Raw genomic sequence first — 55,282 nt, forward strand, 5'->3', positions numbered from 1 at the left:
CGCTTGCCTGTCGGATCGAGCAGCAGTTGGGGGGTGTTCGCCATGAAGAAGACCATCAAGGTTCGTAAGAACAGCAACTATCTCGGCACCCTGCTGGGCTGAGCCGGGTAGCAGGCAGCCACGCGCGAAACGCTCGAGAAGCATCGCGCCGGGTGTGCCGTAAGCGAGGCGGGCCGAGGTGATAGCTCGGCCCGCCTTGCTGACACACCGGCACAACGATCTGGGAGTGTCACAGTGATTGTCGCCCGTCCTGAGGCCTATCGCCAGTACCCGGTAGGCCGGAACCGATTCACGCTCGTTCTGGAACAGCGGTTCTCCGACTCCTTCCGGATCGAACCCCCGAGCCGCTACGAAGCATGGGACACGGTCACGGCCGAGCCGAGCCGGTCCCTGACCGACGTACTGCGCTCCGGCATCCCGCAGGACTGCGACGTCCTCGTCGTGGCCCGGGACGACCGGCTGCTGACAGCCCCCGCCTCCGAGGTGGGCCCGCACCGTACCGTCGCCACCCTCCGCGCGGGTACCGGCCCCCTCGCCCTCGACCAACTGGGCAGTCTCCTCGCATCGCTGGAGCAGGCCGACCCCGACGCCCTCGGCCGGACCGGCACCGCGCTCGGCGACGCCGTGGCGGCGGCCGGCGGCCTGGTTCTCGAGGAGACCCTGACCGAGTCCGTGGCCAAGATGACCTTCACCACACCGACGTGGTCCCGGACCGACACCGGCATCTTCCGGCCCGGCGCCGTGCAGAGCGCGCCCGCCGGCCTGCAGAGGTTGGACCTTGCGAGCGTCGGCACCACCGTCACCGGTCAGATCGCCGTGAAGGGCTGGTCCGTCGTACGCACGCGCGCGCCCGGTACGGCCACCTGCCAGGAACTGTTCGAGAAGCTCTCCGGGCTCTCCCATTACCCGCTCGTGCTCACCATCGAGGACGGGGCGGTGACCGACATGAAGGCGACCGAGACAGGGTCCGCAACCGCGGCCGCCGCCCTGACGCAGCTCTTCACCACGGACCCGGGCCACACCGAGGTCACCGGACTCGAGTTCGGCATCAACCCCGCCGCCCCGCAGCTGCCCTTCAACTCCGAGTCCAATGCCGCCGGCACGGGCAGGGCCGCGGCCTCCGTCCACCTGGTGCTCGGCTCGCTGCCGCTCACCGAGTTCCAGATCGTCCTCGACTGCGCCACCAGCTCCCTCACCGCCCTCGGCGGCACCGCGCCCCTGGCGGGAGCGGGCACGGCCCCCGCCGGTCAGGGCCCCCGCCGCCGGATGAACCGCGTCACCGCGGCCAACTGCGGTTGCCACTGAGATGACCGCTCCGGACACACCACTGTGGGAGCAGCGCTTCCGAGCCCCGCGCCACACGCTCCCCGCCTGGGCCAAGAGCTCCCCGGAGCGCTGCGTATTCGTCAGCGACCGCTCCGGCAACGCCCAGGTCTACTGCTGGGACCGCACGGCTGGCACGCTGCGGCAGGTCACCGACCGCCCCTCCGGCGCCCAGCACTGCGCCATCGAAGCGTCTGGCGAGGCCGTGTGGTGGTTCGCCGACACCGACGGTGACGAACGCGGCCAGTGGATGCGGCAGCCGTTCCTCGGAGGCCCCGACGAGCCCGCCGTACGGGATCTGGAACCCTACTGGCCCGCAGGACTCGCCCTCGGCCTGCGCGGACACAATTTGCTCGGCCACACCACCGAGCACGGCACCGACGTCTCCCTCGTGCTGCCCGGCGGCGGATCCCGCCGCCTCTACCGGCACGAAGAGCCCGCGTACGCCGTCGACCTGTCCCGCGACCTCACCCTTGCCGTCATCGCGCACAGCGAGCGCGGCGACCTGTGGGAGCCGGGCGTGCGCGTCCTGACGACGGACGGACGCGCCGTCGCCGACCTCGACGGCGAGGCCGTCGGCTTCTCCCCGGTCCCCGGCGACAACCGGCTGCTGGTCCTGCAGCCGCGTGAGGACCGCTGGGAGCCCGTCGTCCACGAGCCGCTCACCGGCGAGCGCGTGAGCCTTGACCTCGAGCTGCCCGGCGAGACCTCCGTCGAGTGGTCGCAGGACGCCACGTCCCTGCTCGTCGTCCACGACCACCAGGCCCGCTCCGAGGCCTTCAGCTACGACCTGGCCGCCCGCGAGCTGACCCGGCTGAAGATTCCCGACGGCACCATCGAGCATGCCCGCACCCGGCCCGGCGGCGATGTGTGGTTCCAGTGGTCCGACTCCGCGCACCCGCCCGTCTTCCGGGCCCTCGACAACGACCCGCGGTTTCCCGCCACCGGCCTTCCGCCGCGGACCGCGCTCGCCGGTGACATGTGGGTCGACGGCCCCGGCGGCCGCGTCCACGCCCTGCTGAGCCTGCCCCGGACCGGTACGAAGCCGCATCCCGCGGTGTTCCTGCTGCACGGCGGGCCCGACGAACACGACCGGGACGCCTTCGATCCCGAAGTCGCGGCCTGGACGGACGAGGGATTCGCCGTCGTACGCGTCAACTACCGCGGCTCGACAGGCTACGGGCGGGCGTGGACGGAAGCCCTGCGGCGCCGTGTCGGCCACACCGAGCTCGAGGACATCACCGCGGTACGGCAGTGTGCCGTCGACCACGGGATCGTCGACCCGGCCCGCCTCGTACTGGCCGGCTGGTCCTGGGGCGGCTATCTGACCCTGCTGGGGCTCGGCACCCGGCCGGATGACTGGACCATCGGCCTGGCCGGTGCTCCGGTCGCCGACTGCGCCGCCGCCCACCAGCAGGCCATGGACGACATCAAGGCGCTCGACCGCAGTCTCTTCGGCGGCACACCGGAGGAGGTCCCCGAGATATACCGCGACGCCTCGCCCGCCACCTACGCCGATGCCGTCCGCGCACCGGTCTTCATCTGCGCAGGCGTCAACGACGCGCGCTGCCCCATCGACCAGGCCCGCGCCTACGCCGACCACCTCGAAGCCCGCGGCCTGTCCGTCGAATTCCACGCCGTGGACGCGGGCCACAGCATGACGGCTGTGGAGGAACGCGTCACGGTCTTCCGCCGTCAGGTCGAGTTCACCCGCACCCACATCAATGCCGCAAGGAGGCTCCCATGACCTGCCGATGCACCCCCGGGGACACCCGCCGGGAAGAGATCGTCGTCCACCGCCCGCGGCGGCGCCGCGACCTCCTGCTGCGCTGGAACACTCCCGCCTGAACGGGCCCGGCTCCTACTCCAGGGCCCCGCCCACCCGGGCCATGTGCAGACGGAAGGTGTACGACGGGTCTTCTCGCCGTCGTTCCCTGAACTCCGCCCAGCGCAGCTGCTCGCGCAGGCTCACTCCGCGGAGTGCCTTCTCGGCCTGTCGCTGCTCGGCCGCCACAATGGTCCGGGCGACATCCACGACCTCCGAGTGGATCTTGGCGGGGACGAGGACCAAGCCGTCGGAGTCGCCCACCGCGACGTCACCCGCCTCGAACGGGAAGGGCTCCGCGGCGCCGTCGGTATCCGGACGCAGGGTGGGCGACGACGGGCACGGCCCCAGGCTGAACACCGGCAGCCTGATGACGGCCAGCTCGTCGGTGTCCCGGTGACACCCCCACACCACCAGGCCGGCCACTCCGGCCAGCCGTGCTTCGATCGCGACAAGGTCGCCCGCGCACGCCTCGTCCGTACGCCCCTCGTTGTCGATGAACAGCACGTCCCCCTCGCGCGCCTCGTCCAGGCCCTCGAGGATCGAGGCAACTCCCTCGGTGTGCCGGATCCGGCGCAGCGGACCGGCGAGCCTCATCCCCGACGCCGCCGGCCGCAGGGGCAGCGGTGGCAGCGTGAGCCGGTGCCCCAGCCGGATGCCCGCGTCCCACAGTGCCGCCGTCGGCCACATCTGCCCATCGGCCGGATCTTCGCCCATGATGACGACTCCTCTCATCCCGCGATCAGCCGGGTCACGGCCGCCGCGGCGGCGCCCAGGAACACCACGAGCAAGGTGGGCCAGTTCCGCCAGACCCCGAACGCGCCCACGGCCAGGCCCACCACGCGGGCATCTACCGTCAGGGCCTGGCCGCTGCCGAAGATCTGAGTGGAGATCAGTGCCGCCAGCAGTGTCGGTGCCATCAGGGCCACGACCCGCTGCATGCTGTACGGCAGCTCCTGTCCGCCCAGCAGCACCGGCCCGGTGGCCTTCAGCGCCATCGACACGGCACCCACGAGGAGCACCGCGAGCCATACTCCGCTCATCATTTCCTCAATCCCAGCAGACAGGCGACGGTGGATGCGATCAACGGCACGCCCGGTGAGGCGATCGGCGTCAGCGACAACGCGATCGCGACCCCGAGGATCGCGCACACGAGCGCGCGCCGATCGCTGATCTGCCCCTTGAGCAGGGCCAGGAAGAGGACGGGCGACACCACGTCCAGTCCGAAGCGCAGCGGGTCCCCGACGTACTGAGCCCCCAGCACACCGACGGCTGTGCCGCCCACCCAGGCGCAGTAGACCACCACACCCGCGCCCAGCAGCCGGCCGCGCGAGTAGCGGCCCTCGCCCAGATGTCCCACGGCCCAGGACTCGTCCACCACCAGCTGCGCGGAGAAGAAGCGTTTGACGGCGTTGCCCGTCATCGCCGGGGCGACGCTGATCCCGATCGGCAGGTAACGGGAGTTGAGCAGAACGGCGGCCACGATGGCCGCGGCGATGCCTCCGCCCGTGCCCACCACGGACGCGGCCGCGAACTGGGCCGATCCGGCGAAGGTCGTCAAGGACATGGCGATGGGCGCCATGATTCCCATGTCGGCGGCCCGTGCCACCACGCCGAAGGACACGGCGAAGCCGAAGACGGCGATCGCCAGCGGGATTGCCATGCGCAGTCCGCGGAGCCACTCTTCTTTGAAGCCGGCCGGGGGATAATACCCTTCAGATGTGGTGGCGGGAGCGGGTAATGCCTCTTGGGAGTCCATCGACCCTCCAATCCTGAGACGATCCATTGCGACAGATAGTACGGAGCCATGATGAGATTTGCTAGTTACTCCGAGGATCCGGCGACATGGGCCGAGGACCTGGTGAACACCTACAACATGGTCCGTGGAAAGGAGAAGATGCCGGATTCGGCCGCGCTGACCGAACTCCTCGTCGCGCACGGAATCCGGATAAAAGACGTGCCCACCGGCAAGGACCTCGAGAAGGCACGCACCCTGCGGACGGCCCTGCGTGAAGTCTTCGGCGCCCCCGACGAGGAAACTGCCGTCGCCCTCCTCAACCGCATCCTCGCCGAGCACCACGCACTGCCGCACTACACCAATCACGACGGCGAATGGCACCTCCACGTCACCGACCCGCAGGCCCCGCCCGTCGATCAGTACGCCGTGAACGCCGCCATGGGCCTCCTCGGCGTCATCACCACCACGGGAATGAGCCGCCTGCACATCTGCAACGGCAACCGCTGCGAAGAGGTGTTCGTGGACGTCTCCCGCAACCAGTCACGCCGCTACTGCAGTCCACAGATCTGTGGAAACCGCGCAAGCGCCGCCGCGCACCGCGCCCGCCGCAAAGGCACCACCACCGGTCACCACGGCTCACTGCGGTAGACCGTGCCCCTTCCGCAGCGGGCGGGGGGCGCCCCCGACCCATGTGCCTCCGGCCGGCGCGTGGAATCAGACCCTCTCGGTGCGCAGGGCCTCTGCCGGGGCATCGGCCGTCTCTCCCGTCACCTGCCGTGCAGCCGCATCGCGAGCGCGACGTGGGCGATCGCGGCGAGCATCATCGCCGCGCCCGCCCGGGCCGTCGACGCGAAGCCGAGGTCCGCGTCGATGACCAGGCCGCCGAGCCACGGGCCGCCCGTGCGCCCGGCATGGTCGTGGGCGAGGAGGTCCTGTCCGCCTTGGAGAAGGCTGCCGAGGCTGGAAAGGGGGCACGCAAAAGGCGGGAAAGAGGCGCAAGCGGCAGGTCGCAGCCGAGGCAGTGACCCCGACCAATCCGGAGCGCGAGGAGCGCCGCCGGTTGCGGCGTCGGCGCCGGGCTCGCTTGAAGGCAGCGGCACTGGGGCGTTCCCGAGGCGGTTTGACCTGCAAGGTTCATCCGTCGGCTGGCCGGCGGTGCCGCCCGCTGTCGTTCGTGGTTACTGCCGGGCAGGCCGCCGACAGCCCGCAGTTCGCGGCGGTGCTGGAGAAGGTCAAGGTGCGCGGGCCGGTCGGGCGCCCGCGTACTCGCCCCGGCGCGGTGGCCGCCGACATGGCGTACTCCTCCCGCGCCAACCGAGCCCACCTGCGGAAACGGAAGATCCGGGCGGTGATCCCGGAGAAGGCGGATCAGGCGGCCAACCGCAAGAAGGGGGTCCAGGGGCGGGCAGCCGGTCTCATACGACGCCGAGCTGTACAAGGAGCGCGGCAGCGTGGAGCGCTGCATCAACAAGATCAAGGACTGGAGAGGGCCGGCCACACGCTTCGACAAGAAGCCCGAGAGCTACACGGCAGGGGGCTTCGGCTGCGCGGCGCGGTCCTCTGGCTGCGCAGCCTCAGCCCCGCCACGTGATTACGACTCAGGACAGGCCTAGAACGTGAGGTTCCAGGCGTCGATCCGGCCGGTGTCCTGCGACGCCATGTCACGGACGCGCAGCTTCCAGGTGCCGTTCGCCGCCTCCGAGGAGGCGTTCACCGTGTACGTCTTCGCGACGTTGTCGGCGCTGTCGCCGTTCGGGAAGTCCTCCAGCGTGTAGACCGTCCCGTCCGGTGCGACGAGGGACACGACCAGGTCGCCGCGGTAGGTGTGCTTGATGTCCACACCGACCTTCAGCGTGGCCGGCGCGTTGCCCACGACGCCGGTCACGGTGACGGGGGACTCCACCGTGGCGTTGTCGACGATCGTGACGTCGGCCGTGTTCTCGAAGTACCCGCCGGGCGGCGGGGTTGTCCCGCCGACCGCCTTCAGCGCGTCGACCTGGCCCTCACCGAAGAACGCGTTCTTGGCCGTCGTGCCCGTGCACCGGCTGTCGGACGGGCAGGCGATGTCCGTGGCCTGCTCCGCCAGACGTGTCCTCAGCTGGGCAGGCGTCGCGGCCGGGTCGGTGCTCGCCAGCAGCGCCGCCACACCCGCGACATGCGGGGAGGCCATCGACGTGCCGTTCATGTTCCCGTACTTGCCGCCCGGCATTGTCGAGTAGACGCCGTACGCGCCGTCGCCGCCCGGGGCCGCGACGTCGATGATGTCCCGCCCGAGGTTGGAGTACGACGCCTTCACGTTCCCGTTGCCCATCGCCGCCACGGTCACCACGCCCGGCAGTTCGGTCGGGATGTCGATGCAGGCGTTGGTGATGGTGCGGGTGACCGGCGTCGAGTCGTTCGGGCTGGATGTGTCGGTCCGCTTGTTCGCCAGGTCGTAGTTCGAGTTGCCTGCCGCGGCGACCTGCAGCGAGCCCTTGCCCTCCGCGTACTCCTGCGCGCGACGCACACCCTCGATGATGGCGGCCTGGTCCACGTTGTCCGGGCAGTTGAACATCCACGGGTCCGTGTAGTAGCTGTTGTTGGTGACCTTGAAGCCGTGGTCACCCGCCCACATGAAACCGCAGATGGTGTTCTCGGCGAAGAACATGCTGGTGCTGGGCTCGGCGATCCGCACGGACGAGATCTTCACGCCGGGCGCTACCCCGATGACGCCCTTGCCGTTCTTGGCCGCCGCGATGGTGCCCGCCACGTGCGTGCCGTGCGTGCCCACGTCACGCCACGCGCCGGTACGGGGGTCCGCCTTGCCGTAGGCGCAGGAGACGGAGTCGGCCGCATTGAAGTTGGGCGCGATGTCCTGGTGCAGGTCGTCGACGCCGGTGTCGAGCACGCCCACCTTGACGGAGGAGGAACCGGTGGTCACGGCCCACGCCTTGTCGGCGTTGATCCGCGTCATGTCCCAGCGGTTGGTCTCGGTGAGGGTGGTGGGGGACTGCGGGGGAGTGGCGGGGAGCGCCGGGTTGTACGCGTCGGCGGGCACGTCCGAGGTCCGGGTGGCGCCGACCTGCTGGACACCGCCGACACCGCGCATGGTGGCGGCGAAGGTGCCGGAGGCGGAGTGCGCGACGACGACGCCGATCGCGTCGTAGTGGGCGAACACGGTGCCGCCGTTGGCCGTGACCGCGCTCCGCACCGCCGAGGTGTCGCCGGGCGCGGTGATGACCAGATACGCGCGGGTACCTGTGGCCCAGGCGGGCGCGGCGGGTGCGGTGGCCGCGGCCGGAGTGCTGCGGTCGGCGGTGTTGACCGCACCGGCGGGAGTGGCGAACGCGACGGCCGCGCCGAGGGCGGCGCCGACGACGAGGGACCGTCTGAGGCGGCGGGACATGCCGCCGGCTATGAGGGGGGTTGTCAAGACATCCTCCGAGAGCCCGGGGCGCTGGTGGCGCCGGCCGGGCTGTTGGTCGAACGGGATCGACGCAAGATCTCAGACGACGGCATGACGTGGGAAGGGCCAAAGTGGCCCAAGTACCCGTCACGACAAAGTGGTTGCCTGTACTCCGGATCGCGGGTCTCCGGCAGGGACGGCCGCCGGACCACCCGCCGGGGGGCCTGGCCGGGGCCCACGACGGTGCGCGCCGTCCCGTTCGCCGGCTCGGCCGGTCCGCAGACGTGCGACTGCCGTCCGTCACAAGGAGCGGACCGGCAGGAGCCGACATGGTGGGCGCTGATAGATTCGCCCGCCGTGCGATCACGCGAATACGATCTAGAGTTCCGCGACCAGTCCAGCCGCATACGCGCCTGGGGTGTGGGTCTGCTGTCCGTGGCGACCGTCCTGTGGGGGTGGTGCGCCATCTTGCTCCTGACGCCCTACGAGGTCGACGAGGAACCCGACGACCGCTATCCCCAGGAGTGCCGGTCTCGGCTGTTCACGGAGTGGGGAACGGCCAACGAGGGCCTCCAGAGGGGCGACTACTGCCAGGACGAACGCGACTGGCCCGAAGCGCTGGCCGTGCTCGGGCTGTCCGTACCGGTCTCGGGCGCCGGAATCGCGCTGTTCACGTTCGGCGCGGTGAGCCGCCGGATGAGCGCCCACTCGGAGGCGATGCGTATGCTGGACGAGCTGGCGGCGGGCCGGAAGCCGTAGCCTGCTGGGCGAACCGGGCCGAGGGCGCCCAGGCGACGGGCAGTTCGTCCGTGCACACGCGGCCTGCCTACGCTAGGTCGGGGCGGAAGGTATCGCCGCCTCGGAATCCAGCGCCGATCACCTCTACAGCGGGCGTGCCATCGCCGAGTGGCCGAGGAGCCAGAAGCAGAGGGCGGTTCACCAATGGACTCCCGCGGAGTGAATGCCTGGCTGCCGATGCTTCCGTACCGCACGACCGGCTGTGCTCGGTGGCCGCCTGTTCCGCGGCCATCCGGAGCCGGGTCTATCGGGCGGCGGTGAACCGCACGAAACAAGCCCAACCAGCGGCGCCCACGACGAGATGGGGGAGCCTTACGTTCTTGGAATCGCGGACGAACACCCCGTCGTTGGCAGCGGCGACTTCTACACACTCGCCGCCCTCGCCACCGCTGTAGCTGCTCTTGAACCAGGCCAGTTCAGACGAACCGGTTGACGGTGATGCCTGCGTGCCCATCGTTCTCCCAGCAGCTTCTCGATCAGGGCCATGGACTCGTGCGGAGTGAGCGCCTGGCCTCGGATGGTTCCGTAGCGCACGGCCAGCATACGTACCTCCTCCGGGTCCGTGACCAGGTTGGCAACACCCTGTACCTCGAGGTAGCCGAGCTGCTGCTTCCCCTTGGGCGTGAGCAGGATGAACGGACCGTCCAGGCCCGCATTCCCTCGCACGTCAAAGGAAGCACCTGAATCGTCGTGCTACGCAGCCGGCTCGACTGAAGCAGGCTCTTCAGCTGATCCCGCTGCACCTCCGGTCCGCCAATCTCACGCCGGAGGACAGACTCGTCGACGACGACGGTGACTACTGGAGCTGGCCAAGGGGTGAGGATCTGCTGCCGATCCAGTCGCGCTGCAACTCTGTCCTCGATCGTCGTCTCGTCGAGCAGCGGTTGCCGCACGGTGAAGGTCGCGCGGGCGTAGGGCTCGGTTTGGAGCAGTCCGGGGAAGGTGACCGTACTGAAGAAGCTGATCTCCACTGCTTGGCTCTCCAGGCGGGCGTAGTCCCGAAACCACGCCGGATGCCTCACCCGCGCCCGCGCCTTCGCCCGCTGTACGTCCTCCGTCGCCGCCCGCAGCAGCCCGCCCGCGCCCAGCAGCTCGTCCGCCGCCGCCAGGAACTCCGGCTGCGGCGTACGCCGTCCCCGTTCCAGCGAGGAGATCAGGTCCTCCCCGTACCCCAGCCGGTCGCCCAACTCCCGTTGCGTCAGACCGGCCCGCTCCCGCAGCAGCCGCACCTGGCGGCCGATGGTGCGGAACAGGTCCGACGCGCCGTCCTCGTCCTCCGGCGGATCCGGCCGCCGCCCGTGCCCTGTGTCCGACTCGGACATGTAGCAACGCCCCCGTTCACCCGAAGAACCGGCACGCGCACCGCCACCCGCACCAGTGCGCACACTGTCCGTGCCGACAATGCCCTGTACAGGCTAGAACGCCCGTCCCCGCTGCGGGCTTCCACGGGCCCGGAATTCACCCGGACCAGTCCCACGGCATGCCAGCTGAACGTACGGCTCTTGCGGCAGGTGTGCGGGTCGTAGCCGAGCACCTGCCGGGGGAGGGGGCGGGCTCTACAAGGGGATATCGCTGACATGCCGGTCGTGGTCTGGTCCGACGGGATCGACTTCCAGGCTGCGTACGACGCGAGCGCGTGCCCCCGTGTTGTCAGAGGGACCGGTCAGGATGGTCGCCATGACCGAAGGAACGACATGGCTCGCTGCCCGCCAATCCATCGCCTTCGGGGGCCACTATGTGGTGCTCGCCCGCGGGCTGTCCCCGGACGAGCTCGCCGACCGCCTCGCGGCGACCGTCCTATACGACACGGAGCACACCGCCGTGACGGTCGGGGAGCACACCGGGGAGTCTCTGTTGGAGCTCATCAACGACACGTACGGCGATTACTACGACGGCATCGGCCTGCGCCTCGGTCGCAACGGGGACTGGACCTACGCGGTGGCGTACGGCGGTTGGCCGGGCGAGTTCGACTCGCTGGAACCGGTTTCGCACGGCGGTGCGCACGTCTGCCTCCTGGAGTACGACGAGGACAACGGCAAGCCGGTCCCGCCGCACTTCGCCTACTTTCACGACGGCCGCCCGGTGAGCGCCTTCAATCTGCACCTGGACGCCTCGTGGGGTTACCAGGGCGTAGTCGGCGACCCTGCGACCGCCGCCCGTCTGCAGGAGCTGCTGACCGCTGCCGGCCTGCCGGACCCGGAGCGGGACAGAGAGGAGGTGCACCGCACCGCACTGGGCATCGTCGAGCGCTTCTTCGGGCTCTCGCTGCCGAAAGACCCGATCGTGCACGGCACTCTGCCGGCCGTTCTGCTGGAACCCGCGTGATCCATGGCTGGGCCAAGCTGGAGCCGAAGGGTGTATGCCGCGAATGCGTACCGGGCGATTGGCCCTCACGCCCGCAGCATGCTGTCCGCTTCAACGGCGGCCCTACCTGGAGCCGTAAGACCCATGGCTACGGGAACCGGCTGGTGGGCAACTTCGACAACGCAAGGGAAACACTGTGCTGATGCGCGACCGGTCGTCGCCGTCGACTATCGCCGAAGACCAGGGATGCCTCGGGTGGCGTGCTGGTGACCTGGGTGCCGTCGCCGGTGCTGAAGGTGCTGGCCTGGCTGCCCTGCTTCCAGGGGCCCCAAGCGGGTTGCGGAAGATCGGACGGAGGCTCGTGATGCCGGCCTTCGGTAGCCTCCTGAGCGGAGCCGTGGCCCGGCCGTCCGCGCTCACGAGCCCGGCAGCGGTTCTCCCACTCGGGGTCCCAGTCCTTCACGTACTGGTGCCCCTCCCGGCAAGCTTTGCCCTGTCGCGCCGCCCACGCCGCGCGTGAGCGCGGCCACGTCGCGAGCCTACCGGTCCCACATACGTAAGCCCGGCGCCCATGTCGAGCGGCAGCGTACGGCCCAGCGCATGCCACCCCCGGCTGGTCGTGGTCGGGGCATACACCGGCTGCTCGAACAGCAGCGCAACAGGTGCGTCCGTCGCCTCGGGCGACCGGCCGGGCCGTGTCCTGCACGCGGTAGTCGGGCCCTGAGCGGCCGGGTGGCTTCCCACGGGCGAGCCCGAAGCGGTGTCAGCACGCCACCCGATAGACCGTAACGCCTCACCCGCATGCCCAGTTCCGGCAGCCTGCTGCCCAGAACCGCGGCCGATGAGGCGAACAGCCCGCGTGACACCGCGTCGACCGCGAACCACTCCCGGCGGACGATCTTGTCCGGCTCGCGCACCTCCGTCGTGCCTTTGACGCATTCGACGTACGCCGCGGCGGTGACGCGCGCGATTTGCGATGACGCCCCAGGGATGCGAGAAGGAGCGACTACAGGCCGTGGTCCGGGTGGTTGCGCATCGCTGCACCGCAGCACGGAGCGTCGAACGGAATGCAGAGCCGACGGCGCCCTCAGGCCGACGCCCCCACCGCGTCCACGAGCTCCGCCAGCGCCTCCGCGAGCACACCGAGTCCCGGGCCCGCCGGGCCGCCGGGCTCGGTCATGTAGACGTCGCGGCGTATCTCGATCATCAGCGCGCCGACGCGCCGGTCCGTGCCGTAATGCTTCAACGGCACGTACGCGCCCGCGAACGGGCTGTCCAAACCAGTCCCGCCGAAGCCGGCGAACGCCTTCTGAGCGGCGGCGACCAGCGCCGGCGGGGTGTGGAACGCGTCCGTGCCCAGGCAGATCGGAGGCCGCGGACCGTCGCCGTGCAGCTCGTACGGCAGTCGCTCGGTCGGGTACGAGTGCACGTCGACGACGACGACCCGCCCGACGGCATCGAGCCGCTCGTCGACGGCCGCCGTCATTGCAGCCGCGTACGGGTGGAAGTACCGGTCGATGAGCGGCTGTCCGTCGAACCCGGCGTCACGCAGATCCTCCCGGCGCGTTGTCCGCGTGTAGACCGCGCCCATGCCGACGGCCAGCATCTCCTCGCGCTCGTCGGGGAAGCGCTCGGGGTCGATGACCAGCCGCGACAGCTGGTTGACGAACCGCCAGGGCGCGACCCGCGCACGCCCGGCCGCCGCGGCCGCGATCTCGGCGGTGTGCGCGTCGGTGATGTGGTCCAACTCCCGCTCGAGCGCCGCGTCGTCGATCACGATGCCGTCGCGGGCCCGCGCGGGTATGGCGCGGGACGAGTGCGGCACGTGCAGGATGACGGGGGAGTCGGGAGCGCCGGGCAGGAGCCGGAAGGACTCTGAGGTGTCGTTCACGCGGAGTTCCTCGCTGTGGTGTGGATCGAACTCGGAGAGGCAAGCGCGCCTCCCCGCCAGGTGGTCGGGATCGGCCCGCGAAGCGCGAGCGACCTTGCGAAAAACTCTAACGGGAGGGTCTGACACCGGCCGGACTCCGCACCTCGCAGACACCCATCGATCGCCCGAGCACCACCTTGATCGCCCCGGCACCCCGTCGATCGCCCCGGGCACCACCCTGATCGCGCCGCATATGCTCCCGGTAGCGTGCCCGCATGATGCGCGACCAGCGAACCGGCCCGCAGACGGCCTCCGCACCGACGACCGACGAGGACGGCGTACGGCTGCCGCGCCTGCGCTTCAAGGACGTGGTCGTGCGCGGCGCCGTGCACGGGCTCGCCGCCGTGGTGCTGTTGGCAGTCGGTTCGCTGTTCATCGCCGACCACCACGACCGCGAGACGTTCGTGGCTGTTGTCGGCGGGTTCTCCATGGTCGGTGCGGGTCTCAGCCTTGTGTTCGGCGGCTTCTTCTGGGCCGTGTGCGGGCGCGACGTCAGGCGGTGGCGCGACTGGCGCACCATCAAGGGCCAGACGGAAGGCGTCACCGTCATGGGGCCTGCCCTCGTCCGCACGGGCGTCCTCGCCCTCGTCCTCTTCCCCGGCGCTTTCGGCCTCTACCACCTGATCGACATCGCACCGTACGACAGCTTCATGTACGGGTCCTGACCTGCGTCACCCGGCTACTCGGTCGACCGGCCGGTCTCCGCGTACGAACGGAACGCGTCGTTCTTCAGGCGCAGTTCGGGCAGCCACGACTGCAGAACCGCTGCCGACGGCGCGAAGAGACTTGCCGGCAGCGCGTTCAGCTCGCACCACTCCCATCGGACGATCTTGTCCGGCTCCCTGACGACTGCCGCCCCCGTGAACCGCTCGACGTACGCGGCAGCCGTCACGTGCGGGATGCTCGCGCCCGGGTCGACCAGCACCGCGCCGATCCGCACGTCGGCGGCGTCCGCGAGCAGCCCGGTCTCCTCAGCGAGTTCACGAACCGCGGAATCCTCGAATACCTCCCCGGCGTCCACCTTGCCGCCGGGCAACTCCCACAGCTCGTCGTGCCCGAGCCCCAGCAGCACCCGCTGCCGCGCGTCACGCACAACGACGCCCACACCGATGAGCCCGTTGGGCGTGGGGTGCGCGCGCCCGGGGCGGGAAGGACTACCGGGAGCCATGCACGAACCTCCGCACTCCCTCGGCGCCGACGGTCGACGCCAAGGGCTCGATCATGCCCCACTCGCGGGTCCTCGTTCGCATCGTCACCGGGCCGACGGTTGGTGCCACCACAACTCAGCGCTCAGCGCTCAGCGCTCAGCGCTCAGCGCTCAGCGCTCAGCGCCCCAGCGCCGCGCGATCGCCTTGAGACGATCGAGTTCTCGTTGCGCCGCGGTCGGATGGGCGAGGTCGAAGGCCATCTCGGCGCGGGCGGTGACATAGAGGATGTCCTCGCGGGTGGCCGCGTCGAGGCAGACGGCCCGGAGGCGGCGGCCCGTAACGCTCAGGGAGACCTCGATGTGAAAGAGCTGATCCCGCAGGCCCTGAGGGAGCACCTGAGGCAGTGTGTTCTTGGCACAGTCGCGTGCCTGCCGATCCGCTGCCGTTCGCGAACGAATACAGCGAGTGGGTGGAACTGTTCGACAACCTTGAAGGCGGCATCTATACCTGACCGTTGGCGGACTTCGTTGCTGCACGTCTCGCCGCTCGGGATCAAAGGCAACCGACGTGTTACCCGCTGTGTCGGCGCTACGCGGGTGGCGGCGCCGCCGTAGCCAGGCGGCGCGGGCGGCCGGCGGCTTGCTCGTGGCATGGGTCATTCAGTCGCCCGGTCCAGCCCCGGTGTTGGGTGTGTTGGACGAAACAAGAACTACGACCCGGACACCTGTCCGTCATTTCGGCTGGACCTGAAGCAGCAGCCCTGATCTGACGGGTGGCTCCTCCCGGGCGGACGCGTGGGCGCTACCGCCCAACAGGGACGGGAGCTGGGCGCGCGGCGCGATGGTGACAGTCCGAGAGGACCGGAGACGAGCTCAGGGCTCCCCGGTCGCGGCTTCCGCCGCCTGCGGTCGGCCGCCGTCAGGCGGAGTACGGGACCGGCCAGTGCTCGTCCGGGCGCTCGAGACTTCACCCCAGGGCACGGCCGTCGGCCCGCCCGGTGCGGGCATTCACGAGGCGTCGAGCCATCGTTGGCTTCTGCATGACCCACAGCAGGACGGCAGGAGAGCGCGGGCGACTTATGGCAGAACGCCCCGACAGCTGGCAGGAAACCATATCGTCGCTTTCGCGTGATACGCAGGGCGTAGCGACAGGAGACGAATCCACCCATGCAGGCCAAAGAGACGCTGTTCGCCGACCTCGTGCAGGGCAGGGCCCAGCAGTTCCAAGTGCCGCTCTACCAGCGGACGTACTCCTGGACCGAGAAGCAACTCACTCAGCTCTGGAGCGACATCCTCGAGCAGGCCGAATTGCTGGAGTCCGACAACAAGGCCAGCACCCACTTCCTCGGCTCTGTGGTCCTCGCACCGTCCCCACAGAACGAGGCGACGTTCCCGCGATGGCTCGTCGTCGACGGACAGCAGCGGCTCACCACGCTCTCCCTCGCTCTGACCGCGATCCGGGACCACATCGCCGACGCACGCCCGGACGAGGCCGAGCGGATCGGCGAGGAGTACCTGATCAACAAACGGAAGAGCGGGAACGACCACTTCCGTCTGCTGCCGACCCAGGCCGACCGAGCCCAGTACGCCGCGCATGTCCGCGGCACCCACGCGGAACACGGGGCGGGGGACAGCGTCGCCGCCGCCTACAAGTTCTTCCGCCGCAAGCTCGTACAGACTGAGGACCCGGCCGCACCGCAGGACGTGTGCCGTATCGAGGAGGCGATCACCTCCCGCTTGACGCTCGTCTCGGTCACCGCAGAACGCGGCGACAACGTCCATCGGATCTTCGAGTCGCTCAACAACACGGGTCTCAAGCTCAGCCAGGCCGACCTGCTGCGGAACTACCTGTTCATGGGGCTGCCCGCGCGTGGTGACCGGGTGTACGAGACGTACTGGCTGCCGTTGCAGGAGAGCCTCAGCAACGAGGAGCTCGAGCAGCTCATGTGGCTGCAACTGGTTCTCGAGGGCGACGACCGCGTACGCCGCCAGGACCTGTATACCTCGCAGCAGCAGCGTTTCGAGAACGGAACGGCGAGCGAGGAGGAAATCGAGGCCTACATCAAGGAACTCCACCGCCGCAGCGTCCATTTCCGCAAGATGATCCACCCTGAGGAGGAGGTGGACCCGTCGGTCCGTGCTCATCTGCGCCGACTGCACGACTGGCAGGCGATGGTGACCTACCCCGCGCTGATGCTGCTGCTCGACCGACGTGAACGCGGAAATCTCGACGCGGTCGAGACCGCCCGCGCCCTGTCGTACATCGAGAGCTTCCTGGTACGCCGGACCATCTGTCGGGTGCCGGCGAACAATCTCAACCGAATCTTCCAGTCCGTGCCTGCTCAGCTTCCGCTCGACGTGCCCGTCGCGGACGGACTGCGTCAGCTCCTCTCGTCCCCGAACCGTTTCTGGCCCGACGACGACGAACTGCGGGACAAGATCCGCAGCGCGCCGTTCTACCAGTACGGGCGGTGGCACCAGCGCAAGCTCGTGCTCCAGCGGCTCGAGGAGAGCTACGGGCACCCGGAACCGGTGGACTTCGCCGCCGCGCAGCTCACCATCGAGCACGTCATGCCGCAGGCACCGGGAGACGAGTGGCTCCGCATGCTGGCAGAGGACGGGACAGGGGAGGAGAGCGCGGAAGAACTGCACGCCCGCCTGCACCACACCCTCGGAAATCTGACGCTCACCGCCCTCAACTCCGAACTGTCCAACCACCCGTTCGAACGTAAACAGGGCCTTCTCGACGGCAGTCATCTGGAGATGAACCGCCGCATCGCCGCCACCGAACGCTGGGGCGCCCGTGAGATCCTCGCTCGCGCCGACGATCTCGCCGACCGCGCCACCGCGCTGTGGCCCGCTCCGCTACGCGACGTCCGCCGCGCCGAACGCTCCCGTAACTGGCACCTCGCCCACCAGGCTCTTGCCGCGCTGCCTCACGGCACATGGACCTCTTACGGGGACCTTGCGGCATTCCTCGGCTCGGGTGCCCAGGCCGTAGGCAATCACCTCGCCAACACCGCCGGCGTGGCCAACGCTCACCGGGTACTCAACGCCGACGGGCGGGTGTCCAGTGGCTTCCGCTGGGTAGCCCCTCAGGAGGAGCAGCAGGACCAGGACGTCCGGGCCCGACTGGTCGCCGACGGAATCCACTTCACGGTCACCGGCGCCGCCGATCCCGCCCAACGGCTGGTCGGGGACGACCTCGCCCTGCTGCTCACCGGCGCCGAGGACGACGGGGCCGAGGACGAAGACCAGGCGCACGCCGCCACGTCGGAACAGGGGGAGGAGACGCGGGCCGAACGGTTCCGCAGCCAGCTCACAGCGGACGACAGCCCCGAGACGGTGGCAGCGGTCTACGAACTCTTCGCCACGTGGGAAGGGCTCGGCGGCTGGGTCGGCCACGGCGCCGGGCACGTGACGACCAGCGCGTATCTGATGCTCGGCGAGGCTGGGCATCCGGGTCGCGGCATCTGGCCGATGACGCTGTACCCGGGCAGCGGCCGCGGCGGTTCGGCCGAAGTGGTGTTCCAGCATCTCGCAGCACGTGAGCCGTTCACCGACCGAGCGCTGCGTGCGGAACTCCTGCGGCGGCTCAACGAACTGGACGGTGTCGAGATCCCCGAGGGCAAGCTGGAACTGCGCCCTGGGTTCCGGCTCTCACTGCTGGAGAACGAGCAGAGCCGGACGTTGCTGGCGCAGGCCCTGGCCTGGTTCCGGGACCGCTGGGAGGAGCGGGACGAGCTCTGAGCCGCGCGGTCGACGAGCGGGCCTGACGACGGACGGGCCGAGACCAGGACGGCTACCCTGCCCGCCCCCAGGCGCCTCAAGTGCTCCGGTGGTGAGTCCGCCCGTGAGGACGTCCGCCGACCGTCGGGCGAGGTCGGCGGCCTGGTCGGCCGCGTGACGCAGCTCGCGGACGCGGCGGAACGCCTCGCCGTATCGGCGCTGCTCCTCCAGCGGCAGCAGCGGGAGACGCCGTCGGCCCGGCTGGACCTGGACGGTGGTACTGCCGGTCGACGCGCCCGCCAGGTTGTCGTCGGCATCGAGGAAGCCGGCCAGGAACCAGGGGTCCAGGCGGTCGGGGTCCGGTCGCAGCAAAGCGACGAGGTTTCCGAGGACAGCCCCTTCGTCCTCGTCGTCGGCGACGCGCGTCATGGGGTCGGACCCGCCGTGGGCAACCTGTCGTTGAATGGCCTTCGCAGGGGGATCAGCACCGAGGTCCGGCCAAGGCCCGTTGCGTCAGCCCCTGCCCCACAAGTCGGCGAGCCCCTGTGCCACGCCGGGCGCCCCCGCCACGAGAACCGGCGAATCGAAGGTGAACTCTGCGCCGCCCGCCCCGAGCACGGCCCGCCCCCGCTCACGGCACAGCGCCACCCCGGCCGCGACGTCCCACGGCTGGGGGGCGATGCACACGCAGGCGTCCAGCCAGCCCTCTGCCACGCCCACCAGGTCCAGCGCCATCGAGCCCTGCTTGCGGACCCGGTAGGCCTCGTCCTGGACGCGGTCGAGGAAGCGTCGTATGTCTCCGCGTGCCGAGCCGGTGCCGGAGACGCCCACGACCGCGTGGCCCAGGTCCTCGGCCAAGGGGCGTGCATCATTCGGGCGGCCGGGTGTCGTCCACCGTCGGCCGAGGGCCGGCGCGTGCACCACGCCCACCAGTGGCACGCCGCCCTGTACGTAGGCGAGCGACACGGCATACATCGGCGCGCCGCGGGCGAAGTTCGTCGTGCCGTCGATCGGGTCCAGCAGCCAGCAACGCACCGGAAGCGGGCCCCCGGCGGCCGACGACTCCTCGCCGACGACCGGGATCCGCGGCGTACGGGCGGCCAGCACCCGGGTCACCCGGGACTCCACCTCGATGTCGGCGGCGGTGACCTCCTCACCGGACGCCTTGAACCGCGCGGCCGACCATTCCTCGCCGGCCGTCGACAACCAGGCGACCGCCTCGTCCACGGCCGCCTCGGCGATCGTCAATAGGGCGTTCCGGTCCGTCACGTCCGGCCCAGCGGCCGTTCCAGCAGCGTCTCCGCATGGGCGCCGTGCTCTCCCATGACGTAGAAGCTGAGCCGGTCGAAGACCCACTCCTTCGGCAGGCTGACCCGGTCCCGCGCGGTGCGGACCAGCTCCAGGGCGGTCTCCTCCTCGGCGCGGCCCAACGTCACGTGCGGGGCGTACGCGTCGCCGGTGTACCGGTAGCCGTAGCGCTCGTAGCTGGCGCGCTCGTCGTCGGTGAAACGGGAGACGTCCTTGTCCCCGTCGAAGGACGCCCGGTCGAGGTGCCGGTCCAGCGCGGCAAGCGCGGCCTCCTGCAGCGCTTCGAGCAGCGGCGGCCGCTCCAGGGCAAGGAACAGCCAACCGGTGGGCTGGTAGACCACACCCGTAGTGGACAGGGACACCGCGCCGTGCAGGCCGCTCTCGACCGCCGAGGCGCTGATGAGCTCGAGCGCCTCCTCCAGGGCGAGCGAATCGGCGAACGGGCCCTGGAAGACCGTGACATGGGGGAGGTTGCCGTCCGGGTGCAGCGGGGGCTGCAGAGGCACCCCACCGCCGATGTCCTGCTGCAGTTGAACAGCGGCACGCAGATGGTCCGCCCGTGGAAGCAGTGCAACACCGAGCCATCTCGTCACGGGTGAGCTCCTAGTTTCGTGATCACATGAAGTGCCGCGTCGAGTCCTCGCCGCATACAGGCCGTCGGCGGCTCGCCGTTCAGCCAGCCCGCGATGACGCCGGCGTCGAACGCGTCACCTCCGCCCGTTCTGTCCAACGGTTCCACCGGCATGGTGGGTTCATGGAACAGTTCCCCGGCGGCAGTGGCCCATACGGCGCCCTCGGCGCCCAACGTCACTATCACATCACCCGAGACCAGCTCCGCCACGCGCCCTGCGGTACCCGCGGCACCCGACGCTTCGTCGGCCTGGGGCAGACGCGCTGCTTCATCGGCGTTCATGAAGTGGAGCGATGCCCCCTGTGCGAGCGGGCTCATGTCCCTGCCGTTCCATTCGATCGAGACGGTCCGTCCGGCCCGGTGCGCGAGTTCGACGACGCGTTTGAGCGCTGGAGTGGGCTCGCCGACGACATGGACGTGATCCGCTGTGCGTACGTCCTCTTCCGTGACGGCATCGAAGGCGAGACCCCGGTCCGCGCCGGGAACGTCAGCATGCGCTTACCGTCGCCCGACGAGACGACGACGGCCATGCTCGTCAGTGCTCCTGCCCTGCACCTGCACCAACGAGGTTTCGACACCGGCCGAGTTCAGCACCTCCAGGCACATCGTGCCTGCGGTGTCGTCCCCCACGGCGGACACCAGCCTGACGGAGCAGCCCTGCCGCACCAGCCCCACGTCAGTGTTCGACGCCGCGCCTCCTGGAAGCACGCGGCACTGTCTGCCCCGCAGCTTCTCGTGCTCCGCCGGCAGCCGGTCGGCCTGGGCGATGACGTCGAAGTTCACACCGCCCAAGACCAGCACGCGCTTCGGCCCCCTCACGGCCGACCCCACCGGTAGCTCTCGAACAGGACGTGGCGCACGAGCCGTTCCCGGCTGTCAGGAAGCGTCTCGAGCGGGAACGAGGCGTGTGCCACCAGATCGAGGACCAGACGCTCGTACGTCTCGTCGTCCGACCCGCACTCGTGGAACGACCGCATCAGCTCACGGTGCAGCTCCCCGGGATGTAGATCCAGCTCCTCCAGCCAGGCCCGGTTCGCGACGAAAACATTGGCGGCCGCCGAACGCAGCCGTGCCTGGGTCGGGGCCGGCAGCATGTCGGAGTTAAGGAGTTCGAAGTACGCATCGTCCTCCCGCGCGTGCATGCGCAGGTTCTGGCCGCCCGCCGACCGCCAGCACGTCCCGGTTCAGATGGAACAACTCGAGCCCGAGATGGTGCGGCACGTCGAGGACGCTCACCCCATGTCCGCCAGGCCCGCCTCGTCGGTCGACAGAGCCGCGAGCAGGTTGTCGAACATGTCGCTGTGCTTGGGCACCGCGACCTGCGCACCAGCGGGATCCGCGAGGAATTCCTCTGCCGTCACGCCGCCCCATCGGCCGCCGCGGGCGGCGAGCAGGTAGAAGTTGCGGCCGCCCATCGAGTATCCGACCCGCCCTACGGGCACCACCTGGTCACGGACGGCCTGCTCCGTTTCGATCAGGCGGAGCACGCGCTGTTCGTTGTACACCGCGGCATCGAGGAGCCGGGTCGACACGTCCCGCACAAGATTGTCGGACCAGGGCAGTTGCACCGGCGCCACACGGTGGTTCCGCCGTGACAGCGCCTTCTCCAAGCCGCACCCGAGCAGGACGGCCTTCACACGGTGCGGCAGTGCAGCTGCGCGAAGGCGTAGAAGTCACCGTCCCCCGGGTCGGCGCGATGTCCGAGAAAGGCGGCGCCGTGGCGCAGCACAAGAGCGCTCCAGTCGGCGGATATCCGCAGCGCGTGCCCCGTTCGGTCGGGCCACTGCTCGAGCGGGGTGGGGAAGTCGGTGTCCGTGGACCGTGAGGCGAGGTACCAGAGCCAGCGGTCGGCAGTGTCCGGCAGCCGGCCGTCCTGCCGTAGCGCGGCGGTGTGCTGTACGTCGGGCGTGAAGAACGCGACTGTGTACGGGCGGGCGATGGCGAACGGAGCGGTGGCTCCGCGCGGCTCCGCGATCCCGTCGAGCAGAACCAAGGGCGAGAGCGGGCCGTCGAGGGGGTCGTGTGCGGCAGGGCTGCGGTGGCCGATGGCGCGCAGTGTCTCCAGCAGGGCGGGTCCCGCGACATCGAAGTGCAGCACTGCCAGCCCGTGATCCGGGTGGCGGGCGGTGGCGGTGCGCAGTAACTCGATCCCCCTGAGATGCAGCGACCCATGCCGCACATCCATGAACCGGTGCCAGCGGCACGGCCGTTCCGGGGTGCCGTAGAGGGCGCGGGCGGCGGCTGGCGTGAAGTACGTCTGCCGGGTGGTGGCATCGGTGTGTCGGCTGCCGAGGTCGAAGGGTATGGGGCCGGTCGCCCAGGTGGGGGAGGCGGTGAGGCGGACCGGCAGGACGACCGCCAGCGACTGCCGGACGCCGGTGACGGAACTCAGGTCCGTGGTCAACAGGGCTGCCTCCGATGCGGAACTGACGGTCATGTGCCGGGCGGGCATCAGGATACGGATCTTCGCTGGAAGTGTGAGCGGGCAGCTGAATTCCGTGAGGCCGCTCACCCGGATGTCGAACCGTCTGCCCGCCGGCATCCGCTCGAAGCGCGAGCCGCGTGCCGTGACGGCATCGCGGCGAAGACCGGCCGATGGCTACGCCCCCGCATCACGGCACCGTGAACCAGCAGATGTCACCGGATTCGGGCAGCCGGGAACTCTGCTCGACCTGTGACGCGATGCGCGTCAGGGCCTCGGTCTTGTCCATCGTCCAGGACAGGAAAGGTTCCGCCGTCGACTCCGTCAGATCGCCCGCTCGCGCCCCGGCCTCGTACAGGTCGCCGACGATCCGCAGGAGCAAGGTCAGTTGCTCCTGGAACGAGGCGCCGCGTCCGAGCAGGTCGCCCACGGACCCGCTGATCACTGAGAATCCGAGCCAGTCGTCCTCGGCGTACTGAGTCAGATAACCCAGTTCGCGGCGATATATATCCTGGTTCACCATGCTCAGTCCCCGTGCTGCGGAATGCGGATCGGCCGAGACATCGCCGGCGACTTCAGAACATGCTCTGCTGCACCGGTAACCGGCCCGACTTCACCACACTTCGCCACGACCCTCGGGACTGCCGGGGCGGCAAAGCCGCCTCGCCCGTGCGGCGGAGGCGGTCGCGACCTGCGAAGGATCCCTGGGCATTGGGGCGTTGGCGAGGATCAACGCGTTGGCCGTCCCACACCCGGATCGGAGCCCCACCATGCTGAAGCACGCACTGCGCGCCGCCGCCGTCCTCGCCCTCGTCGCGGTGGTCGCCGCCCCCGTCGCCGTCGCGGCACCCGCATCCGAGTCCGCACCCACTCCCGCCGCGATCGCCGTCCTGGCGCACGGAGCTGCGCACGGCGCTCCTGCGGTCACTTCGGCCTCCGCCCTCAAGGGGCAAGCCCGGCTGGGCTACGAGGTCGCCGGGGAGGAAGTGCGCGTCACCGTCGACGCCCGCTCGACCTTCGATCTGGGCAGCATCCCCACCCGCTCCTGGGGCTCCTTCCGCATCTCCCATGTCATCGACGGCCGTGACTACTGGGGCGACTTCGAGGTCGACTGCCTCACCACCGGTGGACCCACCGCGACGGTGACCGGCCGGCTGGTCCGTACCAGCCCGGTCCACCCGTGGCAGACGCACCTGGACCCGCACACCCGCATGGGGCTGAGCTTCCACGTCCCCAGGAACGGGGAGGCCCGCGTCGGGTTGTCCGGGGCGACGGCCAAGGGGGCACCCCTGCTGACCAGGTGCATGGCACCTGCTGCCGACATGGCCGTCGTCGACGGCGGTTACATCCTGCGGGACAGGAACGCGAGCTTGGTGTCCGACCGCTGATCTGCGTCAACGCGTCGGAGATCCAGGATCCGTCAGCGGTCCTCGTCGAGCACCAGCATGATGTGCTCGTTCTCGCCGTGCCGGACCGTCTCGGTGCGCCGGAAGCCGTGCTTCTCCAGCAGTCGCACCGAGCCGGTGTTCCCGAGGAAGGGATCGGCGTGAAGAGGGCGGGTCTTCTCTCGCTCCAGGAAGAGCGCCAGTGCCTGAGTGCCGATGCCCCGGCCCCAGTACTGCCGGCCGAACCAGTACCCGATGAAGCGCCGATCCTCGTCCCACCACGCCACCAGGTTGCCCGCCACCTCTCCGTCGACCGTGACGGCCTGCACGAAGACAGTCGGATCCCCGAGGACCCTGGTCGTCCAGTGAGCCATGAAGGCGTCTTTTTCCCGGGGCGGGAACTTCGACCGCCGCGCGGCCTCCGGGTCGTGCTCCTGCGCGAAGAACACCTCCAGATCGGCGGGTCCGACATCTCTCAAACGCACCTGGTTGCTCATGCCACGGAGTCTGCCACCGGCCACTGACAATCCGGGGTGCCACGGCTCCCGGCCCGTGCCCGTACGGCGGCTGCGGGCAACGGGGCGTCAGCGTCGACGGACCTGGCTCACCCCCATCTGTTCCTTCTTGCCGAGCTACCAGTCGATCCGCTCGCGGACCCACACCCCGAGGGCGGCGTCGTCGGCAGGGAGTTCCTCTTCGGACGGCCAGGGGATCAGGACCAGCGCGAAGTGGGTGAGGTAGCCGTACGGACCTTCGTCCGCCTGGGGGCCCAGGACGACGGCGTGATCGCCGGTGCACCATATTCGGCACAGGGCGTGCGGGCCCAGGCTGAACTGGTTGTCCGTGCGGACGGTCCGCTGCGGTGGGCAGCCGAGCACTTCGGAGACGGAGAGCGCGGCCTCGGCCAGAACGGTCTCGCAGCCATCGAGGCCGGGGTCGGTGCAAAAACGCCAACCGGGCGTCTCCGCCCAGGCCCGGACGTTGTCCGTCAGGCTCTGCTCGTCGTCCGGCATGTCCGGCTGGTAGGGATAGGCCTCTCCGAAGACGAGGCACAACGTGGCTGCCGGATCGCCCAGCGGATTGTCCACGTCGTACGAGAGAACGTGGCCGTGCCGTGTGAGGTCGGCGTCGCACACCAGGTCCGTGAAGCCCCACCCCAGCACCTTCTCGCTGTGCGCGATGAAATCGTCGTCGGGAACAGGGGGCAACGTGGGGATCTCGAGCAGCTCCCGCACGGCTGCGGTGGTCAGCGGGGAATGGGCCAGCGCTTTCACGGCCATGACGTCGCCTCACCCTCCTGTCCGGTCCAGTCCGGTCCGAGGGGCGGTGGCGCCCCCTTCCACCTCACAGACCGTACGTGCAGCCACTGACAACCGACGTCGGTGAGACGTTCCAGGGGGCCGGCTATCTGAACGCAACCGTGTTCCGTGCTGCCCATGCGGCGAACGTGCGGGGTGGGCGGCCGAGGAGGTGCTCGGCGTCCGGGCTCACGCGCTGTTCGGCGGGCGACGGGGTGCCGAGGATGCCGAGGGTCGTATCGACGACCGGCTCGGGCATGAACCGCAGCATCTGCGTGCGGGCTTCTTCGTGGCTCTGCTCGACGAACCGCACCGGTTCCCCCAGCGCTTCGCCGATCGCGGCGGTCTGCTGCCTGGGGGACACGGGTGCCGGGCCGGTCAGCTCGTACGTCTTGGAGGCGTGGCCGGTCTCCCGCAGGGTCACGGCCGCCGCTTCTGCGATGTCGGCCGGGTCGATGACCGGCAGTGCGACATCGGCGAACGGCGCCATGACCGTGCGCTGCGTCCGGATCGACTCGGCCCACTGGAAGGCGTTGGAGCTGAAGCCGCCCGGCCGCAGCATGGTCCACTCGAGCCCGGACCGCTTGATGGCGTCCTCGATGTGGGGCGAGTGGCGATCCGTCCCCACGCCCTGCGAGGACAGGTGGACGACGCGTCGGACGCCGGCGCTGCGCGCGGCGTCCAGGATGCCGCTCGGGTCACCACCGGTCGCCAGCCACTCGCTGGTGAGAAGAAGGAACAGCGCCTCGGCGCCGTCGAACGCGGCCTTGAGACCTGCCGTATCGGTCAGGTCGGCCTGCCTATGCCGCAGACCCGCTGGGGAGTCAAGCCCCGGTACAGCTGAGGGTGTTCGGGAGATGGCAGTCACGTCCTCACCGGCCTCCGCAAGTGCACGGACGAGCGGCTGCCCGACGTTGCCTGTCGCTCCTGTCACCACGATCATGTTCGCTCCTGTTGTCACGTTCGCTGTTCGCTGTTCGCTGTGGACGTGAAGGAAGCTACCGGCGCCGGGATAGTAGGTACCTAGAGGAAAGTAGTGGGGACAGGGGGCAGTTGTGACCGACAGCACAATGAGGCAGGGGAGTCGTGCGGGGGCGGATCCGGAGCAGGCGTGCCCGATCGCCCCGGTGGTGGACATCGTCTTCAGCCGCTGGACGACACCGATCCTGTGGGCGCTCCATGAGTACGGGCGCCAGCGGTTCGTGGAGCTGGAACGCCGCCTCGTCACGATCACACCGAAGGTACTGACGCAGCGACTGCGGCAGTTGGAGCGCGACGGACTCGTCGTGCGCACGTACTACGCCGAGGTTCCGCCGCGAGTGGAGTACGAGATCAGCGAACTCGGCCGCAGTCTGGCGCCGCTGTTCGCCTCGCTGGCCACATGGTCTGCGGAGCACCTGAGCATGGTGGAAGAGGCCCGGGCGGACTACGACACGAGGGACACGGACGGCCGCCGCCGCAATTGACCGCCCGCCACGGGCCGCAGGCCGCCGGCGGCCCGGGGCAGAAGACGGGCGATCGGCAACTGCCCTGCCCTGCCCTCCCTGCGCACCGCGCTCGGCCGGGCCGAAACGGGAGTCCGGGAGGCCCCAGTTGGGCAGCGGAACCATGATCGGTGCGTCTCCAGGGCCGTTCCGGGCCTGCGAGATGGCGACGGTCGCCCATCCCCGTCAGTGAGACCGGGTACACCTCTTCCCCCCAGTCCCGAAGCCGGTCGGCAACCTCCTGCCAGAGCCAGCCGTCGGTGAAGGCGCCCGGCACCAGGACGAATGCCGTCATGGACATCTCCTCGCCACTCGCGGTTCGCACGGCCAGCCGCACGGGCCGTCCGTCGTCGCCGGTACGGTAGGAACTCCCCCTGAGGGAGGTTCAAGCCTTGTCCCCTGATGGCAAGTGGAGCATCGGAGAACTCGCCGAGCTCGCTGGTGTCACCGTCAAGACTGTCCGCTTCTACTCCGATCGCGGTCTGCTGCCCGAAGCGGCCCGCAGCTACGGGGGCCACCGCCGGTACGGCCCCGAGGCGCTCGACCGGCTGCGGCTGATCCGCTCCCTGCGCACCCTCGATCTGCCGGTGCCGGACGTCGGCCGGGTCCTCGAGCACGAGGACGCGCTCGAGGAGGTCGTCGCCGGGCAGTTGAGGGAACTCGGCACACAACTCGCCGCACTGCGCTGGCGGGAGGCCGCCCTCCAGCTGCTCCAGGAATGCACCCCCTCGGAACGTGCCGACAGACTGCGCCTGATCGGCGCCGTGACCGCCCCGCCGAGCACGGCTGTTCTGGCCCGCTTCTGGCGGCGCTGGCTTCCTGCACGGCTTCCGGCCCGACTGACGGGGGCCATCATCGAGCAGGCGGTTCCGCAACCACCCGCCGATCCGACCCCGGCCCAGGTGCTGGCTTTCGCCCGGCTGCACGTCCTCGTCACCGGTGACTGCGACGGCGGCGAACTCTGCCAGCCCGCCGCACACCAGGCCGACAAGGGCTATCGCCCGGCTGTCCTCTACGACGGTCTCGGCGAGGCTTACGAGCTGGCAGGGAAACAACTGCTCGCGCAGCGGCCGCCGCATGAAGGCGAAGCACTCGACTGTTTCGTCTCCGCCTACGCCGGCTCGCACGGCACGCGCGACACTCCGGACTTCCGCCGCATGCTCAGCGGCCAGCTCGCCATGGATCCCCGTATCGACCACTATTGGGAACTCACCGCCGAGGTGTCCGGCCCGTCGCAGCCGATGCCCGGCGCAGCACACGACTGGTTGTGCGCCGCCCTGGACATCCGCGCCGCCCGGTCGGCCGCCTGAGGCCTGCGGGGCTGCCCGAGGCCTGGCGTGGCCGCCGCTTTCCGCCCGGGGGTCAAAGCGTCGCGCTTCAGGTGGCGGCGTGATCCCGTCTGCGTGGCCACGCGGGCAGGAGTTCAACTGCGTGGCCACGCTCGCTCACGTCGCCGCTGACGGCCGGGACAAGGACCTCGTCCTGGACGCTCGGCAGTGCGATGTTCACGGACGAGTCGTCCAGCACCTGCAGCAGCTGGACCGGCGCGATCACCAGCGGCCGGACCATCTCACAGCCGGGTTGCGCCAGTTCCTTGATGCCGGAGATTCTGTGTATCGCGGGCGTATCGAAAATCGCATACGCCACCGCAACGGCCCTCCGTCTCCAATGGGGGCATGAACCACGACCCATCCCTGTCACAACGGCTCCGCCGCACGCGCAGGATCGTGCCCCTCGGCCTGGCGGTCCTCGGACTGGCGAGCGCCCTGTTCGTCGTGCGTGGGCCGCTCATGATGTCCGCACCGAGGTGCATGGCCGGGCGGTGGCACGGCTGCTACGACACGTTCAACGGGGTCGTGCTCATGACGCTGGTCACGCTGCCCCTGGCCGTGCTGGTGGCGTGGGCTCTGTCGCGTCGGCCTCGCGCCGCCGGCGTCGCGTCGGCGTGGCGGTTGTCGCTGGCCGAGGTGGGCATGGTCCACGGGACGGTGCCGTTCCTCTGGCTGACCATGATGCCGGGCGCCGGAGCCGGCATCGTCCCCGCCCGGGTGAGCCTGGTACCGCTGCGGGACCTGGTCACGATGGGGCCGCTCGGGATCGTCGGCAACCTGCTGGTCTTCGCGTCGCTGGGGTTCTTCGCCCCGATAAGGTTCGCGGCGCCGGCGTCCGTGCCGCGGATCCTGGCGCTCGGGGCGGGCTGCTCGATCCTGGTGGAGACCGCACAGTACGTCCTGCAGCTGGACCGGGTGTCCTCCGTGGACGACGTACTGGTCAACGCCACCGGCGCCGTGCTGGCCGGGCTGGCCTCGCGCCGCTGGTGGCGCACTACGGCGGAGGCGCCGTCTGGCCGGCCTCGCCCCGCGCCGGCACCAGTCGGCTGAGTCGCGTGTCTGTTGTGCACACGTCCTTGCACACGTCTTTGCATACGTCGGCGATATGACGTGCTGCTTAGGCTTCGGACATGCGCGTACTGATCGTGGAGGACGAGCCCTACCTGGCCGAAGCCGTGCGTGACGGTCTGCGGCTGGAGGCGATCGCCGCCGACACCGCCGGCGACGGCGACTCCGCCCTGGAACTGCTCAGCGTCCACTCCTACGACCTCGCGGTCCTCGACCGCGACATCCCCGGCCCCTCCGGCGACGAGGTCGCCCGCCGCATCGTCGCCTCCGGCAGCGGCATCCCGATCCTCATGCTCACCGCTGCCGACCGGATCGACGACAAGGCTTCCGGGTTCGAGCTCGGCGCCGACGACTACCTCACCAAACCGTTCGAGCTGCGGGAACTCGTCCTGCGGCTGAGGGCGCTCGACCGCAGACGCGGGTACGCCCGGCCCCCGGTCCGCGAGATCGCGGGCCTGAGGCTCGACCCCTTCCGCCGGGAGGTCTTCCGCGACGGACGCTACGTCGCGCTCACTCGCAAACAGTTCGCCGTGCTGGAAGTCCTCGTCGCCGCCGAGGGCGGGGTCGTCAGCGCCGAAGAGGTGCTGGAACGGGCCTGGGACGAGAACGCCGACCCTCTCACCAACGCGGTGCGCATCACCGTCTCCGCACTGCGCAAACGGCTCGGCGAACCATGGATCATCGCCACGGTGCCCGGCGTCGGCTACCGGATCGACACCGGTACGGACACCACCGAACCCGGCGGGGACACCATCGCCCCCGGCAGTACGCATGCATAGACGCCCAGGGCTCAGCACCCGACTGAAACTCGCCCTCAGCTACGCCGGCTTCCTCGCCGTCGCCGGCGCTCTCCTGCTGGCCGTAGTGTGGGTGTTCCTGCTGCGCTATGTACCCGACACCCCCAAGGGCCTTCTCGGGATCGCGCCCAACCGCTATCTCCTTGTACGCACCTTCGCCCCCGCCGCAGCCGTAAGCCTGGTCTTCCTGCTCGTGTTCGGCCTCCTGGGGGGATGGATCCTCGCCGGCCGGATGCTCGCACCACTCACACAGATCACGGATGCGGCAAGAATGGCCGGGAACGGGTCGCTGTCCCATCGGATCCGCATGAAGGGCCGCCAGGACGAATTCCGTGAACTCTCCGATGCGTTCGACTCGATGCTCCAACAACTCGAGTCCCACGTCGCCGAGCAGCAGCGGTTCGCCGCCAATGCCTCCCACGAACTGCGCACCCCTCTGGCGATCTCGCGGACGCTCCTCGACGTCGCCCGCAAAGACCCCACGCGGGAGCGGGGTGAACTCATCGAGCGCCTGCAGGTTGTCAACACGCGGGCGATCGACCTCACCGAAGCCCTCCTGCTGCTCAGCCGCGGCGACCGCGGAAATTTCACCCGCGAGAGCGTCGACCTCTCCCTCGTCGCCGAAGAAGCCGCCGAAACGCTGCTTCCCCTCGCGGAACAGCGCCGGATCACGCTCGACGTCTCCGGTGGGCCGGCCCGGACCAGCGGCTCCGCGGAGCTTCTGCTGCGATTGGTGATGAACCTCGTCCAGAACGCCATCGTCCACAACCTCCCCGCCGGCGGCACCGTGACGGTCCACACGGAGGCGCACGGCGACACGAGCGTGCTGCGGATCGAGAACACGGGCCGTCGGCTTCCACCGGAACTCGTACCGACCCTCACCGAACCCTTCCAGCGAGGAACGGAACGCGTACGCACCGACGAGCACGCCGGCGTCGGCCTCGGTCTGGCCATCGTGCACAGCATCGTCCGCGCCCACGACGGGACCCTCGACCTCGTCCCCCGCCCCGCCGGCGGTCTCCTCGTCACGGTCCGGCTTCCCTGTCCGCCGTGAGTGTCGTCCCAGATGGGGCCCATCCCGCCCCATACGGCCTCGGGGAACATCGGTACAGCGGTTATCGGTGAGAACGATCATGGCCGTCTAGCACAGTGATCCACTTCGCCGCTGGGGTTCGGTGAAACGGCTCCGGGTCTGCTTTGGGGCTGGCTACGGTCCGGCTCGTGCCGGTGGAGTTTCTGAGTGATGAGCAGGCCGAGGCGTACGGGACGTTCGCCGAGGAGCCGACGAGGCCCGAGCTGGAGCGGTTCTTCTTCCTGGATGACGTGGACCGGGATCTGATCGCTCTGCGGCGGACGGAGCATCACTGGCTCGGGTTCGCCCTCCAGATGTGCACGGTGCGGTACATCGGTCTGTTCCTGGAGGACCCGCTCGCGGTGCCGTGGCCGGTGGTCGAGCACCTGGCCGCACAGCTCGGCATCGAGGACCCGTCGGTGGTCAAGCGGTACACGGAGCGGCGCCAGACGCTGTACGACCACGCGTGGGAGATCCGGGACGCCTACGGCTACCACCCGTACGAGGACGGCGAGTGGGGCCGGCGCTTCCGTACGTTCCTGCACGGCCGGGCCTGGACGCACGCCGAGGGCCCGAAGGCGCTGTTCGACCACGCGGTGGGCTGGCTGCGCCGTCACCGGGTGCTGCTGCCTGGGGTGTCGGTGCTGGCCCGGCAGGTGTCGGAGGCGCGGAAGGTCGCGGAGAAGCGGCTGCACGCCACCGTCGCGGGCGCCGCCCGCCGCGCGGATCCGGCGCTGCCCGGTGACCTGGTGGCGACGCTGAAGACGCCGGAGCGCTCCCGGTTCTCAGAGCTGGAACGGCTGCGCCGGCCTCCGACGCGGACGACCGGGACGGCGTTCGCCCGCGCGCTGGAGCGGGTGGATGAGATCGGCGCGTACCGGCTCGGTCGGCTGAGGCTGTCGCAGATCCCGCCGAACCGGATGGCGGCGCTGGCCCGGTACGCGCTGGGGTCGAAGGCGCCGCTGCTGGAGCGGGCGTCGGAGCCGAAGCGCACGGCGATGCTCACCGCGGTGATGCGGCACCTGGAGGCGAAGGCGATCGATGAGGCCCTGGACCTGTTCCAGGTCCTGATGGCCACCCGGCTGCTGAACACGGCGAAGCGGAAGACGGAGAGGGAGCGGCTGTCGACGCTGCCGCAGTTGGAGAAGGCGTCGCGCATGCTCGCGCGGGCGGCGAAGGTGCTGTTCGAGGAGCTGGAGCTGGTCGAGGAGCACGGCGCGGATGTGGACGTGGCCGCGCTGTGGGCGGCGCTGGAGGAGGTCGCCCCGCGCGCCGCGGTGCTGACGGCGGCGGCCACGGTGGTTTCGCTGGTGCCCGAGGACGAAGACTCGGCCGAGGTCGCGATGCGGGCCGCGCTGACGAACCGGTACGCCACGGTGCGGCCGTTCCTGTCGCTGCTGGGCGAGTCGAAGGCGCTGGACGCGGCGAGCGCGGGCAAGCGGGTCCTGGCCGGGGTGCGGGGCCTGCCGGCGCTGGCGCGGCGGAAGGTGGGCGTCAAGCCGCTGTTGCCGCGCGAGGTCGATGACAAGCTGGTGCCGCCGGCCTGGCGCAAGGCGGTCTATGCCAACCCCGCTCTGCCGCAGGGCGCGGTGGACCGGGACGCGTACGTGGTGTGTGTGCTGGAGCAGCTGCACCGGGCCCTGAACAACCGCGACGTCTTCGCCTCGCCTTCGCACCGCTGGGCCGACCCGCGCGCCCGGCTGCTGGACGGTCCTGAGTGGGAGGCGGTCGAGGAGGACGTGCTGGCCGGGCTGAGCCTGGACATGCCCGTCGAGGAACACATGGCGGAGCTGGTGCGGGGCCTGGACGCCGCGTGGAAGCAGCTCGCCGAACGCCTTCAGGAGGCGGGGCCGGCCGCGAAGGTCTCCGTCGAGGTGCGGGACGACGGGCGGGTGAAGCTGAACGTCGCAGGGCTCGGCGCGCTCGGCGAGCCGAAGTCCCTGACCTGGCTGCGGGGGCGGGTCGAGAGGATGCTGCCGAAGATCGACCTGCCGGACCTGCTGTTTGAGGTGAACGCCTGGACCGGCTTCCTGGACGCCTTCGTGCATCTCGGGGACGGCACGACCCGGATGAAGGACCTGTCCACATCGGTGGTCGCGCTGCTGGTGTCGGAGGCGTGCAACATCGGCCTGGCGCCGGTGGTGAACCCGGGCTATGAGGCGCTGACCCGGGCTCGGCTCGTGCACGTCGACCAGTACTACCTGCGCGCCGACACCATCGCCGCGGCAAACGCGCGGCTGATCGCGGCCCAAGCCGAGGTGCCCATCGTGAAGTTCTGGGGCGAGGGGCTGCTCGCCTCGGTGGACGGACTGCGGTTCGTCGTCCCCGTCCGCACGGTCAGCGCGGCGCCGTCGCCGAAGTACTTCGGGTTCAAGCGGGGCATCACCTGGCTCAACGCCGTCAACGACCAGGTCGCGGGCATCGGGCAGATGGTCGTCCCGGGCACCCCGCGCGACTCCCTGCACATCCTGGACGCGCTGCTGAACCTGGACGGCGGGGTCAAGCCGGAGATGGTGGCGACCGATAACGCCTCGTATTCCGACATGGTGTTCGGCCTGTTCAAGATCCTCGGCTACAACTTCAGCCCGCGGTTTCGCGATCTGGACGATCAGCGGTTCTGGCGGGCCACCATGCCCGGCGTCGAGGCGGGCACGTACGGCGCGGTGGAGAACCTGGCCCGCAACCGCGTGAACCTGAACAAGGTGATCACGCACTGGCCGGACATGCTGAAGGTCGCCGGTTCCCTGGTCACCAACCAGGTCCGCGCCTACGACCTGCTGCGCATGTTCGGCCGCGAGGGACACCCGACCCCGTTGGGGGCGGCGTTCGCGGAGTATGGGCGGATCGCCAAGACCGAGCACCTGCTGCGGGTGGTCGACCCGGTCGACGACACCTACCGCCGGCAGATGAACCGCCAGCTCACCGTGCAGGAGTCCCGGCACAAGCTGGCCCGGGACGTGTGTCACGGCAAGCGCGGCACCATCCACCAGGCGTACCGGGACGGGATGGAGGACCAGCTCGGCGCGCTCGGCCTGGTCCTCAACGCCATCGTGCTCTGGACCACGAAGTACATCGACGCCGCCGTTGAACAGCTCCGTTCCGAGGGCCACGAGCTCCGAGACGAGGACACCGCCCGGCTCTCCCCGCTCAAGCACCGCAACCTGAACCTGCTCGGACGCTACAGCTTCACCGCAAGCGTCCCGGCCGCCGGAGCCCTGCGTCCGCTGCGCGACCCGGACGCACCGGAGCTGGACGAGGACGACGATGGCGGTGACCAGGAGTAAGCGCCGGCGGTGGTGGTCAGGGTGCGGCAATGTCGACGGACTTGCTCTTGAATTGGCCCGCGATGACGGTCTTCATCACGCGCTTGCCGACTGGGTTGCTGGTCAGCTTCTGTATGAGGGGGCGAACCGTGATGTCCCGGCGGGTCTGGGGAACGAACATCGCCAGGCCGTCCGTGCGGCCGAGGTGTTGCTGGGTGGCGATGAAGGGCCGCAGCCTCTGGTCGTATTCGCGTAGGGCCCTGGTGATGTTGTCCGGGTTGCGTTGCAGGGTGGTCCCGAGGAAGTCGGCGCCGGCCAGAGCGCTGGAAGAGCCCATGCCGGAGTAGAGGGTCAGGCACCAGGCGGAGTCGCCGAGGAGGACGACGCGGTCGGTGTGCCAGGCCGGCATCACCACCTGGTGGGTGGAGTCGAAGAGAACGTCGTCGGCCCGCTCGAACTGCGTCAGCAGGTTCTCCAGCACGGACCCGGTGGGCTCGGGTCCGAAGGCGTGGCGCAGAGACTCGACGGGCGGGCGGCGGAACTGGGCGTCCTCGTCGTCGGTGCGGTAGTTGAAGAGCACGCTGGGCTGGTGGTCGGTGAAGGGGAAAACCCAGACGGAACGGCCGGGCTCGGCCAGGATCATGCCGTCGTTGGGCCGGAAGCCGGGCACAGGTTCCTTGAGGATGGTGGCGCCGATGATGTGGTGGAAGGGCTGCAGGTAATCGGAGTCCGGTCCGAAGGCCAGGCGGCGGACGGTGGAGCGCAGCCCGTCGGCGCCGACGACAAGGCCGAAGCGTTCGGTGGTCTCGGTGGTGTTCTCGCCGGTGGTGGTGGCCAGGGTGACGTCCACGCCGTCGGGGTGCTCGTCGATGGCGACGGGGGTGGTGCCGTACCAAATCTCGGTCTTGGATGCGACCTGGTCGTAGAGGGCGGCTTCGATGTCCCCGCGGAGGATGAGGCGGGGTTCGCCGGGGAGGTCGCCGTAGCCCATGCTGGGCCGGCGGCGGCCCTCGCGGTCGATGTCATAGGTCACGCTGGCGGGGTCGGTCCGGTTGCCGATGGCGTCGAGGACGCCCATCCGCTCAGCGGTCGCGCGGCCGGTCTCGAACAAGCCGACGAAATATCCGGCGGCACGGCGTCCGGGTGCGCGTTCGATGAGCACGGGCTCCCAGCCGATCTCGTGCAGCCGCATGGCCGTGGCCAGTCCTCCGATACCCATGCCCACGATCAGGGCGCGAGGCTTGTTCATCAGGGTCTCTCCTCCGTGTGGGGGGCGGTCTTTGTGGGGTGGCGACGGTGCCCCGAGCGACAGGAAACGGAGAACTAATCTCCGCTTAGGTCTCCACTGTAGCACCTAAGCGGAGAAGGCATCTCCACATGGCGTCTATAATGGATGCATGAACCGTGAAACCGCCCCCGCCCCACCCGCCGATGAGGCGTCGGCCCGCCCGCTGCGCGCCGATGCGGAACGCAATCGTCAGCGGATCATCGCCGCAGCTCAGCACGTGTTCGCCCAGCGAGGGCTCGACGTCACCCTGGACGACATCGCCAACCACGCGGGCGTCGGCGTGGGCACGGTCTACCGGCGCTTCGCCAACCGCGAGGAACTGGTCGAAGCGATCTTCGACACAGAGATCCAGCGCATCACCGACAGAGCGGAAGAGGCCCTCACTCACCAAGACCCCTGGGACGGGCTCGTCCACTTCTTCACCACGGCCAGCCAGGACTTCGCCGACGACCGCGGACTGAGAGAAGTACTCCTGATCGGTACACACGGCAAGGACCGGGTCGCCGCCGCCCGTGAACGGCTCTCGCCTGCGATCGCTGCCGTCATCGAGCGCGCCCAGCGGCATGGCGCACTCCGCGACGACATCGAGGTGACCGACTTCCCGCTCATCCAGATGATGCTCGGGACTGCGACGCAGCTCAGCCAGGCCGTCTCACCCGGCCTCTGGGAGCGCTACCTCACCCTGATTCTCGACGGCCTCCGCACGAGCCGTCAGGTCCCCACCCCCCTGCCTCATCGTGCACTCGGTCAGGAGGAATTCGATCAGACGGCCGGCGCCGTAAGAGTGCTCTGACCAAATGCGACCGGGCCCTGCGCCGAACCTGCTGCCCGACTCGAACCGGGCAATCCTGGAGCCCCGCCATCAGCCGCGTGTGCAGCGCGGGTCCGACAGGGGCGGCGCGCTGCAAGCCATTCACAGATCGAGGCCATCAGTGCGCTCGCACCGAAGCAGACCGCGAGTTTGTCGAACCTCCTGGCGACCGCCCGGTTGCGCTTAAGCCGGTTGACTGAAGCCGCCGTCCAGGCGTAACTCCTCCAGCCTCCGTCATGCCTGGCCGGAGCCTGCCAGCCGTCCGGCCAGAACTGCGACGAGACCCCGTAATCAACCTGTCGGCAAACGATCGTTTGCCGACAGGCGGCCGACGCGTCCAATGAACCCGTGCAATCCGGAGGCTCATGGCGCCGCGAATCCAATCAGATCCGATGGTGATTGCTGACAGGGTTTGACGACAGATAGGGTCCGATCCTCCGTACGGAAGGGACCCCTCGGTGGCGAACCTGGTCTACAAGCGGGTCTCGATCGACCAGCAGTCGACCGCCCGACAGAACCTCGTCCTCGACGAGGCCGGGATCGAGGACCCGGTCGTCTTCGAGGAGGACCCGGGCACCTCCAGCCGCCTCCACCCCCTCCAGCGCCCGAAGTTCCGCGACCTGCTCACCTACGCGCGGCCAGGCGACACCGTGCACATCTCCGAGATGTTCCGCCTCGTACGCGGCACCGGGCACATCCTCGACGTGCTCGACGTCCTTCACCGCGACCAAATCGCCCTGCGCATCCACGACGGTGCGTTCTCCGCGATGGACCTCACCGCCCGCCACCCGCGCACCGGCGAGCTGCTGTCCACCGTGAAGTTCATGGTGCAGACCCTCGCCGCCGCCGGCGAACTCCAGCGCGACCTCCAGCGGGAGCTCACCTACGACGGGCTGCGGGCCGCCGAGGCCAAGGGCAGCAAGGGCGGCCGCCGCCCCGCCGTCCCGGCCGACAAGACCGCCGACGTACGCGCCGCGTACCTGGAGGGCCGCTCCATCGCCGCCCTCGCCCGTGACCACGGCGTCAGCCGCGGCGCGATCCGCACGGCCGTCGCCGACCTCATGCCCGGCCACACCGCCATCGAGAAGGAGGAGGTCCTGGCCCCGAAGCTGCCGGTCACCCTCGACATGCCGGGCAAGGTCGCCGACTTCCTCCGCGCGGTCGACCTGAAGCCCGCCGAGCGGGCCGCGCTCGACCAGGGCGTCACTGTACGGCGCGGGCAGGGCTACACCCTGCGCGTCACCGCCATCCCCGCCGTACACCGCCAGCTCCTTGCCCGCTGCCAGCCCCTCGACGGCACCCCGGACACCCCAGTGATCCCGGCACAGCGCAAGGCCCGCCGCGAGTACGAGAACCGCGTCAGCGCCATCACGCCCTGACCGTGATCGTTCTCACCGATAACCGCTGTACCGATGTTCCCCGAGGCCGCCATACGCGACAACCTTTGGGCAACGGCAACGGCAACGGCAACGGCAACGGCAACGGCAAACGGCAAGCGGCAACGGCAGCGGCAACCGCAACCGCATACGGAACGGCAGCGGTGTCGGCGTCTCGCCGGCAACGCGACGACGAGGACGTTTTCGGTGGCGCAAGTCCAGGCGAGCGCAGTCGGCGAATAGAATCGGCTTTTATGTCGAACATCGACGAACTGCTGGTTGAGCTCGCCGCCAAGGTGGAGTCGGAGCAGAGCAACCAGATGTCCCTGACCGTGGTGACCGGCGGCACCGTCATCACCGGACGGTTGGCTCCCGAAGCCGTGTGGAAGCAGCGTGTGTCGGAGGTCCTGGAGGATTCGGCCCGTCTCGGTTCGTTCTCCAGCGTCTTCACCGACCGGGCGGGGGGAGGGAATGACCGCGGGAGGCAGCCCACGCATCTGCACTTCCACGTGGCCCGGATCCTGCAAGGCAGCATCGGGATCCCGGAGACGGGCGGGATGTACCGCGTTGCGATCAAGGACGTCAGCGGCTGGACCGTCGGGGACTTCAGCTACTCCGATCGCTGAGCCACGGCGCCGGAGCTTGGCCCGGCCCCGTACGGGCCGCCTCGTCGATCGTGGGCGGACACGCCACCTCGATCGCGGGCAGAGACCCCTCCCTTGACCGGCGGCGGACCGCATGTGACGGCCGCGCCGTCGACCGGCAGGGCGGTGACGGCTGCCCGGACGCCGGTCGCGACGACGTGGTGGCCGGCCACGAGGCGGGCGTCGTCGGAGGTAGTGGTCGGTTGCTCCGCAGGGGTGGCGGTTCACCGTGCGCATTAGCCCGTTCGGCTGCACACTGAGACTGGCCGTGGACAGGAAGGCCAGGTCACACAGCCACGGGCGGAGTGCAGGCCCTCTTCGCCACTGCACCGCGATCCGCCGTGGAGCCACCGGGTGTCCTCAGGGAGGTCTCGTGGTCGTGATAGCTCTGTGCGTACCGCTGGTGATGATGGTGCTGCTGTTCGCGATGCAGGCGTGGGAAGACCTCGTGTTTCCTCCTCGGGACGAGAGCACGGAGCAGCCGAGCGAGCAGTGAATCCAACGACCGTCCCGTAGCGGGACCGCCCCGGCGTCGGCGGGATCGAGGCGGTCGTACAGGATGTGCGAGTGGTCAATCGCATCAGCACTCTGATCTCGGCGCTCGGCGTCTTTGCAGCCTCGATGCTGCTCATCGGCGCGGTGTACGAGTACCGGGAGGGCGCGTTCCCGTTCTGGGTGGGCCTGGGCGTGCTCATCGTCACGAGCGCCGTCCACGTGCTCGTGCGCGATATCCGCGCCCTCCGCCCCCGTTCTCGCCGCGTCGGTGGGGGGAAGAACGCCGGTGGGAAGAACGGCCGTCGCTAGGGGCCGTCGCTAGGGATCGACGCCGTCCGGTCGCCGGCCGCCGGCCCAGGGCGTGATCTGCTCGTGGGACCCGCCCGGCGGCGAGGCCGGGTCGGGCGACGGCGGCGAGCGGCGACGAAGGCGTGCGCACAGGGGCTCCGTCCAGCGGGCCGTCAGCGGGCCGACGAACACCAGAATCAGGACGTACGCCGCCGCCAGCGGACCGATCCTGGGCCCGGTACCGGCCGCGAGCCCCGCGATCACGATCGAGAACTCGCCGCGGGCGACCAGCGTTCCGCCCGCACGCCAGCGGCCACGCGGGCCGATGGCCGCGCGCCGTGCCGCGTACCAGCCCGTGGCGATCTTGGTGAGTGTCGTGACGAGGACGAGTGCCAGCGCCGGGAGCAGGACCGGGGGGATTTTGGTGGGATCGGTCGACAGGCCGAAGAAGACGAAGAACACCGCGGCGAACAGGTCGCGCAGCGGCGCCAGCAGCCTGCGCGCGCCTTCCGCGACCTCGCCCGAGAGCGCGATGCCGACCAGGAACGCACCGACGGCCGCTGAGACCTGGAGCTCCTGAGCCACGCCCGCGACCAGCAGTGTCAGTCCGAGGACGACCAGGAGCAGCATCTCCGGGTTGTCGGAGGAGACCGCTCTGCTGATCAGACGGCCGTGGCGCAGCGCCACGTACAGCACGACTCCGACCGTGCCCAGGGAGATCAGCAGTGCGAGGCCGGCACCCGCCAGTCCCAGCCCTGCGAGCACGGCCGTCAGCAGCGGCAGATAGATGGCCATGGACAGGTCCTCGATGACGAGGATGCCGAGGACGACCGGTGTCTCGCGATTGCCCAGGCGGCCGAGGTCCGTGAGGACTTTGGCGATGACGCTGGAGGAGGAGATCCATGTGACGCCGCCGAGCGCGACCGCGCCCACCGGCCCCCAGCCCAGCAGCAGCGCGGCTCCCGCGCCGGGCAGGGCGTTGAGGAAGAAGTCGACGATGCCCGAGGGGTAGTGGGTGCGCAGGCTGCCGACCAGTTCGGACGCGCTGTACTCGAGGCCCAGCATGAGGAGCAGCAGGATGACGCCGATGTCTGCGCCGACGGCCACGAAGTCACCGCTCGCGCTCAATGGCAGCAGCCCGCCGGAGCCGAAGGCGAGCCCGGCAACCAGGTAGAGGGGCACCGGCGAGAGGCCGACGCGACCGGCGAAGCGGCCGATGAGGCCCAGCCCGAGCAGGATGACGCCGAGCTCGATCAGCAGCATCGTCGTGTTGTGCACGGTCAGCCCCCGGCGATGATCTCGGCGAGGGCGTCGACACCCTCACGGGTGCCGACCGCGACGAGCGTGTCGCCCGTGGCGAACCGGAAACCGGGCCCGGGCGACGGGTACGCCCCGGTACGGCGCAGCACCGCGACGATCGAGGCGCCGGTGCGGGTACGGGCCCCGGTGTCGCCGAGCAGCCGTCCGGAGTACGGCGACCGCGCACCGACCTGAATGTGCTCGGTGACGAGATCGATGCCGTCGGTTTGCACGGCGTCGAGCGGGGCCGGGTCGAGGAGATGGGCCAGCGCAGTGGCCTCCTCCGACTCCAGCGGCACGGAGAGCAGACAGGCGTCGGGGTCGTCGGTGGCGTAGAAGCCGAGGAATCGACGGCCGTCGTTGTGGAGCACGACCGAGACGTGGTGGCCGCTCTCGGTGGCGAAGTCGTACTGGGTACCGACTCCCGGCAGGGGGGTACGACGGGTTGTCATGATCGCCTCCCGGAGCGTCTCCCAGGGGGAGAAGGCATGGTAGAGCCGCTTTGCGGGGAGTGCGATCAGTCTACGGAGGTCGGGCGGTCCCGGCCCGGGAAAGTCGGGCTGTCCCGGCCCGGGAAAGCTGAGCGGGCCGGGAACCCCCAGGACGAGCGGGAGGGAAATCACCGGGCGAGCAAGCCGGGAACCCCCGGGTGCGCCGCGTGCGGCGCGGCTGTTACCTCCTCGAGCAGCGCAGGTGGTCCGCCCTCACCGTGCCTGCCGTCAGTTCCATCCCCGCGTCGTTCGGGTGCAGATGATCGCCACCGTCGTACGCGGGCAGCATCCGCGACGTGCGCTCCGGATCCCGGATGGCCGCATCGAAGTCGACGACCTCGTCGAAGGCGCCGCTGTTCCTGATGAAGGCGTTGACCTCCTGCCGGACCGTCTCGCCGGCCGGGGTCCACTCCCGCCACCCCTCGTAGGGCATGACGGTCGCCCCCACCACGCACACGCCTGCCGCGTGTGCCCGGTCGATGATCTGGCGGTAGCCGGCGATCATCTGCGCGGCGGTCGGGGCCGGGGTGGCCTTGATGTCGTTGACGCCCTCGAAGAGGATCATCGTGCGCACGCCCCGCTGGGAGAGCACATCGCGGTCCAGTCGCTTGATCGCGCTGACGCCCGAACCGTCGCTCAGCACCTTGTTGCCGGAGATGCCTTCATTGGCGACGCCTTTGATGCGAGAGCGAGGGTCGCCCTCGAGGCGGCGGGCGAGGAAGTCGGGCCACCGGCGGTTGGTGCCGGCCGTTGAGGAGGCGCCGTCGGTGATGGAGTCGCCGAGCGCGGCCACGGCGCCGATGCCGCGCCGGGCGTCGACGACCACGGCGTCGAGGTAGAACCAGGAGTTGACCGTTTGGGTGTACGCGGTGGCGGACTCGTCGGCGGAGTGGTCGCCGACGGGCGCGACGTACGAGGTCTGCAGCGCCATGCGGTGGCCGGTGGCGGTGCCGGCCGCCTGCTGTACGTACACGCTGACGACCAGGTCGGACTGCGGACGGATCGTGCCCCGCAGCGGGTCGCTGTAGACCGATTCGCCGGGCGGGACGGTGACCGAGGGGGAGCCGCCGAAGGTCAACGGCCGATTGCTGCCCGGTTCGAGCGCGGCGTCGGACGCGCGCAGGCCCGCATGGGCCCGGCCGAAGGTGACCGGCTGCTCGCCGAAGGCGTTGGAGAGACGGACGCGCACTCCGTAGCCGCCGACGCTGGTGCGGACGACGAGGCGGTACGTACGGTCCTGCGCGGCCGTGCCGAGGCGGTCGGTGCCGGCGGCCCAGGAGACGACCCGTGACGTGCCGCGCGACGCGGCTTCGGACGACGGGGAGGCGGCAGGTGCTCCGGAGGAGGCCGAAGACGGGGACGACGTCGACGCGGGCGACGCATGGGCCGTCGCGGTGGCAAGAGCCGTTCCCGTCATGGCAGTTGCTGTCACGACGGCCGCGGCGAGTGTCCCGCGGAGGACCGACGGGACCGACAGAGCCGACAGGGCCGACAGAGGCGGGCGTAACCAGGATCTGAGCATGCTCCGTGTGACCTCCGATGCGATCCGGGCGCATGTGGCAGGTGAAGTGACTCCTGTGCATTGACTCGCGCGGAGCGCTCCGTGTCCAGAGCGCATCCCTCCGTGAAGTCCCCTGCGCCGGAGGGGAGTTACTTGCCGCGCGCAGGTCGTCCTGCGAGGATCATGTGCGCCTCCGTCCCCCGGAGGGGCCGGGGACGCGACACCGCACCGGACGTCGAGCATCGAGGGAGAGCGCCGATATGGCGGGGACCGAGTCGACTGCTGCGCGGATAGACACCAGCAGGCCGCACCCGGCCCGGGTCTACGACTGGTTCCTGGGCGGCAAGGACAACTACCCGGTCGACGAAGAGCTCGGCAGACACATCATGGACGTCGACGGGACGGCCAAGCACGTCGCCCGGACGAACCGCTGGTTCATGCAGCGCGTCACCCGCTGGCTGGCGGGCAGTGCCGGTGTCCGGCAGTACCTCGACATCGGCACCGGCATCCCGACCGAGCCCAACCTGCACCAGATGGCGCAGGCTGCCGCGCCCGAGTGCCGCGTCGTCTACACCGACAACGACCCCATTGTGCTCACCCACGCAGAGGCGCTGCTGCGCAGCACCCCCGAGGGCGTCACGGACTACGTCCAGGCCGATGTGCGCGACCCCGAGCGGATCCTCGAGCAGGCTCGCAAGAGCCTCGACCTCTCCCGGCCGGTCGCCCTCTCGCTCGTGGCGCTGACGCACTTCCTCGGCGCCGACGACCGCCCGGAGGACCTGGTCGCCCGCCTCGTCGACGCCCTCCCCTCCGGCAGTTACCTCGTCCTCTCGCAGCTCACCGCCGACTTCGACCCCGTCGCCGTCCATCGCGGCGTGGAGATGTACGCGGCAGGCGGGGTCACCCTCGCTCCCCGTACCCGCGCTGAGATCGCCCGCTTCTTCGAGGGGCTCGAGTTCGTGGAGCCCGGGCTCGTCGAGCTGACCGACTGGCACCCCGAACTCGCCGTCGACGAGGCGGTCAACGAGGACGCGGTGATCTCGCTGTACGGCGGGGTGGCCCGCAAGCCCTGACGGCCGAGGGCCCTTCGCCCCGGGGGCGGTCCTCCAAATTCTGCTTATGGTTCGCCGGACAATGGCGCTCACGACTCGCCGGATATGATGCGCCGGTGTTCGATTCCCGGCACATCAAGACGTTCCACGAAGTGGTCAGGACCGGCTCCTACTCGGCCGCCGCTCGCGCCCTCGGCTACACCCAGCCGGCGATCACGCAGCAGATGAAGGCCCTCGAACGGGACGTCGGCACGCCCCTGTTCATCCGCGTCGGCCGGGGCATGCGGCTCACCGAGGCCGGTGAGGCGCTGTCCCGGCAGGCCACGGCCATCCTGGACTCCATGTCGGCGGCCCAGGAGCAGATCAACGCCCTCACCCGGCTGCGCGCCGGGCGGGTCCGGATCTGCGCGTTCCCCAGCGCCAACTCCACCCTCGTCCCGGAGACCCTGGCTCGGCTCACGGCCGCCCACCCGGCCATCCGCGTCGACCTGCTGGAGAACGAACCGCCCGAGTCGCTGCAACGTCTGGCTCGGGGGGAGTGCGACATCTCGCTGGCCTTCACGTATCCCGGTCTGCACGAGGACGTTCCCGACGAACTGGTGGAGATACCGCTGCTCGAGGACCAGCTGACCGTGTTGCTGCCCGGTGGGCACCCCCTGGCCCGCCGGCGGGTCGTCAGGCTCGTCGACCTCGCAGGCGAGCGCTGGATAGCCGGATGCCCGCGCTGCCGCGCCAACCTGCTGCACGAGTGCGCCGAGGTGGGCTTCGTCCCCGACATCGCCTTCATGACCGACGACAACCTCGCGGTGCAGAGTCTGGTCGCCGAAGGGCTCGGCATCGCCATGATCCCGTCGCTCGTGCTGAACTTCATGCGCCATGCCAAGGTCGCCGGCCGCCCGCTGCAGCCGGCGTCGCGGCGCAAGATCTCCGCGTACGTCCTGCGGGAACATCTGCGCATCCCCGCGACGGCACTCGTACTGGACGAGCTCAGGGCCGTCGCCGCGAACAAGACCGGCTGCTGACAGCCCCTCGCCCCCGTGGACGCGCACCCGTCAACACGGCTCGCACCCATAAACACCGCTTGGAGGGTGCGAAGAAACCGTCGTTGGACGCCATCTGTCCCCGGTCCGACGCTGCCCGTATGACCCAAGCCTCGGCCGCCCGGAGCGCCTGCCCCGCCAACTGCACCACCGCCTACACCGCCGCCCGCACCACCGACCGCCTGGACGCGCTGATCGCCGGCGTACGCGAGACCGTCGGCCGGGGCCTGCCGCCGGAACTGACGGCGTACCTGGTCGGGGAGTGCCTCGCGCCGCACCTGGGCGCCGACGACCTGCTCACCGACGAGCAGCGCGAGAGCGATCCCGCCCGCTACCGCCAGCACCTCCTGCACGCCGAACACGACGGCAGTTTCTCCGTCGTCGCCCTCGTCTGGCTGCCGGGGCAGGGGACCACCGTGCACGACCACGTGTCCTGGTGCACCACCGGCGTCCACGAAGGACAGGAGCGCGAGCGGCGCTTCCGGCTCGTCCCGGCCGTCGAGAACGGCGGCACCGCGCGGCTGGTCGCCACCGGGGACGTCGTCAACCGGCAGGGCGAGTTCTGCGGCTTCGCCCCGCCGGGCGACATCCACCGCGTCTGGAACGACGGGCCCTCCGCAGCGATTTCGTTGCACGTCTACGGCGCCGACATATCCCGGCTCGGTACCAGCGTGCGCCGCGTCTACGAACTGCCGGCCGACCGCTGATGGCCCTCCTGCGGGAGCGGCCCGCCGCCAGGCCCGGCGTCCCGCCCGCTGCCTCGCGGCGCCACGGGCTTGCGCTCGCCGCACTCGGCGTCGCCGTCGCATGGTCCGTCCACCGGCTGCTGCCCGGCGTGCCGATGCTCACCGCCGCCGTCGTGCTCGGTGTCGTGGCCGCGCACCTGCCCCGGATGCGGCCGGTTGCGAGGGGTGCGGCACGGCCGGGCCTGTCGTACGCGGCGAAGCGGCTGATGCGAGTCGGCATCGTGCTCCTCGGGCTGAAACTCAGCCTCGACGACGTGCGCGGCCTCGGCTGGGCCGCTGTCGCCATGGTGCTCGGCGTCGTGACGGCGACCCTCCTCGGGACGTGGTGGCTCGGCCGGCGTCTCGGACTCCCCGGGGACCAGCCCCTCCTCATCGCCACGGGCTACGCGATCTGCGGCGCGTCGGCCATCGGCGCCGTCGGCGAGGCGAGGGACAGCGACGAACGGGACACGGCCGTCTCGGTGGCGCTGGTCACACTCTGCGGGACGCTCGCCATCGGTGTACTGCCTTTGCTGCAGGGTCTGTTGGGCCTCGGCGACGCCGAGTTCGGCCGCTGGGTCGGTGCGAGCGTGCACGACGTCGGTCAGGTCGTCGCCACCGCGCAGACCGCCGGGGGCGAGGCACTCGGCGAAGCCGTGCTGGTCAAACTGATGCGGGTCGCGCTGCTCGCGCCCCTGGTCGCCGCCGTGGCGCTGTCCGTACGGCGCAGAAGGGCGCGGACCGGGTCCGGCGGAGCAGGCCGGGCGCGAATACCGCTGGTGCCGCTTTTTGTCGTGGGCTTCCTCGCCGCCGTGGCCGTCCGCAGCACGGGTCTGCTGCCCTCCGCGGTGCTGGACGCGGCGCACACAGCACAAGAACTCCTGCTCGCCGCCGCCCTGTTCGGCCTCGGCAGCGCGGTGCACCTGCCGTCGCTCGCCCGCACCGGTGCCCGCGTCGCGGCCGTCGGGCTCTCCGCATGGCTGGTCGTCGTCGGCGCGTCGTACGCCGGAGTGGTGCTGCTGGCGGGATGAGCGGAGCCGCGTGGTGAGCTGCCGGCAGGTTCAGTGGTGCCCGGGGCCGGGATTCCCATGGCGTCACGACGGCGGCCGCTGTGGGGGTGCGGTGCGATCGGTCGGCATCCCGGCACACCCGGGCACGCCCAGGAAACTAGGGCCGCCGGACGGGCGCTGCCTATACGGACCCGCGATTTACCTATACGCAAAGAATCGCTCCAGGCCCCTGACCAAGGGCCCGACCGGGCTCTTGGCCTCCTCGGATGCTCACTCGTGGCGCTGGTTGCGCGCCCGTACGAGATTCTGCCGGGACTGCGACTCCAGCTTCCGCCTGGCCCGGGCCACATGCTGCTCCACCGTGCGCGGCGACAGGTGCAGTGTCGCCGCGATCTCGCGGTTGGTGAGACCCGTCGCCGCCAGGTCCGCGACCTCCTGCTCGCGCGGCGACAGCTGGTCCCCGTAGCTGGGCCGGCCACGCGGCCGCTGCTCGTCGGCGGGCTGGTGCGCGCGCATCGCGGCCCGGATGCGTGCCGCGTCCCAGACCGCGCCGAGCTCGGTCAACTGCTCGACGCACGAGGCGAGTTCCGTGACCGCGGCATCCGTGTCGATCCCGGACGCCAACTGGCAGCGCGCCACCCCCTCCGTGGCCAGGACGGTGGCGTACGGGCGCGGCAGCCCCGCGTAGACGAGGGCCGCCCGGCGGAACAGGTCCGCCGCCGTGCGATGGTCGCCCTGCGCCTCCGCGAGAAGCGCACGGCACCAGCTCAGCGCCGCCGACGACGCGGGCGCCTGGCGTCCCTCGAGACCCGCCGCGTACTCGTCGGCCATCCTCCGCGCCGTGTCGGGCCGGCCCGCGCGCAGCGTCGCGTCGACCGCCCACGGCGCGAGCTCGGCCGCCCACACCCACACGCCCTTGTCACGGACCCGGTCCCAGGCCACCGACGCCTCGGCCACCGCGGACTCGATGTCGTCCCGGACCAGCGCCATGCGGATCAGGGCGCCGGAGGCGGCAGCCCCGTGCGGGACGGCGGAGCCGTCCGTCTCCCGCGCACCCTCGCCCGCCAGCCAGGCCGTCGCCTGCTGCCACTCGCCCCGGGACAGCGCCATCAGCCCGAGGACCGTCCGGCCGTCGAGGCCCTGGCCCGGCATCGTCTCGGCCTCCGCCACGTACGCGCGGGCACGGGTGGTCAGGTCCGACCAGTCGCCCTCCGCCCAGTCGAGGAGCAGCGCCGTACCCCGCGCGCCCTGCTCGACGTACGAGGCGCCACTGCGCGTCGCCAGCTCGATCCCCTCCGCGAGCAGCCCGCGGGCGGGGCCCAACTGGCCCAGCCACAGCGCACCGTCCGCCGCGTTGCACAGACCGCGGGCGACATGCTGACGGCAGGCGGGGTCGTCGGTGTCCCTCGGCAGTTGCTCCAGCACCTGCCAGGCGGCCGGATCGCCGATGTACATCAGAGTTCCCGCGCGGTTGGCGGCGACCGCCGTGCGGGCCTCCTCGTCGCCGCTGTCCGCGCCTGCCTTCTCCGCGCGCTCCAGCCAGTACAGATTCCGTTCCAGAGGGACCGTCGACAGCAGCGGCATCGCGAGCGCCGCCATCGCCCTGGCCGCCATGACCGGCCGCTCCTGGAGCTCCTCCACCGCCTGCTGGAGCTCCAGCCAGCCCTGCATACCGGCGACCGCCTGGTTGCAGAGCAACAGCCCCAGGTCGAGGCGGATCTGGCCGCGTACGGCGGCCGGCAGCGTCTGCTCGTCCAGGATTTGCCGCAGCACCGACACCGTCTGGTCGCTGCGCAGCCCCAGCACCGCACTGTGTGCCAGCAGCGGCGCGAGCCGGGCGCGGGCGGCAGGCGGCACGGTCGGCCGGGAGAGGGTGTGTTCCAGCAGGTCGACCGCGGCCTGGTGGTCACCGGACTCCGCGCACTGGAGCGCGCCCTGCTCCACCGCCCGCAGCCACGCCTTGACCTGGCCCCCGTGCCGGCGGTGGCGGGCGAGCGGCACCCATGGCACCGGGTGCCGGCGGCCGAGGGCGGTCGCCGCCCGGCGGTGCATCTCGCGGCGCACCGGCCCGGGGACCTCCGGGTAGACCGCTGTCGCCGCCATGGGCACGAAGAATCCGTAGCGGCCCTCGTCGACCTCCCTCAGGACGCCCTCGCGCAGCGCCTCCACCAGGGCCCGGTTGCCCGCACCGCCGTCCAGACCGGCCACCGCGGAGAGCTCCTCGGCCTCCACCGGCTCGTCGAGCACGGCGGCCGCCCACACGACGTCCTTTGCGTGCTCCTTGAGCGCCGCGGTACGGGCGAGGGCCAGCTCGGTGAGACGAGGTGGCACGCCCGCCGCGTCCAGGTCCCTGAGCGAGTAGTGCTCCCGTCCGTTGCCGGACTCGCGCAGCAACCGCACCACATCGGTGACGACCTGAGGGATGCCGCCGGAACGGTCGAGGAGCCGGGATATCAGTTCGGACGGACAACTGCTCTCGCCCAGCCCCTCCTCGACGAGCCGGCGGACCTGCTGTGCGTCCAACGGGCCGAGCCGCATGCGGAACACCGAGAGGCAGGAGGGGAAGTGCGCGCCCCGGCCCAGTACGAGGCCGGGTTCGCGGAGTTCCTCGGGGCGGTACGTCAGGACGGCGGCGAGGCCGGTCGGTGGCCGGTCCAGGAGCCTGCGCAGCAGATCGAGGGCGGCGCGGTCGGCGCGGTGCACGTCCTCCGCGACGAGCAGGAACCGTTCGCCCCGTTCGAGGAGGGACGACACGGCGCCGGGCAGATCGGCCTGGACGGACGGAGGTGCCGCGGGCTCCGGCGGGGGCGCTGCGGGCGTCTGCGGCCGGCTGACGGACATCCCGAACGCCGAGAACGAGACGATCACGCAGCGTATCGACTCTGCGACTGCGGCGTCGGCGAGCCGCTTCGCGAGCCGGGTCTTCCCCGTTCCGGCCGCCCCCTCGAGCAACAGCAGAGAGGGGCGGTCCGCTCGGAATCCTTCGACGTCGGCCCCGGTGGACGCGTCCGAGACGACCCGCCCCAGCCATCGGCCCGCTGTCTCGTCACTCAGCGTATCCACCGAATCACTCTCCTCGGTGTTTCCCGGGCATTTCGATTGATTACGTATACGGGTTTCAGTGTCCCTGATTGAACAGCGGGTGTCCGGATACGAGTGTTGAGGTGCCGCAGAACATCTGCATGGCTTTCGACGGCCCGGTGAGCCAAGGACTCCCGGCCGCTGGACCTGAGTCAGGGCGACGCCGCCCGACCGAACAGGAGCCCAAGTGATCGCCATAGAACGTGCCCCGAGTCCTGCCCCGTACCGGGCCGGACCCACCTCCGCTCTGCGCAGCCTGGCACACTGTGCCATGCCCGCTACGCCGGAGGCCGCGCGCACTCTGCGGCGCTTCGCCCGGGCGGTCGCGCGCCGATGGCGACTGGCCGATCACTTCGACGAGGCGCTGTCCGTCATCGTCACCGAACTGGTCACCAACGTGATCCTGCACAGCGGGAGCCCCTGGGTGTCCACGGTGATCAGTGTCCGGGGCGAGGCGCTGACGGTCGAGGTCATGGACGGCGGCTGCTGGAAACACCGCGTGAACCGCCGGCAGGAACCACTGGACGCGGACGTGTCCTGCGGGAGGGGGTTGCGCCTGGTCGACGCGTACGCGACGCGGACCATGGCGCACCGCATGGACGTGGGCAGTGTCGTGCTGGCGGAGATAGCGCTGCACGGCACGCCGCCGGTCCCGTGCGATCCCCTGCCGGGCTTCGACGCACACCTGTGAGGCCGCGCGTCCGGGGGCACGACCTGTGAGGCCGAGCGTCTGAGGGGCGCGCATACTGCCCCAGGGGCGGGGCGCATGCGTGACTTCGCCCGCACTGAGGCCCACCGGCGTGCAGGCCGTCCCGACCGGGAGGTGGAACGGCCCGCATACCCGTGGGGCGGTTGCGTGCGAGGCGCGGAGAGTCAGCGGGCCGCGAGCAGGTGATCCATCGCCAGCTGGTCGAGGCGCTCGAAGGCCATGCCCCGCTCGGCCGCCGCGTCCACGTCGAAGTCCTCGAACGCCGCCCGGTCCGCCAGAAGCGCCGCCAGCCCGTCCTCTGCCGTCGGACGCGCCAGCTCGTCCAGGCGTGACGCCTTCAGCGCCCGCTGGACCTCCGGGTCGGCACGGAACGCCGCGGCACGCTCCTTCAGGATCAGGTAGTTGCGCATGCAGCCCGCCGCCGACTCCCACACGCCGTCGAAGTCCTCCGTGCGCGGCGGCTTGAAGTCGAAGTGCCGCGGCCCCTCGTACCCCGCCGTCTCCAGCAGGTCGACCAGCCAGAACGCCGACCGCAGATCGCCGGCGCCGAAGCGCAGGTCCTGGTCGTACTTGATGCCGTTCTGGCCGTTCAGGTCGATGTGGAAGAGCTTGCCCGCCCACAGCGCCTGTGCGATGGAGTGCGGGAAGTTGAGTCCGGCCATCTGCTCGTGGCCCACTTCCGGGTTCACGCCGTACAGCTCCGGCCGCTCCAGGCGCTCGATGAACGCCAGTGCGTGGCCGACCGTCGGCAGCAGGATGTCGCCGCGCGGCTCGTTCGGCTTGGGCTCGATCGCGAAGCGCAGGTCGTAACCCTGCTCCGTGACGTACTCGCCCAGCAGGTCGAAGGCTTCCTTCATCCGGTCCAGCGCGACACGTACGTCCTTCGCCGCGCCGGACTCGGCGCCCTCGCGTCCGCCCCAGGCGACGTACGTCTTGGCGCCGAGCTCGGCCGCGAGGTCGATGTTCCGGATGGTCTTGCGCAGCGCGTAGCGGCGCACGTCGCGGTCGTTGGCCGTGAAGCCGCCGTCCTTGAAGACAGGGTGCGTGAAGAGGTTGGTCGTGGCCATGGGGACGATCAGGCCGGTGGCGTCGAGCGCCTGCCGGAAGCGCTTGATGTGGCCGTCCCGCTCGGTCTCGGTCGCACCGAAGGGGATCAGGTCGTCGTCGTGGAAGGTCACACCGTACGCGCCGAGTTCGGCGAGCCGCCGGACGGACTCCGCGGGGTCCAGGTGGGGCCGCGTCGCGTCGCCGAACGGGTCCCGGCCCTGCCAGCCGACCGTCCAGAGGCCGAAGCTGAACTTGTCCTCCGGGGTGGGGGTGAAGCGTTCCGTCATGGCCGTGTCCGCCTTGGATCCTCGGTTTGTTTTCTGTCCTTACTAATCATGCACGCCCGTGCCCGATCACAGAAGACCTCCGGTCTCCCTTCCATTCCATGTCTGTTGTCGTCGAGCAGTGTGGCGTAGTTTTGCCCCGGCTGGATTTGTTCCAAGCTCGGCCAAATGGCCGGGGCGTACGGACGGAGAGGTGCGGCAATGCCGGCGAACACGGTCGTCATCGGGGTGGACAGCTCCACCCAGTCCACAAAGGCGGCGTTCACCGACGCCGCGACCGGCCGGCTCATCGCCGTCGGCAGGGCGCCCCACCGGGTCACCGGTGAAGGCGGCGCACGGGAGAGCGACCCCGAGGTGTGGTGGCACGCGCTGCGGGAGGCCGTCGCCCTCGGCCTCAAGGAACTGGGCGGGCTCGGTGTCGGCTCCTCCGCCGTCACCGGCATCGCGGTCGCCGGGCAGCAGCACGGGCTGGTCGTCCTCGACCGCACCGGCGCCCCCGTACGCCCCGCGCTGCTGTGGAACGACACCCGCTCCGCACCCCAGGCCGCGGCCCTCACCGAGGAGCTCGGCGGCCCCGACGCCTGGACCGCCCGCACCGGCTCGGTCCCCGTCGCCTCCATGACGGCCGCCAAGTGGCAGTGGCTGCGGGAGAACGACCCGGCGTCCGCGGACGCCGCAGCGGCGGTGCGCCTCCCGCACGACTTTCTCACCGAACGCCTGGCGGGCGTCGCCGCCACCGACCCCGGGGACGCGTCCGGCACCTGCTGGTACTCCACGGCGACCGGCTCCTACGACCCAGAACTGCTCGACCTCGTTGGCCTGGACGCCGCGCTGCTGCCGTCCGTGGCGCCGACCGGCGGCACTCGCGTCGGTTCCCTCACCGCCTCGGCCGCCGCGGAACTCGGCCTGCCGGCCGGTATCGCGGTCGCGGCCGGAACGGGCGACAACATGGCCGCGGCGGTCGGTCTCGGTCTCGGCGGGGCGGGACTGCTGGACCACCCGGTGCTCAGCCTCGGTACGTCGGGCACCGTGTTCGCCGCGAGCCGCACGCGGCCCGCCTCGCCGGCGCTCGCCGGGTTCGCAGCCGCAGACGGCACGTATCTGCCGCTCGCCTGCACTCTCAACTGCACGCTCGCCGTCGACAAGGTCGCATCCCTGCTGGGCCTGGACCGGGAGGCCGCACAGGCGGGCGGCGAGGTGGTCGTCCTGCCATACCTCGACGGCGAACGCACCCCCGACCTGCCCGCCGCGTCCGGACTGCTGACGGGCCTGCGGCACACGACGACCCGTCAACAGATCCTGGGCGCGGCCTACGAGGGCGCGGTCGTGACCGTACTGCGCGCCCTCGACGAGGTCATGCGTGCCTGCGGCCAGGATCCGGCGGCTCCGGAGACGGCAGCGCGCCCGCTGAGACTGGTGGGCGGCGGCGCCAAGGGCCGCCACTGGGTGGAGACCGTCCGCCGTCTCTCGGGCCGCCCGCTGCTGATCCCGGCCGCCACGGAGCTCGTCGCCCTGGGCGCGGCGGCCCTGGCTGCTGCCGCGGCGGCCGGGGCCGCGGGGGCGGAAGCGGTGGAGCTGGCGGCCGGCTGGCAGAGCGGCTCCGGGAGGGAACTGGAGCCGGTGGAACGGGACATGGAGACGTGGGAGCGGGTCTCGTCGGTGCTGGCGGAGGTGTCGGGGAAGCGGGCGGCGTGAGCGGGGGGCGCTGCTGAGCCCCGGCCTCGCGCCTCCATCACCGGCGGGGCCGCAGTTGCCAGGCAATTCCGGCCCCGCCGGTGATGGAACGCCGTTTCACCTGTCAGCGACGTCAGGGATGTGAGGGATGTCAAAGCTGTCGCGGATCACGGATAGAAGTGCGTCAGCGATTCCGCGACGCACGCCGGCTTCGCGGATCCCTCCAGCTCGAAGGTGAAGCCTCGCGTCATGCCGACCCCGCCCCGCCTCACCGGGGCCACCGACGCGACCGTGGCGTGGAGGCGGACGCGGCTGCCCACGGGGACGGGGGCCGGGAAACGGACCTTGTTGACGCCGTAGTTGAGCGCCATGCCCACGCCGGTCACCTGCAGCAGTTCGGCGAACATCGGGATGCCCCAGCTGAGGACCATGTAACCGTGGGCGATGGTCCGCCCGTACGGGCCTTCGGCGGCGCGTTCGGTGTCCGTGTGGATCCACTGATGGTCGCCGGACACCGCGGCGAACATGTCGATCAGGTCCTGGGTGACCTCGCGCCAGCGGGAGTGGCCGAGGTCCTGGCCGGCCAGTGCGCTGATCTCCGGGATGCCGTTGACGGTGAACGTCATGCCGTTCCGCCTCGGACGGCCGTGGCGGGGGCCGTGGTGGCCGGCTCGGGCTGCTGTTCGTCGCCCGATTCCGCCAGTTCGTCGTAGTCGGGGCGGCGCAGGATGAGCACCATGCAGCCGAGGGTCAGCAGCACCTGGAAGACGGCGTAGCAGATGACGGCCGCGATGGAGCCCGTCCAGTTCAGCAGGGACTGGCCGACGATCGGGGTGGTGCCGCCGAGGATCGTGCCGCACAGCTGGTAGCAGAGGGAGATGCCGGTGTAGCGGACGTTCGCGGGGAAGCGGCTGGCCAGCATGCCCGCGAGGGCCGCGTAGTACAGGCAGTGCGGGACGGTGGCGACGGCGACGCCGACCATCGCCAGGGCGTAGTTCTCGGTGCTGATGAGGATGAACATCAGCGGCATGAGGACGATTTCGGGGATCAGCATCACGCAGACCGCGCGGGTCATGCTCTTCATCCTGGTGGCGAGCACGGCGCCGAAGGGCTGGACGAGGACCTGGAGGACGTTGGCCACCAGGATGATGGTGAGGAAGGAGCTGCGGTCGAAGTCCAGGCTGCTGGTCGCCCAGGAGAGGGCGAAGGTGGACTTGAAGTAGGTGGCGGAGAGGCCGATCGTGCAGGCGCCGATGCCGAGCAGGATCAGCGTCGGCTGGGTGCGCAGCACCTCGGTGAGCGGCATCTTGGCGACCTTGTTGGCCTTGATGGCCTTGGCCATCGCCGGCGACTCGGCGACCCGCATGCGCACGAAGAGGCCGACGAAGACGAGGAGCGCCGACGCCAGGAAGGGGATGCGCCAGCCCCAGGAGACGAAGTCGTCGTCCGGCAGCTGGCTGATCGCCAGGAAGCTGACGGTGCTGAGGGTGTTGCCGACGGGGGAGCCCTGCTGGGCGAAGGCGGCGTAGAGGATGGACTTGCCCTTGGGGGCGTGCTCCGAGGCGATCAGAACCGAGCCGCCCCACTCTCCGCCGAGCCCGATGCCCTGCACCATGCGGATGCAGACCAGCAGGATCGGTGCCGCCACACCGATCGTCGAGTATCCGGGGAGCAGGCCGATGAGGGTGGTGGCGATGCCCATCATCAGCAGGGTGATGACCAGGGTCTTCTTGCGGCCGAGCCGGTCGCCGAAGTGGCCGAAGATGATGCCGCCGAGCGGACGGGCGAGGAAGCCGACCCAGAAGGTCGCGAAGGCGACGAGGGTGCCGACCGGGCCTTCGAGTTCAGGGAAGAAGACCTCGTCGAAGACGAGGGCTGCGGCCGTTCCGTAGATGTAGAAGTCGAACCATTCGATGGTCGAGCCTATGAAGGCTCCCAGCCCCGCGCGGTTCGCGGTTCTCTTCTGCTCGCGTGCGGCGGACGCGCTCATGCTGCGGCTCCCTGGGGATGGTGATCAAGGGGGAGTGGGAGGGGGCGCCGTCCCGGCGTGTGGGGCCTCCCGCTGTGATGGGCGTAACGGTGCCAGTCGGGACCTAGACGGGTCCAATACCGAATAGCTGCCGCAGTGAGAGGTTCTCCGTCTGGATCGAGTGGCCGGAACGCATCGTTCCAAGTCGATGCGGTTCACCGCCTCATGCGGCAGAGCTCACCGCAGGACAAGGTGGACCC

At 70.2% G+C, this 55,282-nt stretch carries 52 protein-coding genes and 3 pseudogenes; 26 read left to right on the forward strand and 29 right to left on the reverse strand.

Annotated elements, in window-relative coordinates; all coding sequences use genetic code 11:
• The first annotated feature begins 234 nt into the window (after positions 1 to 234).
• Both ACIQ7Q_RS23540 and ACIQ7Q_RS23545 read left to right on the forward strand, forming a co-directional pair.
• Positions 235 to 1,305 carry a hypothetical protein gene (locus ACIQ7Q_RS23540; RefSeq protein ID WP_403865432.1) on the forward strand — a complete coding sequence of 357 codons (1,071 nt, stop codon included), beginning with the start codon at positions 235 to 237 and terminating at the stop codon, positions 1,303 to 1,305.
• A gap of 1 nt (position 1,306) precedes the next feature.
• The gene (locus ACIQ7Q_RS23545; RefSeq protein ID WP_403865435.1) at positions 1,307 to 3,070 is read left to right on the forward strand and encodes a prolyl oligopeptidase family serine peptidase; all 1,764 of its coding nucleotides are present in this window, start codon (positions 1,307 to 1,309) and stop codon (positions 3,068 to 3,070) included.
• A 114-nt stretch (positions 3,071 to 3,184) separates the two neighbouring features.
• Here ACIQ7Q_RS23545 and ACIQ7Q_RS23550 read toward each other — a convergent pair whose 3' ends face one another.
• From ACIQ7Q_RS23550 to ACIQ7Q_RS23560, 3 genes are read right to left on the reverse strand one after another with little or no spacing between them, the layout of a single operon-like run.
• A complete protein-coding gene (locus ACIQ7Q_RS23550) occupies positions 3,185 to 3,865 on the reverse strand; it encodes an RraA family protein (RefSeq protein ID WP_403865438.1) in 681 nt (226 codons plus the stop codon).
• Positions 3,866 to 3,879: 14 nt separating this feature from the next.
• Positions 3,880 to 4,194, reverse strand: a complete 315-nt coding sequence (locus tag ACIQ7Q_RS23555) for an AzlD domain-containing protein (protein WP_403865441.1) — start codon at positions 4,192 to 4,194, stop codon at positions 3,880 to 3,882.
• Positions 4,191 to 4,811 carry an AzlC family ABC transporter permease gene (locus tag ACIQ7Q_RS23560; RefSeq protein WP_403865444.1) on the reverse strand — a complete coding sequence of 207 codons (621 nt, stop codon included), beginning with the start codon at positions 4,809 to 4,811 and terminating at the stop codon, positions 4,191 to 4,193. The genes ACIQ7Q_RS23555 and ACIQ7Q_RS23560 overlap by 4 nt, the downstream gene beginning before the upstream one ends.
• Before the next feature lie 144 nt (positions 4,812 to 4,955).
• Here ACIQ7Q_RS23560 and ACIQ7Q_RS23565 point away from each other — a divergent pair, with 144 nt between their 5' ends.
• Both ACIQ7Q_RS23565 and ACIQ7Q_RS23570 read left to right on the forward strand, forming a co-directional pair.
• Positions 4,956 to 5,534, forward strand: coding sequence for a CGNR zinc finger domain-containing protein (locus ACIQ7Q_RS23565; RefSeq protein WP_403865447.1), 579 nt, complete (start codon positions 4,956 to 4,958; stop codon positions 5,532 to 5,534).
• 182 nt (positions 5,535 to 5,716) lie between these two features.
• Positions 5,717 to 6,477: pseudogene (locus ACIQ7Q_RS23570) on the forward strand (IS5 family transposase); the annotation flags it as partial.
• An 18-nt stretch (positions 6,478 to 6,495) separates the two neighbouring features.
• On the opposite strand, the gene ACIQ7Q_RS23575 reads toward ACIQ7Q_RS23570, so the two are convergent.
• Positions 6,496 to 8,271: a S8 family peptidase gene (locus ACIQ7Q_RS23575; protein WP_403865825.1), complete on the reverse strand. Its 1,776-nt coding sequence runs from the start codon at positions 8,269 to 8,271 to the stop codon at positions 6,496 to 6,498.
• A 357-nt stretch (positions 8,272 to 8,628) separates the two neighbouring features.
• Between ACIQ7Q_RS23575 and ACIQ7Q_RS23580 the strand changes: the two genes are divergently transcribed.
• A complete protein-coding gene (locus tag ACIQ7Q_RS23580) occupies positions 8,629 to 9,030 on the forward strand; it encodes a hypothetical protein (protein ID WP_403865450.1) in 402 nt (133 codons plus the stop codon).
• Positions 9,031 to 9,313: 283 nt separating this feature from the next.
• On the opposite strand, the gene ACIQ7Q_RS23585 is transcribed toward ACIQ7Q_RS23580, so the two are convergent.
• Together ACIQ7Q_RS23585 and ACIQ7Q_RS23590 are read right to left on the reverse strand one after the other, a co-directional pair.
• Positions 9,314 to 9,523, reverse strand: coding sequence for a DUF397 domain-containing protein (locus ACIQ7Q_RS23585; protein ID WP_403865453.1), 210 nt, complete (start codon positions 9,521 to 9,523; stop codon positions 9,314 to 9,316).
• Positions 9,523 to 10,391: pseudogene (locus tag ACIQ7Q_RS23590) on the reverse strand (helix-turn-helix domain-containing protein); the annotation flags it as partial. The gene ACIQ7Q_RS23585 and the pseudogene ACIQ7Q_RS23590, both read right to left, overlap by 1 nt.
• A 355-nt stretch (positions 10,392 to 10,746) precedes the next feature.
• Here ACIQ7Q_RS23590 and ACIQ7Q_RS23595 point away from each other — a divergent pair.
• Positions 10,747 to 11,394, forward strand: coding sequence for a DUF6461 domain-containing protein (locus ACIQ7Q_RS23595; protein WP_403865456.1), 648 nt, complete (start codon positions 10,747 to 10,749; stop codon positions 11,392 to 11,394).
• Positions 11,395 to 12,460: 1,066 nt separating this feature from the next.
• Here ACIQ7Q_RS23595 and ACIQ7Q_RS23600 read toward each other — a convergent pair.
• On the reverse strand, positions 12,461 to 13,264 hold the full coding sequence (locus ACIQ7Q_RS23600) for an N-formylglutamate amidohydrolase (protein ID WP_403865459.1): 804 nt from the start codon (positions 13,262 to 13,264) through the stop codon (positions 12,461 to 12,463).
• A 254-nt stretch (positions 13,265 to 13,518) separates the two neighbouring features.
• Between ACIQ7Q_RS23600 and ACIQ7Q_RS23605 the strand changes: the two genes are divergently transcribed.
• Complete coding sequence (locus ACIQ7Q_RS23605; RefSeq protein ID WP_403865462.1) at positions 13,519 to 13,968, forward strand: DUF6336 family protein; 450 nt, start codon at positions 13,519 to 13,521, stop codon at positions 13,966 to 13,968.
• A 14-nt stretch (positions 13,969 to 13,982) separates the two neighbouring features.
• Here the strand turns inward: ACIQ7Q_RS23605 and ACIQ7Q_RS23610 are convergent, their stop codons facing one another.
• Both ACIQ7Q_RS23610 and ACIQ7Q_RS23615 read right to left on the reverse strand, forming a co-directional pair.
• Positions 13,983 to 14,471: an NUDIX hydrolase gene (locus tag ACIQ7Q_RS23610; RefSeq protein ID WP_403865465.1), complete on the reverse strand. Its 489-nt coding sequence runs from the start codon at positions 14,469 to 14,471 to the stop codon at positions 13,983 to 13,985.
• Between the two features lie 150 nt (positions 14,472 to 14,621).
• On the reverse strand, positions 14,622 to 14,846 hold the full coding sequence (locus ACIQ7Q_RS23615) for a hypothetical protein (protein WP_403865468.1): 225 nt from the start codon (positions 14,844 to 14,846) through the stop codon (positions 14,622 to 14,624).
• Between the two features lie 771 nt (positions 14,847 to 15,617).
• Between ACIQ7Q_RS23615 and ACIQ7Q_RS23620 the strand changes: the two genes are divergently transcribed.
• Entirely contained in the window at positions 15,618 to 18,200 is a 2,583-nt protein-coding gene (locus ACIQ7Q_RS23620; RefSeq protein ID WP_403865471.1) for a DUF262 domain-containing protein, read from the forward strand.
• Here the strand turns inward: ACIQ7Q_RS23620 and ACIQ7Q_RS23625 are convergent.
• From ACIQ7Q_RS23625 to ACIQ7Q_RS23660, 8 genes and pseudogenes are all read right to left on the reverse strand, one after another.
• Complete coding sequence (locus tag ACIQ7Q_RS23625) at positions 18,111 to 18,608, reverse strand: hypothetical protein (RefSeq protein WP_403865474.1); 498 nt, start codon at positions 18,606 to 18,608, stop codon at positions 18,111 to 18,113. The two genes, ACIQ7Q_RS23620 and ACIQ7Q_RS23625, sit on opposite strands and share 90 nt — an antisense overlap.
• 84 nt (positions 18,609 to 18,692) lie before the next feature.
• Entirely contained in the window at positions 18,693 to 19,427 is a 735-nt protein-coding gene (locus ACIQ7Q_RS23630; protein ID WP_403865477.1) for an inositol monophosphatase family protein, read from the reverse strand.
• Positions 19,428 to 19,444: 17 nt separating this feature from the next.
• Positions 19,445 to 20,080: a 2'-5' RNA ligase family protein gene (locus ACIQ7Q_RS23635; protein ID WP_403865480.1), complete on the reverse strand. Its 636-nt coding sequence runs from the start codon at positions 20,078 to 20,080 to the stop codon at positions 19,445 to 19,447.
• Positions 20,077 to 20,949: pseudogene (locus ACIQ7Q_RS23640) on the reverse strand (carbohydrate kinase family protein). The gene ACIQ7Q_RS23635 and the pseudogene ACIQ7Q_RS23640 overlap by 4 nt, the downstream one beginning before the upstream one ends.
• Positions 20,934 to 21,260, reverse strand: coding sequence for a hypothetical protein (locus ACIQ7Q_RS23645; protein ID WP_403865483.1), 327 nt, complete (start codon positions 21,258 to 21,260; stop codon positions 20,934 to 20,936). The pseudogene ACIQ7Q_RS23640 and the gene ACIQ7Q_RS23645 overlap by 16 nt, the downstream one beginning before the upstream one ends.
• Positions 21,261 to 21,350: 90 nt before the next feature.
• Positions 21,351 to 21,695 (reverse strand): hypothetical protein, encoded by a 345-nt coding sequence (locus ACIQ7Q_RS23650; RefSeq protein ID WP_403865486.1) that lies wholly within the window; start codon positions 21,693 to 21,695, stop codon positions 21,351 to 21,353.
• Between the two features lie 56 nt (positions 21,696 to 21,751).
• On the reverse strand, positions 21,752 to 22,522 hold the full coding sequence (locus tag ACIQ7Q_RS23655; protein WP_403865490.1) for a hypothetical protein: 771 nt from the start codon (positions 22,520 to 22,522) through the stop codon (positions 21,752 to 21,754).
• A gap of 208 nt (positions 22,523 to 22,730) precedes the next feature.
• On the reverse strand, positions 22,731 to 23,063 hold the full coding sequence (locus ACIQ7Q_RS23660) for a hypothetical protein (protein WP_403865493.1): 333 nt from the start codon (positions 23,061 to 23,063) through the stop codon (positions 22,731 to 22,733).
• Positions 23,064 to 23,310: 247 nt separating this feature from the next.
• On the opposite strand from ACIQ7Q_RS23660, the gene ACIQ7Q_RS23665 reads away from it, so the two are divergent.
• Positions 23,311 to 23,928, forward strand: a complete 618-nt coding sequence (locus ACIQ7Q_RS23665) for a hypothetical protein (RefSeq protein ID WP_403865496.1) — start codon at positions 23,311 to 23,313, stop codon at positions 23,926 to 23,928.
• Between the two features lie 32 nt (positions 23,929 to 23,960).
• On the opposite strand, the gene ACIQ7Q_RS23670 is transcribed toward ACIQ7Q_RS23665, so the two are convergent.
• The 3 genes from ACIQ7Q_RS23670 to ACIQ7Q_RS23680 form a co-directional block, all read right to left on the reverse strand.
• Complete coding sequence (locus ACIQ7Q_RS23670; RefSeq protein WP_403865499.1) at positions 23,961 to 24,422, reverse strand: GNAT family N-acetyltransferase; 462 nt, start codon at positions 24,420 to 24,422, stop codon at positions 23,961 to 23,963.
• Between the two features lie 135 nt (positions 24,423 to 24,557).
• On the reverse strand, positions 24,558 to 25,205 hold the full coding sequence (locus ACIQ7Q_RS23675; protein ID WP_403865502.1) for a hypothetical protein: 648 nt from the start codon (positions 25,203 to 25,205) through the stop codon (positions 24,558 to 24,560).
• 124 nt (positions 25,206 to 25,329) lie between these two features.
• The gene (locus tag ACIQ7Q_RS23680; RefSeq protein ID WP_403865505.1) at positions 25,330 to 26,166 is read right to left on the reverse strand and encodes an NAD(P)H-binding protein; all 837 of its coding nucleotides are present in this window, start codon (positions 26,164 to 26,166) and stop codon (positions 25,330 to 25,332) included.
• A gap of 127 nt (positions 26,167 to 26,293) precedes the next feature.
• On the opposite strand from ACIQ7Q_RS23680, the gene ACIQ7Q_RS23685 reads away from it, so the two are divergent.
• Together ACIQ7Q_RS23685 and ACIQ7Q_RS23690 are read left to right on the forward strand one after the other, a co-directional pair.
• Positions 26,294 to 26,689 carry a winged helix-turn-helix transcriptional regulator gene (locus tag ACIQ7Q_RS23685; RefSeq protein WP_403865828.1) on the forward strand — a complete coding sequence of 132 codons (396 nt, stop codon included), beginning with the start codon at positions 26,294 to 26,296 and terminating at the stop codon, positions 26,687 to 26,689.
• Between the two features lie 410 nt (positions 26,690 to 27,099).
• Positions 27,100 to 28,017 carry a MerR family transcriptional regulator gene (locus tag ACIQ7Q_RS23690; protein ID WP_403865508.1) on the forward strand — a complete coding sequence of 306 codons (918 nt, stop codon included), beginning with the start codon at positions 27,100 to 27,102 and terminating at the stop codon, positions 28,015 to 28,017.
• A gap of 67 nt (positions 28,018 to 28,084) precedes the next feature.
• On the opposite strand, the gene ACIQ7Q_RS23695 is transcribed toward ACIQ7Q_RS23690, so the two are convergent.
• Positions 28,085 to 28,354, reverse strand: a complete 270-nt coding sequence (locus ACIQ7Q_RS23695; protein ID WP_403865511.1) for a hypothetical protein — start codon at positions 28,352 to 28,354, stop codon at positions 28,085 to 28,087.
• A gap of 29 nt (positions 28,355 to 28,383) precedes the next feature.
• Here ACIQ7Q_RS23695 and ACIQ7Q_RS23700 point away from each other — a divergent pair, with 29 nt between their 5' ends.
• The 4 genes from ACIQ7Q_RS23700 to ACIQ7Q_RS23715 all read left to right on the forward strand — a co-directional run bounded on the left by ACIQ7Q_RS23700 (position 28,384) and on the right by ACIQ7Q_RS23715 (position 34,259).
• The gene (locus ACIQ7Q_RS23700) at positions 28,384 to 29,088 is read left to right on the forward strand and encodes a VanZ family protein (protein WP_403865513.1); all 705 of its coding nucleotides are present in this window, start codon (positions 28,384 to 28,386) and stop codon (positions 29,086 to 29,088) included.
• An 80-nt stretch (positions 29,089 to 29,168) separates the two neighbouring features.
• On the forward strand, positions 29,169 to 29,885 hold the full coding sequence (locus ACIQ7Q_RS23705) for a response regulator transcription factor (protein WP_403865516.1): 717 nt from the start codon (positions 29,169 to 29,171) through the stop codon (positions 29,883 to 29,885).
• Positions 29,878 to 30,957 (forward strand): sensor histidine kinase, encoded by a 1,080-nt coding sequence (locus ACIQ7Q_RS23710; protein WP_403865519.1) that lies wholly within the window; start codon positions 29,878 to 29,880, stop codon positions 30,955 to 30,957. The genes ACIQ7Q_RS23705 and ACIQ7Q_RS23710 overlap by 8 nt, the downstream gene beginning before the upstream one ends.
• A 167-nt stretch (positions 30,958 to 31,124) precedes the next feature.
• Complete coding sequence (locus ACIQ7Q_RS23715; protein ID WP_403865522.1) at positions 31,125 to 34,259, forward strand: Tn3 family transposase; 3,135 nt, start codon at positions 31,125 to 31,127, stop codon at positions 34,257 to 34,259.
• Positions 34,260 to 34,275: 16 nt separating this feature from the next.
• Here ACIQ7Q_RS23715 and ACIQ7Q_RS23720 read toward each other — a convergent pair whose 3' ends face one another.
• Complete coding sequence (locus ACIQ7Q_RS23720; protein WP_403865525.1) at positions 34,276 to 35,487, reverse strand: FAD-dependent monooxygenase; 1,212 nt, start codon at positions 35,485 to 35,487, stop codon at positions 34,276 to 34,278.
• Positions 35,488 to 35,635: 148 nt separating this feature from the next.
• Between ACIQ7Q_RS23720 and ACIQ7Q_RS23725 the strand changes: the two genes are divergently transcribed.
• From ACIQ7Q_RS23725 to ACIQ7Q_RS23745, 5 genes are all read left to right on the forward strand, one after another.
• Positions 35,636 to 36,319 carry a TetR/AcrR family transcriptional regulator gene (locus ACIQ7Q_RS23725; RefSeq protein WP_403865528.1) on the forward strand — a complete coding sequence of 228 codons (684 nt, stop codon included), beginning with the start codon at positions 35,636 to 35,638 and terminating at the stop codon, positions 36,317 to 36,319.
• A 476-nt stretch (positions 36,320 to 36,795) separates the two neighbouring features.
• Positions 36,796 to 37,716: a recombinase family protein gene (locus ACIQ7Q_RS23730; protein ID WP_403865531.1), complete on the forward strand. Its 921-nt coding sequence runs from the start codon at positions 36,796 to 36,798 to the stop codon at positions 37,714 to 37,716.
• A gap of 251 nt (positions 37,717 to 37,967) precedes the next feature.
• Positions 37,968 to 38,339, forward strand: a complete 372-nt coding sequence (locus tag ACIQ7Q_RS23735; protein WP_403865831.1) for a hypothetical protein — start codon at positions 37,968 to 37,970, stop codon at positions 38,337 to 38,339.
• Positions 38,340 to 38,730: 391 nt separating this feature from the next.
• Complete coding sequence (locus ACIQ7Q_RS23740) at positions 38,731 to 38,853, forward strand: hypothetical protein (RefSeq protein ID WP_403865533.1); 123 nt, start codon at positions 38,731 to 38,733, stop codon at positions 38,851 to 38,853.
• Between the two features lie 71 nt (positions 38,854 to 38,924).
• A complete protein-coding gene (locus tag ACIQ7Q_RS23745) occupies positions 38,925 to 39,161 on the forward strand; it encodes a hypothetical protein (RefSeq protein ID WP_403865536.1) in 237 nt (78 codons plus the stop codon).
• Between the two features lie 9 nt (positions 39,162 to 39,170).
• Here the strand turns inward: ACIQ7Q_RS23745 and ACIQ7Q_RS23750 are convergent, their stop codons facing one another.
• The 3 genes from ACIQ7Q_RS23750 to ACIQ7Q_RS23760 form a co-directional block, all read right to left on the reverse strand.
• Positions 39,171 to 40,418 (reverse strand): cation:proton antiporter, encoded by a 1,248-nt coding sequence (locus ACIQ7Q_RS23750; protein WP_403865539.1) that lies wholly within the window; start codon positions 40,416 to 40,418, stop codon positions 39,171 to 39,173.
• A gap of 2 nt (positions 40,419 to 40,420) precedes the next feature.
• Positions 40,421 to 40,891, reverse strand: a complete 471-nt coding sequence (locus tag ACIQ7Q_RS23755) for a cation:proton antiporter regulatory subunit (RefSeq protein WP_403865542.1) — start codon at positions 40,889 to 40,891, stop codon at positions 40,421 to 40,423.
• Positions 40,892 to 41,111: 220 nt separating this feature from the next.
• Positions 41,112 to 42,347: an SGNH/GDSL hydrolase family protein gene (locus ACIQ7Q_RS23760; protein ID WP_403865834.1), complete on the reverse strand. Its 1,236-nt coding sequence runs from the start codon at positions 42,345 to 42,347 to the stop codon at positions 41,112 to 41,114.
• Between the two features lie 344 nt (positions 42,348 to 42,691).
• Between ACIQ7Q_RS23760 and ACIQ7Q_RS23765 the strand changes: the two genes are divergently transcribed.
• From ACIQ7Q_RS23765 to ACIQ7Q_RS23780, 4 genes are all read left to right on the forward strand, one after another.
• A complete protein-coding gene (locus tag ACIQ7Q_RS23765; RefSeq protein ID WP_403865545.1) occupies positions 42,692 to 43,504 on the forward strand; it encodes an SAM-dependent methyltransferase in 813 nt (270 codons plus the stop codon).
• A 95-nt stretch (positions 43,505 to 43,599) separates the two neighbouring features.
• The gene (locus tag ACIQ7Q_RS23770) at positions 43,600 to 44,505 is read left to right on the forward strand and encodes a LysR family transcriptional regulator (protein ID WP_403865548.1); all 906 of its coding nucleotides are present in this window, start codon (positions 43,600 to 43,602) and stop codon (positions 44,503 to 44,505) included.
• A gap of 119 nt (positions 44,506 to 44,624) precedes the next feature.
• Positions 44,625 to 45,230, forward strand: coding sequence for a cysteine dioxygenase (locus ACIQ7Q_RS23775; protein WP_403865550.1), 606 nt, complete (start codon positions 44,625 to 44,627; stop codon positions 45,228 to 45,230).
• Complete coding sequence (locus ACIQ7Q_RS23780) at positions 45,230 to 46,279, forward strand: YeiH family protein (RefSeq protein ID WP_403865553.1); 1,050 nt, start codon at positions 45,230 to 45,232, stop codon at positions 46,277 to 46,279. Before ACIQ7Q_RS23775 ends, ACIQ7Q_RS23780 begins: the two co-directional genes overlap by 1 nt.
• 249 nt (positions 46,280 to 46,528) lie before the next feature.
• Here ACIQ7Q_RS23780 and ACIQ7Q_RS23785 read toward each other — a convergent pair whose 3' ends face one another.
• Entirely contained in the window at positions 46,529 to 49,321 is a 2,793-nt protein-coding gene (locus ACIQ7Q_RS23785) for a LuxR C-terminal-related transcriptional regulator (RefSeq protein ID WP_403865556.1), read from the reverse strand.
• Between the two features lie 289 nt (positions 49,322 to 49,610).
• On the opposite strand from ACIQ7Q_RS23785, the gene ACIQ7Q_RS23790 reads away from it, so the two are divergent.
• Complete coding sequence (locus ACIQ7Q_RS23790) at positions 49,611 to 50,030, forward strand: ATP-binding protein (RefSeq protein ID WP_403865558.1); 420 nt, start codon at positions 49,611 to 49,613, stop codon at positions 50,028 to 50,030.
• A 182-nt stretch (positions 50,031 to 50,212) separates the two neighbouring features.
• Here the strand turns inward: ACIQ7Q_RS23790 and xylA are convergent, their stop codons facing one another.
• Positions 50,213 to 51,382 carry a xylose isomerase gene (xylA, locus tag ACIQ7Q_RS23795; RefSeq protein WP_403865561.1) on the reverse strand — a complete coding sequence of 390 codons (1,170 nt, stop codon included), beginning with the start codon at positions 51,380 to 51,382 and terminating at the stop codon, positions 50,213 to 50,215.
• A gap of 198 nt (positions 51,383 to 51,580) precedes the next feature.
• Here xylA and xylB point away from each other — a divergent pair, with 198 nt between their 5' ends.
• Positions 51,581 to 53,074 carry a xylulokinase gene (gene xylB, locus ACIQ7Q_RS23800; RefSeq protein WP_403865563.1) on the forward strand — a complete coding sequence of 498 codons (1,494 nt, stop codon included), beginning with the start codon at positions 51,581 to 51,583 and terminating at the stop codon, positions 53,072 to 53,074.
• Between the two features lie 146 nt (positions 53,075 to 53,220).
• Here the strand turns inward: xylB and ACIQ7Q_RS23805 are convergent, their stop codons facing one another.
• Positions 53,221 to 53,679, reverse strand: coding sequence for a MaoC family dehydratase (locus ACIQ7Q_RS23805; RefSeq protein ID WP_403865566.1), 459 nt, complete (start codon positions 53,677 to 53,679; stop codon positions 53,221 to 53,223).
• Complete coding sequence (locus ACIQ7Q_RS23810; RefSeq protein WP_403865569.1) at positions 53,676 to 55,043, reverse strand: MFS transporter; 1,368 nt, start codon at positions 55,041 to 55,043, stop codon at positions 53,676 to 53,678. The genes ACIQ7Q_RS23805 and ACIQ7Q_RS23810 overlap by 4 nt, the downstream gene beginning before the upstream one ends.
• Between the last annotated feature and the right edge of the window lie 239 nt (positions 55,044 to 55,282).

It is taken from the genome of Streptomyces sp. NPDC096176, from assembly GCF_044763255.1.
Classification (GTDB): domain Bacteria; phylum Actinomycetota; class Actinomycetes; order Streptomycetales; family Streptomycetaceae; genus Streptomyces.

What these genes read in the sequence shown, in the direction of transcription:
- ACIQ7Q_RS23545 (WP_403865435.1), top strand. Translation starts at nt 1,307, where the DNA reads ATGACCGCTCCGGACACACCACTGTGGGAGCAGCGCTTCCGAGCCCCG.
- ACIQ7Q_RS23550 (WP_403865438.1), bottom strand. Translation starts at nt 3,865, where the DNA reads ATGGGCGAAGATCCGGCCGATGGGCAGATGTGGCCGACGGCGGCACTG.
- ACIQ7Q_RS23555 (WP_403865441.1), bottom strand. Translation starts at nt 4,194, where the DNA reads ATGATGAGCGGAGTATGGCTCGCGGTGCTCCTCGTGGGTGCCGTGTCG.
- ACIQ7Q_RS23560 (WP_403865444.1), bottom strand. Translation starts at nt 4,811, where the DNA reads ATGGCAATCCCGCTGGCGATCGCCGTCTTCGGCTTCGCCGTGTCCTTC.
- ACIQ7Q_RS23565 (WP_403865447.1), top strand. Translation starts at nt 4,956, where the DNA reads ATGATGAGATTTGCTAGTTACTCCGAGGATCCGGCGACATGGGCCGAG.
- ACIQ7Q_RS23575 (WP_403865825.1), bottom strand. Translation starts at nt 8,271, where the DNA reads ATGTCCCGCCGCCTCAGACGGTCCCTCGTCGTCGGCGCCGCCCTCGGC.
- ACIQ7Q_RS23585 (WP_403865453.1), bottom strand. Translation starts at nt 9,523, where the DNA reads ATGGGCACGCAGGCATCACCGTCAACCGGTTCGTCTGAACTGGCCTGG.
- ACIQ7Q_RS23595 (WP_403865456.1), top strand. Translation starts at nt 10,747, where the DNA reads ATGACCGAAGGAACGACATGGCTCGCTGCCCGCCAATCCATCGCCTTC.
- ACIQ7Q_RS23605 (WP_403865462.1), top strand. Translation starts at nt 13,519, where the DNA reads ATGATGCGCGACCAGCGAACCGGCCCGCAGACGGCCTCCGCACCGACG.
- ACIQ7Q_RS23610 (WP_403865465.1), bottom strand. Translation starts at nt 14,471, where the DNA reads ATGGCTCCCGGTAGTCCTTCCCGCCCCGGGCGCGCGCACCCCACGCCC.
- ACIQ7Q_RS23620 (WP_403865471.1), top strand. Translation starts at nt 15,618, where the DNA reads ATGCAGGCCAAAGAGACGCTGTTCGCCGACCTCGTGCAGGGCAGGGCC.
- ACIQ7Q_RS23625 (WP_403865474.1), bottom strand. Translation starts at nt 18,608, where the DNA reads ATGACGCGCGTCGCCGACGACGAGGACGAAGGGGCTGTCCTCGGAAAC.
- ACIQ7Q_RS23645 (WP_403865483.1), bottom strand. Translation starts at nt 21,260, where the DNA reads ATGCACGCGCGGGAGGACGATGCGTACTTCGAACTCCTTAACTCCGAC.
- ACIQ7Q_RS23660 (WP_403865493.1), bottom strand. Translation starts at nt 23,063, where the DNA reads ATGGTGAACCAGGATATATATCGCCGCGAACTGGGTTATCTGACTCAG.
- ACIQ7Q_RS23665 (WP_403865496.1), top strand. Translation starts at nt 23,311, where the DNA reads ATGCTGAAGCACGCACTGCGCGCCGCCGCCGTCCTCGCCCTCGTCGCG.
- ACIQ7Q_RS23670 (WP_403865499.1), bottom strand. Translation starts at nt 24,422, where the DNA reads ATGAGCAACCAGGTGCGTTTGAGAGATGTCGGACCCGCCGATCTGGAG.
- ACIQ7Q_RS23675 (WP_403865502.1), bottom strand. Translation starts at nt 25,205, where the DNA reads ATGGCCGTGAAAGCGCTGGCCCATTCCCCGCTGACCACCGCAGCCGTG.
- ACIQ7Q_RS23680 (WP_403865505.1), bottom strand. Translation starts at nt 26,166, where the DNA reads ATGATCGTGGTGACAGGAGCGACAGGCAACGTCGGGCAGCCGCTCGTC.
- ACIQ7Q_RS23685 (WP_403865828.1), top strand. Translation starts at nt 26,294, where the DNA reads ATGAGGCAGGGGAGTCGTGCGGGGGCGGATCCGGAGCAGGCGTGCCCG.
- ACIQ7Q_RS23700 (WP_403865513.1), top strand. Translation starts at nt 28,384, where the DNA reads ATGAACCACGACCCATCCCTGTCACAACGGCTCCGCCGCACGCGCAGG.
- ACIQ7Q_RS23705 (WP_403865516.1), top strand. Translation starts at nt 29,169, where the DNA reads ATGCGCGTACTGATCGTGGAGGACGAGCCCTACCTGGCCGAAGCCGTG.
- ACIQ7Q_RS23710 (WP_403865519.1), top strand. Translation starts at nt 29,878, where the DNA reads ATGCATAGACGCCCAGGGCTCAGCACCCGACTGAAACTCGCCCTCAGC.
- ACIQ7Q_RS23720 (WP_403865525.1), bottom strand. Translation starts at nt 35,487, where the DNA reads ATGAACAAGCCTCGCGCCCTGATCGTGGGCATGGGTATCGGAGGACTG.
- ACIQ7Q_RS23725 (WP_403865528.1), top strand. Translation starts at nt 35,636, where the DNA reads ATGAACCGTGAAACCGCCCCCGCCCCACCCGCCGATGAGGCGTCGGCC.
- ACIQ7Q_RS23735 (WP_403865831.1), top strand. Translation starts at nt 37,968, where the DNA reads ATGTCGAACATCGACGAACTGCTGGTTGAGCTCGCCGCCAAGGTGGAG.
- ACIQ7Q_RS23755 (WP_403865542.1), bottom strand. Translation starts at nt 40,891, where the DNA reads ATGACAACCCGTCGTACCCCCCTGCCGGGAGTCGGTACCCAGTACGAC.
- ACIQ7Q_RS23760 (WP_403865834.1), bottom strand. Translation starts at nt 42,347, where the DNA reads ATGACGGGAACGGCTCTTGCCACCGCGACGGCCCATGCGTCGCCCGCG.
- ACIQ7Q_RS23765 (WP_403865545.1), top strand. Translation starts at nt 42,692, where the DNA reads ATGGCGGGGACCGAGTCGACTGCTGCGCGGATAGACACCAGCAGGCCG.
- ACIQ7Q_RS23775 (WP_403865550.1), top strand. Translation starts at nt 44,625, where the DNA reads ATGACCCAAGCCTCGGCCGCCCGGAGCGCCTGCCCCGCCAACTGCACC.
- ACIQ7Q_RS23780 (WP_403865553.1), top strand. Translation starts at nt 45,230, where the DNA reads ATGGCCCTCCTGCGGGAGCGGCCCGCCGCCAGGCCCGGCGTCCCGCCC.
- ACIQ7Q_RS23790 (WP_403865558.1), top strand. Translation starts at nt 49,611, where the DNA reads ATGCCCGCTACGCCGGAGGCCGCGCGCACTCTGCGGCGCTTCGCCCGG.
- xylA (WP_403865561.1), bottom strand. Translation starts at nt 51,382, where the DNA reads ATGACGGAACGCTTCACCCCCACCCCGGAGGACAAGTTCAGCTTCGGC.
- xylB (WP_403865563.1), top strand. Translation starts at nt 51,581, where the DNA reads ATGCCGGCGAACACGGTCGTCATCGGGGTGGACAGCTCCACCCAGTCC.
- ACIQ7Q_RS23805 (WP_403865566.1), bottom strand. Translation starts at nt 53,679, where the DNA reads ATGACGTTCACCGTCAACGGCATCCCGGAGATCAGCGCACTGGCCGGC.
- ACIQ7Q_RS23810 (WP_403865569.1), bottom strand. Translation starts at nt 55,043, where the DNA reads ATGAGCGCGTCCGCCGCACGCGAGCAGAAGAGAACCGCGAACCGCGCG.